This window comes from Curtobacterium sp. MCLR17_036 (assembly GCF_003234445.2).
Taxonomy (GTDB): Bacteria; Actinomycetota; Actinomycetes; order Actinomycetales; family Microbacteriaceae; genus Curtobacterium.
This window is the reverse complement of the sequence record NZ_CP126269.1, coordinates 3,182,127-3,238,113: the sequence shown is the minus strand read 5'-3', so window position 1 is coordinate 3,238,113 and position 55,987 is coordinate 3,182,127. Positions and strand designations below refer to the sequence as shown.

Here is a 55,987-nt window from a genome sequence, read left to right as displayed (position 1 = left end):
CCAGCCCCAGCCGCACCCGGAAGGCAGCCACCGTGTCCACCACCCCACTCGCGCCGACACTGTCGGCGCCCGGTGCGCCGAAACGCACCGACCCGACGGCCCCGCGCAGGCGGCGGCCGCTGCGGGCCGCCAGCCGCGCGGTCCCCCTCCTGCCGGCGATGGTCCTGCTCGTCGTGTTCCTGCTCGGCCCCGTCATCTCGTCGTTCTACGGGTCGTTCACGAACTCGGCGCTCACCGGCGCCGGCGCCGCCGACCAGCAGTTCGTCGGCCTGCAGAACTACCTCGAGCTGTTCCGCGACCCGGACTTCCCGAAGTCCGTCGTCCTCACCGTCGTGTTCCTGCTCGCCTCGGCCGTCGTCGGTCAGAACGTGCTCGGCCTCGGGCTCGCGCTCCTCATGCGCACCGCGAACCGGGCGGTCCGTGCGATCGTCGGCACGTTCGTCGTCGCCGCTTGGGTGCTGCCGGAGATCGTCGCCTCGTTCGCCGCCTACGCGTTCTTCAACGACGAGGGGACGCTCAACGCGTTCCTCGCGTCGATCGGCATCTCCGGCCCGAACTGGCTGTACACGTACCCGATGCTCGCGGTGATCCTGGCGAACATCTGGCGCGGCACCGCGTTCTCGATGCTCGTGTACTCCGCCGCCGTGCAGGAGGTCCCCGAGGAGATCACCGAGTCCGCCGAGGTGGACGGCGCCACCGGGTGGCAACGGCTCGTCTACATCACGCTGCCCGTCATCCGCCGGAGCATCTCGACCAACCTCATGCTGACGACGCTGCAGACGTTGTCGGTGTTCACCCTCATCTACGTGATGACGGCCGGCGGCCCCGGCACGAACTCGTCGACCCTGCCGATCCTGGCGTACCAGGAGGCGTTCAAGTTCTCGCAGCTCGGCTTCGGGACCGCGATCGCGACCATCCTGCTCGTGGTGGGGGCGGTCTTCTCGATCGTCTACATCCGGGCGCTCAAGCCGGAGGTGGACTGATGGCGATCACCGCCGACCGTCCCGTACCCAACGCCACGCGGTCGGTGACCGCACCGGGCTCGCTGCACATGACCTCGCCGCGGGGTCGGACCATGCGGTGGGTGTCGAACGTCGTGCTGCTCGTCATCGCGGTGTGCTTCGCGGTGCCGTTGCTCTGGCTCGTCCTGGCCGCCTTCGACTCCGCGGCCTCGCTGTCGGTGAAGCTGCCCGCGTCGTTCACCCTCGACAACTTCACGAAGGTGCTCACGCCGGAGCTGTCGTTCATCCCGCTCGCGAACAGCCTGCTGCTCTCCGGCGGCACGGCGGTCGTGACGGTGGTGGTCGCGCTCCTCGCCGCCTACCCGCTGTCCCGCTACAAGATGCGCGTCAACAAGCCGTTCCTGTACGGGATCCTGTTCGGCACCGGGCTGCCGATCACCGCGATGATGGTGCCGGTCTACAGCCTGTTCGTGTCGCTCAACCTCATCGACAACGTGTGGGGCTGCATCTTCTTCCTCGCCGCGACCAGCCTGCCGATGGCGATCTGGATGGCGAAGAACTTCATGGACTCGGTGCCGATCTCGCTCGAGGAAGCAGCGTGGACCGACGGCGCCTCGATGATGACGACCCTGACCCGCATCGTCATCCCGCTCATGCGGCCGGGCATCGCGGTGGTGTTCATCTTCGTGTTCATCCAGGCCTGGGGGAACTTCTTCGTCCCCTTCGTCCTGCTGCTCTCGCCCGACAAGGTGCCCGCCGCGGTGAGCATCTTCAACTTCTTCGGGCAGTACGGCGCCGTCGCCTACGGGCAGCTCGCGGCGTTCTCGATCATCTACTCCGTGCCCGTCATCGCCCTCTACGTGATCGTGTCCAGGGGCCTCGGCGGCGGCAACGCGCTCGCCGGCGGCATCAAGGGCTGATCCGTCGGCGACCAGGGCCGATCCGTCGGCCCCGCCGGCTCTCTCGAAAGGAAGCACATGCACAAGGACGAACCGCTCGTCGAGGCCCGCATCGCCCGCCTCGTCCGCGACCGCGTCGACCCCGCCGTCCTGCGGCGCTCGGCACCGGTGACGATCGAGGCCTGGGAGGTGCCGGGCGAACCGGTGCCGTTCACGGCCGCGGTGCGCGAGACGTACACGCCGTTCACGGTGGGGAGCGCCTGGGGCGGCCGCCCGTGGGGGACCACCTGGTTCCGGGTCACCGGCACCGTGCCCGAGGACTTCGGCACCGCACCCGGCACCACCGCCGAACTGCGCGTCGACCTCGGCTTCACGAAGCGCCACCCGGGGTTCCAGGCCGAGGGGCTCGCCTACCGCCCGGACGGCTCCACGATCAAGGGCATCGAGCCGCGCAACGACACCGTGCCCCTCGAAGTCGGCCCCGGCGGGTCGTTCGAGCTCTACGTCGAGGCCGGTGCGAACCCGGACATCGGCGGCGACTCGTTCCAGGGGCGGACCCCGCTCGGCTCCCGGTCCACCGCCGGCGACCGGCCGATCTACCGGGTGCGCGCGCTCGAGGTCGTCGAGCGCGACGACACCGTGTGGGAACTGCAGCAGGACCTCTGGGTCCTCCGCGGGCTGATGGCGGAGCTTCCGACCGACGGGACCCGCGGCGCGGACGTCCTGCACGCGCTCGAGCTCGCCGCCGACGCCCTCGACCCGGACGACGTCGCCGGCACCGCGGCCGACGCCCGCGCGGTCCTCGCACCCGTGCTCGCCGTGCCCGCGAGCGCCGCCGCACACCGCGCGATCGCCGTCGGCCACGCACACATCGACTCCGCCTGGCTCTGGCCGGTGCGCGAGACGGTGCGCAAGTGCGCGCGCACCTTCTCGAACGTGCTCGACCTGATGGACCGCGACCCGGACTTCACCTTCGCGTGCTCGTCGGCGCAGCAGTACGCCTGGATCCGTGACGGGTACCCGTCCATCTGGGCACGCATCAAGCAGCGGGTGGCCGAGGGCCGGTGGATCCCGGTCGGCGGCATGTGGGTCGAGTCCGACACGAACCTGCCCGGTGGCGAGGCCCTCGCCCGGCAGTTCGTCGCCGGCAAGCGGTTCTTCCTCGAGGAGTTCGGCATCGACACCCCGGAGGCCTGGCTGCCCGACTCGTTCGGCTACTCGGGCGCCCTGCCGCAGATCGTCCGCGCCGCCGGCTCGAAGTGGTTCGTCACCCAGAAGCCGTCGTGGAACGAGACGAACGTCATCCCGCACACGTCCTTCCACTGGGAGGGCATCGACGGCTCGCGCATCCTGACGCACCTGCCGCCGGCGGACACCTACAACTCGGACGTCTCCGCCGCCGACCTGCACCGCGGCGAGCGGAACAACAAGGAGCGCGGCGTCGCGAACACCTCGATGCTGCTCTACGGCTTCGGCGACGGCGGCGGCGGCCCCACCCGCGAGATGGTCGCGGCCGCCCGACGCCAGCACGACCTGGACGGCTCGCCCCGCGTCCAGCTCGGCACGCCGGCCCAGGTCTTCGAGGAGCTCGAGCGCGTGCTGCCGGAACCCGGCGTGTGGTCGGGGGAGATGTACCTCGAGTTCCACCGCGGCACCTACACGTCGCAGATCCGCACGAAGCAGGGCAACCGCCGCTCCGAGCACCTGCTGCGCGAGGCCGAGCTCTGGGCGGCGACCGCGGCCGTGCGACTCGGCGCGGAGTACCCGTACGAGGAACTCGAGGCGGCCTGGCACACCGTCCTGCTGCAGCAGTTCCACGACATCCTGCCGGGGTCCTCGATCGCCTGGGTCTACGAGAACGCCGAGGAGAACTACGCACGGATCGCCGAGGTCCTCGAGGGGCTGATCGGCGACGCGACGACCGCGCTCGCGAACGGCGGGGCCACGGCGCTCGCCGGCGTGGGTGCGTCGTCGTCGACGGCCGCAGGCGGGAGCGGTGGCAGCGGGTTGCTCGACGCGCCGTCCGGCGCCGACGCCGTCGGCGGCACCGGCTCGTCCGGGAACGTCGTGCGCTTCAACGCCTCGCCGGTCGCGGCGGGGGGCGCAACCGCCCTGGGAGGTTCGCTCGGCGAGGAGCCGCGACCCGTGCCTCCCGTCCGGAACGGCGACCACTTCGTCTTCGACACCGGCGTCGTGACGGCGACCGTCGACGCGGCCGGCCACGTCGTGTCGCTCGTCGACCGCGCCAGCGGTCGCGACGCGATCGCACCGGGCGCGGCCGGAGCCGAGTACACGGTGTTCCGCGACACCCCGAACCAGTGGGAGGCGTGGGACATCGACCGCGCCTACCAGCGCAACGGCACCGTGCTGGCGGCCTCGTCGGTCGCGATCGAGGGCTCCGCGCTCGTGGTCGAACGGTCCTTCGGGTCGTCGACGCTCACGACCCGGTACTCCGCCGTCGAGGGCCAGCCCGAGCTGACCGTCGAGACCGAGGTCGACTGGCACGAGCACCAGAAGCTGCTGAAGCTCGCGTTCCCCGTCGACGTCCGGGCGTCGTCGGCCTCGAGCGAGATCCAGTTCGGGCACATCGACCGGCCGACCCACCAGAACACCTCGTGGGACCACGCCCGCTTCGAGACCTCGGCGCACCGCTGGGTGCACGTCGCCGAGCCGGGGTTCGGCGTCGCGGTGGCGAACGACTCGACCTACGGCCACGACGTCACCCGCTCCACGCGGCCCGACGGCGGGACCACGACGCTCGTGCGCGAGTCGCTGCTGCGCGGGCCGACGTTCCCGGACCCGGACGCCGACCAGGGGCACCACGTGTTCCGCACGGTGCTGCGCGTCGGGGCGTCCGTGCTCGACGCGGCGGACTCGGGCTACCGGCTCAACCTGCCGGTGCGGACCGTGTCCGGCTCCACACCCGTCGAGCCGCTCGTCACGGTGTCGTCGCCGCAGGTGCTCGTCGAGGCCGTCAAGCTCGCCGAGGACCGCTCGGGCGACGTGGTCGTGCGCCTGTACGAGGCCTCGGGCGGCCGGGCGACCGACGTCGGGGTGTCGTTCGGGTTCGACGCGGCCTCGGTGACCGCGGTGGACCTGCTCGAGCGGACGCTCGGCGACTCGTGGGACGCCGGCGAGCCGGTCGTGCTGACGCTCCGCCCGTTCGAGATCGTGACGCTGCGGGTGCGCCGGGGCTGAGGGAGCGGGTGCGGCGCCGGGCGGGTGCTGTTGCGGGCGCCGGGTGCTGTTTCGCGCGTAGGGGGCTGAATCGCGCGTAGGAGGTCGAATCGCGCGTAGGTGCCAGTTTCTTCTGGTCACCTACGCGCGATTCGCCTTTCCATCGCGGGCGCATTGGGAAGGAACGTTCGTCCTCCACAGGATGTTCTGCCGGGAGGCCCGTCCACAGATCCACACGCTCGGCACCTCTCGGGGTGGTCGGCCCTCCACCGTGGAGGGCATGGAACAGCCACTCGCCATCTACCGCGCCAGCTCCTTGCGCGACGCCGGCCGCTCCGGCGCGGCCATGCGTCGCCGCGCCGCCGGGGACGGCCCCGACCGGCTCGTCCGCGTCGGACCGAACGCATTCGTCCGTGGGGTCGACTGGGACGCGGCCGGCCCCCGGCAGCAGTACGTCACCCGGGTCTTCGCCCGCCTCGGACGTCGGAGCACCGCGGCCGCGGGGTCGCACGTCTCGGCGGTCGCGGCGCACGGCCTGCCCTGGCTGGCCGGCTGGCCGGAGGACGTCCACATCACGGTGCCGAAATCGCAGTACGGCGCTCGGACGAAGTCGCTCGTCCTGCACACCCGGCCGCTCGGGTCGAAGGACCTCGTGCACCACGGCGGGGTGCGGTTCACGACGGTCGCTCGCACCGTGGCCGACATCGCGCTCCTCGGCGACGTCCGGGCGACCGTCGTCGTCGCCGACGCCGCGATCCGGAGCGGTGTCCCGAAACAGGCGTGCACCGCAGCGCTCGGCGGGACGCTGCACGATCGCGGCCGCCGACTCGCCGTGCTCGCGCTCGACATCGCCGACGGGCGCTCGGGGTCGCCCGCGGAGTCACTGGCGCGGGTCGTGTTCCGCGAGCTCGGCCTGCCCGTTCCGGTCCTGCAGCAGCGCTTCGTGGTCGAGGGGCGTCGGTACGAGGTCGACTTCTGGTTCCCGGAGCAGGGCGTGGTCGTCGAGATGGACGGGCACGCCAAGTACACGCAGGAGCGGTACCGCAACGGGCGCGACACCACGCAGGTGTTCATCGACGAGAAGCGCCGACACGAGCAGCTGCTCACCGTGCCGGGGGTGCGGGTGATCCTCCGCCTGGAGTGGCGCGACCTGTGGGACCTCGACCGACTCACCCGGAGGCTCCGCGCGGCCGGACTACCGTGCGCCGTCCGACCGGTCCGCAGCGCCCGCGACGTCGCCCGCTGACGCTTCCGGGGCCGCGACGGAGAACGGGTCCAGCGGCAGCCGTCTACGGTCTCGGGCATGGCTGTCACCGAGATCTGGCTCGTCCGACACGGGGAATCCCTCGCCAACGTCGCCGCCGAGCGTGCCGAGCGCGCGGGCGCCGACGTGATCGAGGTCGAGTACCGCGACGCCGACGTCCCGCTCAGCCCGCTCGGGGAGCAGCAGTCCCGGGCACTCGGCCGCGAACTCGCCGACCGCGGCGTGGACGACGTGGCCGCAGCGCTGTGGGTCTCGCCGTACCTCCGCGCGCAGCAGACCATCGGGATCGCGCTCGCCGCCGGCGGCGTCGCCGAACCGACGAAGCGGGTGGACGAGCGACTGCGTGACCGGGAACTCGGCGTCCTCGACCTGCTCACCCTGACCGGGGTGCGGAACCGCCACCCCGACGAGGAACGCCGGCGACAGTGGCTCGGCAAGTACTACCACCGGCCAGCGGGCGGTGAGTCGTGGGTCGACGTGATGGCACGGTTGCGGAGCCTGCTCGTCGACGTCGACCGGCTCGACGGAGCCGACCGGCTGGTCCTCGCCGCTCACGACGCCGTGGTCATGCTCATGGTCGCGGTCTGCCTCGACCTCGACGAACCGGCCCTCATGGACTTCGCCGGCGACCACACCGTGGCGAACGCCTCGCTCACCCGGCTGCGGCGCGACGGTGTCGGGCAGCCCTGGACGCTCGAGGAGTTCTCGGCCGTCGAGCACCTCGACGAGACCGAGGTCACCGAGCACAGCGGCCGGAAGGACGACGTCCGTGTCCGCTGAACAGATCACCCCGAACCTGCTGCGCGAGTGGCCGCTGCCCGAACCCGGCGCGGGCAAGTACGGCCGTGGCCAGGTGCTCGTCATCGGCGGCGCCGCTCGCACGCCGGGGGCCGCGATGCTGTCGGCGCTCGCCGCGCTCCGGGTCGGCGCCGGACGGCTCACGCTCGCCGTCGCGCGGAGCGTCGCAGCCGAGGTCGCCGTCGCCGTGCCGGAGTCCGGCGTCGAACCGCTCGACCAGGACGACGCCGGGCACATCGCGGTGGGGGCACTCGCGGCGATCGCGGACGACGTCGGCAGTGCCGACGCCGTGCTGCTCGGACCGGGGCTGGACGAACCGGATGGTGCGCGTGACCTCGTCGCCTCCATCGCGGACGCCGTCGGCGACGACACGCTGGTCGTGCTGGACGCCTTCGCCCTCGGCGTCGCGGCCGACGTCGCGGAGCGGCTCGAACCGTTGCGCGGTCGACTCGTGATGACGCCGAACAGCGGCGAGGCCGAACGGCTGCTCGGCCGTGAGTGCGGCGGGGACGACGAAGCCGACGCCCTCGCGATCGCGGAGCGGTACGGCGCGGTCGTGGCCCTGTCCGACGTGATCGCGAGCCCCGACGGCCGGACCTGGATCAAGGGCACCGGTGCCGGCGGCCTCGGGACGAGCGGCAGCGGCGACGTGCTGTCCGGCGTCGTCGTCGGGCTGCTCGCCCGTGGCGCCGACCCGGCGCAGGCGGCCACGTGGGCGAGTTCCGTGCACGCCACCGCCGGGGACCGCCTGGCCGTGCAGGTGGGACCGCTCGGCTACCTGGCGAGCGAGTTGCTCATCGAGATCCCACGGGTGCTGGTGGAACTCGGCCGCTGACCGCGGTGGTCGTTCCGTCGAACTGTCCCACTGCTCGTGCGATGGGAAGCAGTTCCGCGCGTGGGCAGACGGAAGGAACGGCTTCCTACGCGCGGAACTGCTCCCCACGCGCGGAACGACCTCCGACGCGCGAAACTGCACCGAAGCCGCCGCGTGAAGCTACACCGCGCCACCGCGCCACCGCGCCACCGCGCCACCGCGCCACCGCAGCACCGCGCCACCGCGCCACCGCGCCACCGCGCCACCGCGCCACCGCGCCACCGCGCCACCGCAGCACCGCGCCACCGCGCCACCGCGGCCCGCAGCGCCGCGGCCCGCGGCCCGCGGCGGCCCCGCTCAGGACCGCAGCGCGTCGACGGCCTTCTCGATGCGACGGGCGCGGGTCTCGGGGGCCTTCGCCTGGGCCACCGGGTCGGCGAGGGCCCGCTGCCGCGAGTTCGAGAGCGTGTCGAAGGCCGCGCGGACCCCTGCTTGGTGCAGTGCCGCCGCGAGGTCCTCGGGGAGGTCGACGACGCGGGGCAGGGTGTCGACCTCGAGGGACACCTCGACCGAGTCGCCCGCGGCCACCCCGGCGGCCTCCCGGTGCTCGGCGGACAGCGGCACGAGGAACTGCTCGTTCATGACCCCGACGGTGGACCGGTAGGTGTGGCCGCCGTTGATCGTGACGACCACGGCGGGGCGCTTCCCGGAGCCGAGTGCCTCGATGACGGACGGCGGGACCGGCAGCCCGGTGGCCGTCTTCCGCGCCTGCAGGACCGTCGTCGTGAACCGCATGCGTGCCTCCAGTCCGTGCGCGGCGACCGTCGCCGTGCCAGCACCGTACCGGCGGCCCCGCCGTCCCGACAAGGGACGCCGACGAACCGTCGAACGACCGCCCGTCGAACGAATGCCCCGCCGTCAGCGCTGGAAGCGCGCGGCGTGCTCGTCGGACAGGGCGGCCTCGACGCGGGCGCGCATGTTCGGCTGCATCGCGGGCAAGGCGTCGAGCCGGGCCCAGAACGCCTCGGTGTTCTCGCCGTCGGCGGGTGCCGGCGTGCCGGAGACCCAGCGGCAGGCGAACACGAGGTCGAGGTACTGCGCTCGGTCGCCGTTCGGGTACGTCATCTCCGGCAGGACCTGCACCCAGGCCAGGCGCTCGGCGACGGCGACGACGTCGGCCTCTTCCAGGACCTCGCGTTCGGCGGCGACCGCGGGCTCCTCGCCCGGGTCGACGATGCCGGTGACCGGGGTGTACGCCCCGGTGTCGGCACGGCGCACCACGAGCAGCTTCCGGTCGGACCCGGAGCCACGGGTGACCACGGCGGTGACCCCGGTCAGCCAGAGCGGCTCGGTGCCGATCCGCGATCGCAGGGACAGGACGAAGTCGGGGGTCGGCATGCGCCCACGCTACCGATCCCGCCCTGTCGCAGACTGGTCATGACCAGTAGCATCGCGGTGTGGAGATCATCATCCTGCCCACGCCGGACGAGGTCGGTCGCGTCGCCGCGGCCAAGATCGCGTCCGTCGTCGCCAAGAAGCCGTCCGCCGTCATCGGTCTCGCCACCGGATCCAGCCCGCAGGGCATCTACGCCGACCTGCAGCGCCGGGTCCGCGCGGGCGAGATCACCTTCGCCGAGGCCCGCGGGTTCGCCCTCGACGAGTACGTCGGCATCCCGCTCGAGCACCCGGAGTCGTACGCCAGTGTCATCGCGCGCGACGTCGTCGGTCCGCTCGGCTTCGACCCGAGCCGGGTGCGGGTGCCGGACGGTCGTGCCACCGACCTGGAGTTCGCGGCGAAGGAGTACGACGCCGCGATCCGGGCCGCCGGCGGGATCGACGTGCAGATCCTCGGCATCGGGGCGAACGGGCACATCGGGTTCAACGAGCCGACGTCGTCGTTCGCGTCGCGCACCCGCATCAAGACCCTCGCGCCGTCCACCCGCGACGCGAACGCCCGGTTCTTCGACTCGCCCGACCAGGTCCCGACCCACTGCATGACCCAGGGGCTCGGCACGATCCTCGAGGCCCGCGAGCTCGTCCTCGTGGCGCAGGGGTCGTCGAAGGCCGACGCGGTCGCCGCCGCGGTGGAGGGGCCGCTCAGCTCCTTCGTCCCGGGCTCGGCGCTGCAGCTGCACGAGCACGCGACCGTCGTGGTCGACGAGGAAGCGGCCGCCGGCCTGCAGCTCGCCGACTACTACCGCTACACGTACGCGAACAAGCCGGCCTGGCAGCGGTTCGAGTAGGCCGGTGGCTCAGCCGTCCGCACGCTGCCGGTACGCGGCGTGCAGACGGTCGAGTCCCTCGTCGAGGGTCTCCGCCGAGCACCCGAAGTTCAGGCGTGCGAACCCGGCGCCCTGTCGACCGAACGCCGGGCCCGAGGCGAGGGCCACCTTCGCCTCGTCCACGAGCAGTGCCGCGGGGTCGTCGCCCCACGGCAGCGCGCGCAGGTCGAGCCACGCCAGGTAGGACGCCTGCGGCTGCCGGTAGCCGGCGCCGGGCAGCACCTCGCCGATCCGCTCGGCCAGGGTGCGGCGGTTCGCGGCGAGTTCGGTGAGCAGCGACGCGAGCCAGGGGCCGCCCTCGCTGAAGGCGGCGATGCTCGCGGTGTAGCCGAGGATGCCGGTGCGCTCGACCACCTCGGTCGGCAGGGCGTCGAACCAGCCGCGGGCGCGTTCCGAGGCGCCGACGATGAGCGCGCACTTGGTGCCGGCCAGGTTCCACGCCTTGCTCGCACTCGTCAGGGCGACGCCGAGCGACGCGGCCTCGGGGCAGGACTCCAGGAACGGCGTGAAGACCCCGTCGGCGTGCACGAGCGGCGCGTGGATCTCGTCCGAGACGACCACGGCGTCCCACTCGGCGGCGAGCTTCGCGAGCGCGGCGAGCGAGGCGCGGTCGTGCACGAGCCCGAGGGGGTTGTGCGGGTTGCAGAGCAGCACCGTGCGGGCGCCGTCGGCGAAGGCGCGGGCGATGCCGTCCAGGTCCATCCGCCAACCCGCCGTGGTGTCGTAGGGGTCCGCCGGGTCGGCGGGGGCGAGCAGCGGGACCTCGGTCACGGTGCCGCCGGCCTCGGTGACGTAGTCCCAGAACGGCGGGTACACGGGCGGCATGACGACGACCTGGTCGCCGGGTGCGATGACCCGGCGGAGCATCTCGACCGCCGCGACCGAGACGTCGGTGGTGGTCCGGACGAGGTCGGGGTCCACCTGCCACGCCCACCGGTCCTCGGCGAAGTCGACGAAGGCCTCGGGCAGGGCGCGGCCGTGCCCGACGTAGCCGGTGTCCCCGTCGGTGACCGCGCGGAGCAGGGCCTCGCGCACCGGCTCGGCGAGCATCGAGTCCATCTCGGCGACGAACATCGGCAGGACGTCCGGGGGGAAGGCCGTGTACTTCTCGCTGGTGCGGCTGCGGCGTGCATCGAACAGGGAGACCATGACGCTCATGCGCCCATCCTGACAGGGGGTGCGACCCCGCGGCAGGATGGGTGTGTGGAACACCGCGTGCGCACCCTGCTCCGCGCAGCCGTCGACGCGGCACTCGTGGTGGCGGGAGCGTCGCGATCGGGGTGGTCGTCGTGACCGGCGGTCTGGCGTGGCTCGACGACGTGCCGTACCGCGGAGCGGCGACCGAGGCCGGCTACGCCGCCGTCGCCGTGGCGGCGCTCGCCGTCTGCGGGTCCGGGGCGCTGGTCGGCCTCCGCGTGCTCACGACGGCGGTCCGTGCACCGGACGCCAGCCACGGACGGCCTCCGCGTGCTCACGACGGCGGTCCGTGCACCGGACGGCAGCCACGGTGAACAGCAGGAGACCGCTCGGTGACGGATCGCGCGTCCCCCGTTCGAGGGGGCTAGCGTCGCCCGTGTGAACCGATCCCGCGTGCACCGTCGCCCGCTCCTCCGTCCGCTGCCGCTCGCCGCGGTGGCCACGATCGCCGCCCTGCTCGGGACGGGGGTCGTCGCATCACCGGCCGTCGCGTCGCAGGCGTCGCACGCGGGTCGGCCCGTGTCCGACCCCGCCAGGTACGTCGACCCGTTCATCGGCACGAGCGGTGACGGCAACACCTGGCCCGGCGCCACCGCCCCGTTCGGGATGCTGCAGTGGAGCCCCACGGGCACCGCGGGCGACCAGACCTCGACCCCGGTCGCGAACGGGTACTCGTACGACGTGGACCGGCTGCGCGGCTTCAGCCTGACGCACCTGAACGGTGCCGGGTGTGCGCCGGGTGCGGCCGGGGACGTCCCGATCATGCCGGTCACCACCCCGGTCACGACCTCGCCGTCCGCCGACTCGAAGGACGCCGTCTACGCCGCCGGCTACTCGCACGACGACGAGTCCGCGAGCCCCGGCAGGTACAGCGTCGCGCTCGACAACGGCGTCCGCACCGACCTCGCGGTCACCACGCGGGCCGGCGTCGGCGAGTTCGCGTTCCCGGCCGGGAAGGACGCGAACCTGCTCTTCCGCACGTCGAACTCGATCAACGGCAGCGAGGCCGCCACCACCCGCGTCGACGCCCGCACCCGCACGGTCAGCGGCAGCGTCCTGACCGGCGGCTTCTGCAGCCGCCGCGCGAACGGCGGCGGCGCCACCAACCCGGACCGCCGCAGCTACTACCGCCTGTACTTCACGGCCACCTTCGACACGGCGTTCACGAGCACCGGCACCTGGCAGGACGGCACGGTCCAGCCGGGAGGCACGGCCTCCTCCGGCGGGGAGGGCTACCTGACCGGCGCCGACCGTGCCGGACGCGGCTCCGGCGCGTGGGTCGGCTTCGACGCGCGTCGCGGTGCGACGGTGCACGCCAGGATCGGCATCTCGTACGTCAGCGCCGCAGGCGCCGTCGCGAACCGCGACGGCGAGGTGACGAAGCGCTCGACCGTCGCCGGCGTGGCGGCCGGTACACGGGCCTCCTGGAACCGCGAACTGTCGCGCCTGCGCGTCGGGGGCGGCACGGCGGACCGGACCACCCAGCTGTACACGTCCGTCTACCACGCGCTCATGCAGCCGAACACGCTGAACGACCGCGACGGCCGGTACCTCGGGCCGGACCAGCGGGTGCACCGGATGGACCGCGGACACCGGGCCGTCTACGGCACGTACTCCGGGTGGGACCAGTACCGGGCGCAGATCCAGCTGCTCGCACTGCTGCGGCCGGACGTCGCCGGGGACATGGCGCAGTCGATGCTGCGGTTCGCCGAGCAGAACGGCGGCGTGTGGGACCGGTGGCTGCACCTCGGCGCGCCGACGCACGTGATGACCGGCGACCCCTCGGCCGCGACGCTCGCCACCTGGTACGCCATGGGCGTCCGGAACTTCGACGTCCGGGCCGCCTACGCCTCCCTGAAGCACCAGGCGACGGTCGAGAACACCGACGCCGAGAGCGACATCGGGTGCCCGGGGCAGTGCCTGGCGCAGCGGCCCGCACTCGACGAGTACCTGGAGCGGCACTACGCGGCGAACGACGACTGCTCCTGCTGGGGCGGCGCCGCCGAGACCCTCGAGGACTCGATCGCCGACAGCGCGCTCGGGTACTGGGCCTCCTCGCTCGGTCTGCGCTCCGACGCCCGGATGTTCGCGGAGCGTGGGTCCTACTGGGAGAACACCTTCAACGCGGCCGTCGGGTACCAGGCGGCACGGCAGGCCGACGGCTCGTGGACGCCCAGCTGGTCGCCCTCGACCGGCACCGGGTTCGCGCAGGGCACCAGCGCGCAGTACACGTGGCTCGTGCCGCAGGACGTCCACGGGCTGTCGAACGCGCTCGGCGGCGATGACGCCGCGATCGCCCGGCTCGACGCCTTCTTCCACGACGCCTCGGGCAACTGGGCCGTGACCGGTGGCGACGCCACGAAGTTCGACCCGACGAACGAACCCGACATCCACACGCCGTGGATGTACAACGCGCTCGGAGCACCCTGGAAGACGCAGGAGACCGTGCGCCGCGTCGTCGACGACGCCTACTCGACCGGGCCCGACGGCCTGCCGGGCAACGACGACCTCGGCACGATGAGCGCCTGGTACGTCTTCGCGTCGATCGGGCTGTTCCCGCAGACGCCGGGTCGTGCGGACATGCTCGTCGGCAGCCCGACCTTCAGCACCGTGGACATCCGGCGGTCGAGCGGGGAGCGGATCGTCATCCGGTCCTCCGGCACCGCGCCGTACGTCCACGGTGCACGGTTGGACGGTCGGACCCTCGAGCGGTCGTGGGTGCCGGCGTCGTTCGTGACCCGTGGCGGGACGCTGTCGCTCCGGGTCGGGGACACCGCGGACACGCGCTGGGCGAGCGGACAGCGGGGGCGTCCGGTCGACCGGTGAACGGGTGGGCGGCTGGACGAGTGGGCCGCTGAGCGAGTGGGCCGCTGAGCGAGTGGGCGGCTGCGCGAGTGGGGTCCGATCAGGCGATCAGGCGATCAGGCGATCAGGCGATCAGCTGCTCGCTCACCGTCCACAGACGGCGGGCGTCGTCCGGGTCGAGCATCGCGGTGTTCGCGTCCGAGGGGATGTGGTCGGCGGTGAGCGGGCGGACCTCGTCGTCGAGCACGGCGACGTCGCTGTCCTTCAGGTAGACCCCGCCGACGCCGTCGAGCAGGGGGCTCGCCGCACCGAACACGAGCGTCGCCGCCCCCTGTTCGATCGTCTTCTTGCCCACGGGCGGGTCGATCACCGTCGCGCCGTCGTCGTCGACCAGGCCCTGCTCCCGGAACGAGGCGAGCCGGTCGGCGTCGTGCGGTCCGGGGCCGATGGCGACGCCGGGGTGGGCTGCGAAGGCCCGGATGCCCTGGTCGGCGTACCGGCGGTCGAGCTCGACGGTGAACAGGACGTTGGCCCGCTTCGACTGCCCGTAGGCCGCGCCCGGGTCGTACCCGCCCGCGAACGCGAGGTCGTCCCAGTGGATCTGCCCGAACCTCGCCGCGCCGGACGTGACGGTGAGGACCCGCGCGCCACGGGCCTCCCGGAGGGCGGGGAGCAGCGCGGTCGTGAGCCGGAAGTGGCCGAGGTGGGACGTCGAGAACGCGAGCTCGTTGCCGCGGGCGTCGAGGCGGCGTTCCGGGGAGAAGAGCACGGCGGCGTTGTTCACGAGCGCGTGCAGGGGGTGCCCGGACGTCGTCCAACGGGCCGCGAACGCGTCGATCGAGTCCGGGTCGGCGAGGTCCAGCTCCTCGACGCGGACGCCGGGGATGCCGGCGACCGCGGCCGCGGCGCGAGCGGTGTCGCGGGAGGCCACGGTGACCTGCGCCCCGGCTGCGGCGAGGGCGCGGGTGGCCTCCCGACCGAGGCGTCCGTGCCCGCCGGTGACGACGACGTGGCGGCCGTCGAGGTCGACGCCGTCCAGGACGTCGGCAGCGGTGGAGGCCGCGGTGAAGGGGGTGGGGATCGGGTGCTGGTTCGTCGTCACGGCGTGCAGCTCTCTCTCGTCCGAGGTTTTCCGGAACAGGTTTCCGGATCGGCAGCGACGATACGGAACATTGTTCCGTTTCGCAAGGCTGCGCGGACGCTGCCGGCCGCCACGACCCGGGTGGCAGGGTGGACCCGTGCACATCACCCTGGACGCAGCGACCGACGTCGTCACCGGTATCCGATTCCCCGAGGGCAACCGCTGGCGGGCCGGCCGGCTCTGGTACTCGGACATGCACACCGGCGAGGTCTTCTCGGTCGACCCGTCGGCCGACGCCGCCCCTTGGCGCGAGGCCCGGGTCGACGGGCAGTCCTCCGGCCTCGGCTGGCTCGCCGACGGTCGGCTCGTCGTCAGCGCGATGGAGTCCCGCACGATCGTCGCGGTCGAGTCCGACGGGTCGACGTCGGTCTTCGCCGACCTGTCGTCGGTCGAGTCGTCGCTCGTCAACGACCTGGTCGTCGACGACGCCACCGGCCGAACCTACATCGGCGCGTTCGGCTACGACCTGTACGGCGGCGAGGAGCTCCGCCCCGGACCGCTCTGGGTGGTCGAGCCCGACGGGTCCGCCCGGCTGGCCGCGGACGGACTCGTCTTCCCGAACAGCGCGAACGTGCTGCCGGGCACCAGGACCCTGGTCGTCAGCGAGACCTGGGGTGGACGGCTGACCGCGTTCGACATCGAGGCGGACGGCTCGCTCACCGGGCGGCGGACCTGGGCGAGCCTGCCGGAGGGGGTCACGCCCGACGGCAGCACGGTCGACGCCGAGGGGGCGATCTGGGTCTGCTCGGTGGACACGGGCGAGTTCCTGCGGGTCGTCGAGGGCGGCGAGGTCACGGACCGGATCGACGCTCCCGGTCGGTGCGCCGTCGACTGCGCCCTCGGCGGGGACGACGGCCGCACGCTGTACCTCGCCACCGCGGACAGCTACGACCCGGCGACGACGGCCCGCACGCACGACGGGCGGATCAGCGCGGTCCGCGTGGCGGTGCCCGGCTCCTGACCGCCGCGCGTGTGGGACTGGTTGACACAGAACCGGTTCTGTACCAATGTGATGCCACAACACCTGACGAGGGAGTGGGGTCACGATGGACGGTGCAGCAGGCTGGATCCTCGGCGCGATCGCGCTCTCGCTGGTCCTCGTCGCCGTGAGCGCCCGGTCCCGCTCGGTGCAGGCGTGGCAGGTCGAACGCCTCGCCGCCCGCGTCGGACTCCCGGTGCCGCCGGCGCTCGAGGCCGACCTGCGGGCCCGGACCGCCGCCCGACTGCTCGGGAGCGCCTCCGGCGGCCTGGCAGGGCTCGCCCTCGCCCTCGGGGGGACGTTCGCCACCGGCTCGCAGCACGACCGGGTCGGCCTCTACGCCTGCGCGGCCGTCGCCGTCGCCGGGTACGGCGCCGGACTCGTCTGGGCGTCCTTCCTGGGTGCCTTCCGGCACGACGACCGCCCGCGGGTCGCCCGCCTCGACACCGTGACGCTCTCGGCCTACGTGCCGAGCCTGCTCCGACTGCTCGCGTGGGTGCTCTGGCTCGCCACGATCGCCCTGGTCGCCGTCGAGCTCGGTGGCCGGGACCTGCGGCTCGCCGTGGTCGTCGCCCCGCTCCTCGCGGTGTCCACCCTGAGCCTCGTCGCCCTCGAGGTCCTCGGCCGCCGCCTCGTGCTCCGCGGACAGCCCGCGGCCACCACCGAGGAGCTCATGTGGGACGACGCCCTCCGTTCGTCGGCGCTCAACGGGGTGGCGACCGGCATCCGGCAGGTCCTGCTCATCACGCTGATCGGCAGCACCCTGCTCGTGACGGACACCGCGTCGGCGTGGCTGCTGCTCCCCGCGTTCGTCATCACGGCCGGCAGCGTCGTGCTCGTCAAGATGAGCCGGATCGCCGACACGTGGTACCTCGAGCAGCTCTGGCCCGGCACACCCGCCGGCGTCGCCGCGCAGCGCGGGCACTGAGACCCCCGGCGCCCCGATGATCCAGATCGACGCCGCATCGCGGCTCCCGCCGTTCGAGCAGCTCCGGCAGCAGCTCGTGCAGCAGATCCACGGCGGAGCCCTGCGCCCCGGCCAGCGGCTGCCCACCGTCCGCAAGCTCGCCGCCGACCTCGGCCTCGCCCCGAACACCGTCGCCCGGGCGTACCGCGAGCTCGAGTCCGACGGCCTGGTCGAGACCCGCGGGCGGAACGGCACGGTCGTGCGCCTGCACGACGACGACACCGAACGTGCCGCGGTCGCCGCCGCGCGGTCCTACGTCGAGACGGTGCGACGGCTCGGGGTGCCCGACGAGCACGCCGAGCGGCTGGTCGCCGCCGCGCTCGTCGCGGCCGCGCAGCGGCCGCCGGGCGACTGAGCGCTCAGCCCAGCTCGCGCCCGCCCGCCCATACCCGCTGCACCTCGAGCGCCGGTGACAGCGCCACGAGGTCCGCGGCGTACCCCGGCGCGAGCCGGCCCAGCCGGTCGCCGAGCCCCAGCGCCGCGGCCGGCACGCTCGTCAGGGCGGCGACGGCCTCGGGCAGCGTCCGCCCGGCGAGCGCGACGGCGTTGCGGAGCGCCACGTCCTGCGTGAGCGTCGAGCCGGCGATCGTCTCGGTCCCCGCCACCAGGGCGACACCGTCCGTGACCGTCACGTCGAGCGACCCGAGCCGGTAGGACCCGTCGGCCGCGCCGGCGGCGCCCATCGCGTCGGTGATCAGCGCGACCCGGTCGGGTGCGGCACGGAACAGCGTGTCCGCGACGACCGGGTGCACGTGCACGCCGTCCAGGATGAGCTCGAGGGTCACCCGTTCGTCGGCGATCGCGGCGCCGATCGGGCCGGGGGCCCGGTGGTGGATGCCCGGCACGGCGTTGAACGCGTGGGTGAGCACGGTCGCACCGGCGTCGAAGGCCGCGCGTGCGTGGTCGAGGGTACCGACGGTGTGGCCGACCGCCACGACGACGCCCGCGTCGACGAAGCGGCGGACGGCGTCGAGCGCGCCCGGCAGCTCCGGGGCGACGGTGACCTGGCGGAGCACGCCGTCGCCGGCCTCGAGCAGCGCCTCGACGGCCGCCGGTGTCGGGTCGACCAGGAACGACTCGTTGTGCGCGCCCTTGTTGTGCGGGGACAGGAACGGCCCCTCCAGGTGCACGCCGAGCACGAGCGGGTCGGCCGTCCGCACGGCCCGGATCCGTTCGAGCGACGCGACGAGGGCGTCGACGGGGTTCGCGACGAGCGACAGGACCGAGCGGGTCGTGCCGTGCGACCGGTGCATCGCGAGCGCCGCGTCGACGGTGTCGTCCTCGTACGCCTGGGTCGCCCCGCCGTGACCGTGCAGGTCGACGAAGCCGGGCGTCAGGACCGCGTCGCCCAGGTCGACGACCCGGTCCGCCGCGGGGGCGTCGGGGCCGGCGCCGACCGCGTGCACCGCGTCACCGACGACGAGGACCCAGCCGTCCGTCGTGGTGCCGGCCGCGTCGACGACGCGGGCTGCGCGCACCAGGGTGCGCTGGGCCTCCCGGCCGGTCTGGAGGCCCGTGGCACTCATGCGGTCTCCCTGCGGAACGCGACGACACCGCTCAGGGCGGCGACCACGACGAAGACCAGGCCGACCACCGGTCGCCCGATCGCGAGCCAGGCGCCGCCTGCGGCGACGACCAGGGCGACCTCGACGATGGTCTTGCCGACGATGTCGGTCTCGATCGGGGAGCGCGGCGAGCGGAAGAAGTACCAGACCACGGCGGCGAACAGCGGTGCGCCGATCATGAACAGGACACCCGGGAACGGGAACGGCCACGCGAGGTAGCCCCAGTACGCCAGGGACAGCAGGCCGAACACGCACACGACGACCCGCAGGACCTGCCAGCCGTCCAGGCGTCGTCGGGAGCCGGCTGCCGGTGTCGGTGCCGGGACACCGTCCCAGTCGACGGGGGACTGCGGGGCGTTGGTCATGGTGCTGCCTACTTGAAGATGATGGTGCGGGCGCCGTCGAGCAGGACGCGGTCCTCTGCGATCCAGCGCACCGCCTGGGTGAGCGTCCGGGATTCCTCGTCCTGGCCGATGGAGACCAGCTCGTTCGGGTCCTTCGTGTGGTCGACGCGGACGACGTTCTGCTCGATGATCGGTCCCTCGTCGAGGTCGCTCGTCACGTAGTGCGCGGTCGCACCGATGAGCTTCACGCCGCGGGCGTGCGCCTGCCGGTACGGGTTCGCGCCCTTGAACCCGGGCAGGAACGAGTGGTGGATGTTCACGGCGCGGCCCTCGAGCGCGGCGCACAGCTCCGGCGACAGGATCTGCATGTAGCGGGCGAGGACGACGAGCTCGATGTCGTGCTCCTCCACCGCCTGCAGCACGCGGCGTTCCATCTCCTGCTTGCTCGCCGCGTCCGTGACCGGGCGGTGTTCGAAGGGCACCGAGTAGAACGCGGCGAGCTCGGACAGGTCCGCGTGGTTCGACAGGACGAGGGGGATCTCGATGGGCAGCTGCCCGCGGCGCTGCCGGTAGAGCAGGTCGTTCATGCAGTGCCCGGCCTTGGACACGAGCACCAGCGTGCGGGTCGGCCGGCCGACGACGTCGAGCTGGACGCGGGCGTCGTACCGGGCGGCGACGGGGGCGAGTGCCGCCTCGAACGTCGCGCGGTCCACCGGCGCCATGACCTGCAGCCGCATGAAGAACGTGTTCGTGTCGGCGCTGGAGAACTGCTGCGACTCGGTGATGTTGCCCTCGGCGGCGACGACCGCTCCGGAGACGGCGTGCACGATCCCGGGCTGGTCGTCGCAGACGAGCGTCAGGGTCCAGTGCGTGGGGGTCGCGTCGGTCACCGGATCAGGGTACCGGCCGCACGGTCGTGGGCGCGGGCGGGTGTCGGCGGCGGGGCCTCGCGGGGGCGCCGCTGGGCTCGGCGCGGCTCGGCGCGGCTCCGTGCGGCTCGGCGTGGCTCCGCCGGGTCGGATGGTGAGCAGGAATGGTCGAGTGCGGGGTCGCGTCCCGACACTTTCTGCTCACGAAGTCGCCGGGGCGGGGCGGGGCGGGGCGGGGCGGGGCGGGGCGCGGCGCGGCGCGCGGCCGGGCGCCGGCCGTCAGCGTCGGTGCGCGAGCAGGCGGCGGACGAAGTAGACCTCCATGCAGAGGGCCAGGACCGTCGCCGCGATGCCGATGCCGACGTACGCGGAGCCCCGGTCGGCGTTGACGATCGCCGCGATCGGGATCCCGACGCACAGGATGCCGCAGATCACCACGTTCCAGATCGCGCCCGCCCTGGTGTCGCTGCTGAACCCGCCGCCGTTCGCCATGCCGGCGACGCTACCGGGGAACAGCGGCGTCCGACCGGATCGTGAGCAGGAACGGTCGAGTGCGCCGGTCACGATCCGACACTTCCTGCTCACGAAACCGCGGTCTCCGCGCCGGGGGGGGGGCTCCTGGTGGGTGTCGAGTGAGCAGAAGACGTCGGGTGCGGGGGTACGACCCGTCGTCTTCTGCTCACTCGGCGTCAGACCCAGACCCAGGCGCGGCGGCGGTGGCGCGCCCGGCGTCCGCGGCCCGCAGGCGACGGTCGGCCAGGGTCAGCACGGTCAGGAGCACCGCGACGCCGAGGATCACCCACGCCAGCACGTGCAGGTCCGGCGTGGTCGGGGCCTGGCCGAACACACCGCCGATGAGCGAGGACGCCGCGATCGCGCCGATGTACACCGCGGTGCGGGACAGCCCGGCGGCGGTGCCGATGTACGCGGCGGGGACGAGCCGGTACAGGGCCGCCTGGTTCGAGACCGACGCCAGGGCCTGCGGCACCCCGAACAGCGCCGGGGTCAGGGCGAGCAGGACGACGGGCGACCCGGTGTGCAGGAAGAGCAGGAGCACCCCGCCGACGATCGGCACCAGCGCGGCGACGACGAGCGGCCCGCGGATCGCGGTCTTGCGTGCGACCACGAACGAGGCCACGCCGGCGACGATCGCGGCCGGCAGCTGGATGTACCCGGCGACGTCGCTCGGGTAGCCCGCGACGTCCTGCACCCACTGCGAGAACCCGTAGGTCATCGTGTAGGCGAGCAGGTACGTCAGGAACAGGCGGCCGTACGTGCGGGACAACGCGCCGTTCCGGGCGAGCAGTCGCACGTCGACGAACGGTCGCACGGCCCGCAGCTCCCACGCCACCAGGGCGACGAGCAGCACGACGGCCACCGCGAGCAGCCACCACAGCCCGGCGGACAGGTCGAGCAGGAAGACGAGCAGTGCCGAGACGGTCCCGGTCATGAGCACCATGCCGAGCGGGTCGAGCGCCTGCAGGACCGGCAGTTCGTCGGCCTCGCGCGGGCGCAGCCGGTCGGACGGCAGCCAGAGCGTCGCGACGACGATGCCGAAGACCGCGAGCGGCACGTTCACCAGGAAGATCGCGTGCCAGCCGAAGGCCGCGATGAGCGCCCCGCCGAGCGGCGGCCCGGCCGCTGCGGACACGAGCGACGTGATGGACAGCGCGCCGAGGACGAGCGGGGGCGTCGGCTTCCCGATCCGGGCGGAGTGCTGGCGGAGCGTGGTGAGCGCCGCCGGGTACGCCGACGACGTCCCGATGCCGATGAGCACCCGGGCGGTCACCGCGCCGCCGAACCCGGTCAGGACCTCGGGCACGACCCCGGCGATCCCGACGATGACGAGCCCGGTCAGGAACACCTTCTTCGGGCCGAACCGGTCGGCGAGCTTGCCCATCGTCGGCTGCGCGATCGCACTCGCCAGGTACAGGGCGGCGACGAGCCAGATCGCCTGCGCCGCACCGATCCCGAGGTCGCGGGAGATCGGGGTGAGGGCGACCGACACCATCGTGGTGTTGATCGGGTTGAGCAGGGGCCCGACGAGCACCGGGACGAGGAGCTTCGGGCCGAAGCCGCTGCCCCTGGACGTGTCGGGGGTCGTGGTGGTGGTGGACGTGAGGACGCTTCTTCCGGGTTGCGGGACGGGACGAGGGGTACGCGGGTCAGGGGTCGACGACCGGCCCGAGCACGTCCATCGCCCGCGCGACGACCTGGCGGTCCGCCTCGGGCAGGGTCGCGAGCCGCTCGGCGAGTTCGCGGTTCCGCGCTGCCCAGGCGGCCTGGCGGGCGTCCCGACCGGCGGCCGTCGCACTGACGATCGACCGCCGACCGTCCGTCGGGTCGGGCTCTCGCTCGGCCAGGCCGAGGTCGACCAGGGCCTGGATGGTCGCACCCATCGACTGCGGCCGGACGCCCTCGGCGCGTGCCAGGTCGGCGACGGTGGCTGGACCGTGCCGCAGCAGGCGGCCGAGTGCGGCGGTCTGCGACGCGGTGACCTCGTCGGCCTTCGAGGCGAGCAGCGACCGTCGGAGCCGGCCGTGCATCGTGAGGACGGCGTCGGCCAGTTCGGTCGCGTCGAGCACGGTCGCATCGGGCACGGGGGTGTCGGGCACGGGAGTGTCGGTCACGCTCGGACGCTACGCCTCGACAGGGCAACTTGCAAGCCCGCCTTTCGACCCCTCTCCGGTCACGACCAGGGTGAGCGTTCGAACACGATCCGGCGCTTCGTCACCACGAAGCCGGCACGCTCGAACGCCCGGCGCATCGGGGTGTTCGCCGCGTCCGTCGTGCCGACCACCCGCGGCTCCCCGGCCTCGGCGTGGACCCGCAGCCCCTCGGCGAGCAGGCCGTCGACGACCCCGCGGCCCCGGTGCTGGGGCAGCACGCCGATGAAGCTGATCGCCGCGTCGTACGCCGTGCGCGTCGCCAGCACGAACCCGACCACGACCCCCTCGGCGTCGAGTGCGACCCGCCAGTCGTCCCGCGACCCGGGCAGGGAACGGTAGAAGGCGAGGTCGTCGGCAGCGGCGCCCCTCGCACCGAGCTCCTCGACGGACGCCCGGGTGTGGGCGTCGAGGCTCCCGACGGCGACACGGGCGAACAGGTCGCCGAACTCGTCGTCCTCGCCGGCCCGGAAGCGCAGCGAGGACGACGCCGGGACGCCGCGGTCCGGCGTCCACGCGACGCTCACCCGTTCCGTCGACCGGCCGAGTCCCGCCGACCGGGCGGCCGCCGTCCGCCACGACAGCGCCGCGACGGCCTCGGGGTCGTCGTGCCAGTCCACCGCGACGTCGACGATCCACTCCGGCAGCACCCCGAACGCGGACCCGCCGGCCGCGATCAACCCGGCGGCGATCGCGACGCGCTCGTCGTCCGCCACGTCGGGCGCGACCAGCAGGTCGTCGAGCGTCGACGGTGCCGCCGCGTCCGCGCCGCCCCACCAGATGGCCCGTGCCACCGGGCGCCCGTCGCGGACCGCCAACCACGACCACTCCGGGCGGTGGTTGCGTGTGACGGCCTCCGCGCGGTACCGGTCCGCACCGGTCCACGCGACCGGTTCCCGCGTCGAGAACGCGAGCAGGGCCTCCCGGTCGTCCTCGGTGGTCGCGCGGAAGGCGACCGTCACCGCGGGGCGGTCATCGTCGTGACCAGGTGCTCCTGCACGTACCCGAGCCAGTCGTAGACGTCGCGCAGGCCGACGCCCGCATCGGCCTCGACCGAGCGTTCCTCGTCGTCGGCGTCCTCGATGCCGAGCCGGGTCGCGATCGTCAGCCGCAGGTCCGTCAGGGTGCGGAGCCACGCCTGCTCGTCCTCGCCGGCGAGGGCGCCGTCGCGGGTGCCCGTCAGCCAGTCGTGCACGATCGAGGCGTTCGTCGTCTTCAGGGTCAACAGGTCCGAGCGGGTGTACTGCCGGAACTCCGCGCTCGCCGCGTCGTCGTCCGGGTAGGCGTCCGGGAACATCCGCTCGGCGACCGGGTCCGCCGACAGGTCGCCGTCGAGCACCTGCCGGAGCTGCTCGGTCAGGGACGCGAGCAGGTCCCGCTCGCCGGAGGACAGGCCGAGGTGCAGGCCGTCGGCTCGGCGGACGAACGGGATCACGCTTCGGGGGCCTTGTCGACGGTCGCCTGCAGGCCGTAGCCGTGCATGGACTGCACGTGGGCCTCCATCGACTCGCGCGGGCCGGACGCCACGATCGCCCGACCGTCGTCGTTCACCTGGTGCATGAGCCGCTCGGCCTGCTCGCGCGAGAACCCGAAGTGCTGCTGGAAGACGTACGTCACGTAGGACATGAGGTTCACCGGGTCGTCCCAGACCACGGTGACCCACGGGGTGTCGGCACGGACGCTCGTCCGTTCGTCCACGTCCGGCGAGAGCAGCGTCATGCCACCAGGGTGACACAGCGCGGGCCGCTCGGTACGATCGTCACGTCGCGACTGGCGTTGGATGGGTCACCATCAGGGAGCGACAAAGACACGGTGCGCGGCCGTACGCCTGGGCTGCACCGACCGACCGTCCGAGTGCGACCAGCTGGTCGTCCGCACACCGTAGGAGTCCCGTGTCCATCACCGATCTGCCCCCGTTCGTGTCCGAGTCGGCAGAGGGCGCAGCCGGCGGCGTCGACCAGGCCGCCGCCCGCGCCGCGTTCAACGCCCCGCTCAGCGAGGTCGACCCCGAGATCGCCGCCGTCCTGCAGCAGGAGCTCGGCCGCCAGCGCGACACCCTCGAGATGATCGCGTCCGAGAACTTCGTGCCGCGCGCCGTCCTCGAGTCGCAGGGCTCCGTGCTCACCAACAAGTACGCCGAGGGCTACCCGGGCAAGCGCTACTACGGCGGCTGCGAGTTCGTCGACGTCGCCGAGCAGCTCGCCATCGACCGGGCGAAGGCCCTGTTCGGTGCCGCGTACGCGAACGTCCAGCCGCACTCCGGCGCCAGCGCGAACGCCGCGGTCCTGCACGCCATCGCCTCGGCCGGCGACACCATCCTCGGCCTCGAGCTCGCCCACGGCGGGCACCTGACCCACGGCATGAAGCTCAACTTCTCCGGCCGGATCTACAACGCCGTGGCGTACGGCGTCGACCCGGAGACCTTCGAGGTCGACTACGACGACATCCGCGCGAAGGCGATCGAGCACCAGCCGAAGGTCCTCATCGCCGGTTGGTCGGCGTACCCCCGTCAGCTCGACTTCGCGAAGTTCCGCGAGATCGCGGACGAGGTCGGCGCGACGCTCTGGGTCGACATGGCGCACTTCGCCGGGCTCGTCGCCGCGGGCCTGCACCCGTCGCCGCTGCCGTACGCCCACGTCGTGTCGTCGACGGTGCACAAGACCCTCGCCGGTCCGCGCTCGGGCATCATCCTGTCCAACGAGGAGTCGCTCTTCAAGAAGCTGAACTCCGCGGTGTTCCCGGGCCAGCAGGGTGGCCCGCTCATGCACGTGATCGCCGCGAAGGCCACCGCGTTCCTGCTCGCCGGCCAGCCGGAGTTCAAGGACCGCCAGGAGCGCACGCTCCGTGGTGCGAAGGCGCTGGCCGACCGGCTCACGCAGGACGACGCGAAGGCCGCCGGCATCGACGTGCTCACCGGTGGTACCGACGTGCACCTGGTGCTCGTCGACCTGCGCGAGTCCGAGGTCGACGGCAAGCAGGCCGAGGACCTGCTGCACGAGGTCGGCATCACCGTGAACCGCAACTCCGTGCCGTTCGACCCGCGCCCGCCGATGGTCACCTCGGGTGTCCGCATCGGCACCTCGGCGCTGGCCACCCGCGGTTTCGGCGACGCCGAGTTCGCCGAGGTGGCGGACATTATCGCGCTGACGCTCATGCCGAACCCCGACATCGACGCGCTCTCGGCCCGGGTCACGGCCCTGACCGACGCCTTCCCGCTGTACGCGTGAGCGCCACGTCCTCGCTCGCGCCGATGCCGCGTGCGCGCTGGGCTGGTGAGGGCAGTGCCGTCCGCATCGACGGCACCGCCCTCGCCGCCCGCACGCTCGACGAGCTCCGCGTCCGCATCGACCGGCTGCACGAGCACGGCGTCCGCCCCGGCCTCGGCACGATCATGGTCGGCTCGAACCCCGGCTCGGTGTCGTACGTCGCCGGCAAGCACAAGGACTCGGCGCAGATCGGGCTCGACTCGGTCCGCATCGACCTGCCCGAGACCGCGAGTGCGGCGGACATCCGGGCAGCGATCCTGCAGATGAACGACGACCCGCGGGTCACCGCGTTCATCGTGCAGCTCCCGCTGCCGCAGGGCATCGACCCGATCCCGATGCTCGAGCTGATGGACCCGGCGAAGGACGCCGACGGCCTGCACCCGACGAACCTCGGTGAGCTCGTGCTCGCCGTGCCCGGTGGTGCCGGCACGATCGACGCACCCCTGCCCTGCACGCCGCGGGGCATCGTCGCGATGCTCGAGGCGTACGACATCCCGATCCGGGGTGCCCACGTCACGATCATCGGCCAGGGGCTGACGGTCGGCCGTCCGCTCGGGCTGCTGCTCACCCGCCTCGAGGCGACCGCCACCCTGACGCACTCGTTGACCGCCGACGTCGCCGCGGAGTGCCGCCGGGCCGACATCATCGTCGCCGCCGCCGGGGTCGCCGGGCTCGTCGAGCCGGACTGGGTGCAGCCCGGAGCGGCCGTGATCGACGTCGGCATCACCCGCGTGGTGAACGAGGAGACCGGCAAGGCGAAGCTGCACGGTGACGTCGACCCCGCGGTCGCATCGGTGGCGGGCTTCCTGTCGCCGACCCCCGGCGGCGTCGGGCCGATGACCCGCGCGATGCTCATGAAGAACGTGGTCGAGGCCGCGGAGCGCCGCCTGCAGTAGGCGCGGTGCGGGCGCGGGCGCGGGAGCGGGTGTTCGCCCCGCTTCGTGAGCAGGAATGGTCGGGTCCCGGCGCATGACTCGACCGTTCCTGCTCACGAAGTGCGGCCGGGAGGCCCGCCCCGCCCCCGTCCCGCCGGCTCGGTCGCGGGGGCGGCCGGGTCAGCGACCGCCCCTCGGACGGGCGGTTCTGCTGCGGGCCGCGCCGCGCTACGGTTCGAGCATGACGACGACCGCCGCCGAGCCACAGGGTCGCGAGACGCTGTTCACGAAGGACACCCGGAAGCTCGTCTGGATCACCCTGCTCTGCCTCTTCCTGCAGGTGCTCGGGCAGAACTGGTCGGCCGGCCCGCTGCTGCCCGGGAGCACGGCGGACGTCTCCCTCGGGTCCGTCGAGTTCCAGGCCCGGCCGTGGATCGGCTGGGTCGTGCTCACGATCGGCTTCGCCGTCGCCGGCTTCGTCGTCGGGGTCGCTCGCCGTGGTGCCGCGCGCTGGGACCAGGACCGCGTGCTCGCCCTCGGTCTGGCCGGGGTCGTCGGCGTCACCGTGCTGGTGTGGGTGCTGTTCATCGTGCAGTACGAGTGGGTGTACTGGGCGGTCGCGCACGGCAACCTGCACCCGTTCACGATCGGCGACGTCTCGTCGTCGGTCGAGCGTGCCGGGTACGCCCCCTGAGCGCACCGGTCGACACCGGAGGAGCCCTCGCGGCGTTCTCGACCGTGCGGGCCGCGTCGTCGTCGGTCTGCTCGTCGACACGGGTGCTCGTCGACACGGGTGCTCGTGGACACGGGTGCTCGTCGACACGGGTGCTCGTCGACACGGTGCGGCAGGGTCACGTCGTGACGGACCGGGCCCTGCGCCCACACGGGTCCCCGTTGGTCGGCGCCCCGGTCACGACGGGACGCACGGCCCGCTGACCGCTCGTCCCCTGGTCAGTCGCGGCGGGCGCCCTGCGCGGCGTGCACCGTGAAGACGTTCGGCTCGCGGTACCCGGCGTCGGCGAAGGCGGCGGTGACGGCCGCGGTGATCGCACCACGGGCCTCCCGGTCGACCAACGCGATCGCCGCTCCGCCGAAGCCGCCACCGGTCATGCGGGCGCCGACGGCGCCGTGCGCGACAGCGGTCGCGACCGCCAGGTCGAGCTCCGGCACGGAGATCTCGAAGTCGTCGCGCATCGACTCGTGCGAGGCGACGAGCAGCGGCCCGATCGCCCGCGGGCCCTGCTCGCGGAGCGTCCGGACGGTGTCGAGGACGCGCTGGTCCTCGGTGACGATGTGGCGCACGCGGCGGAAGGTCTCGTCGTCCAGGAGCTCCTGTGCACGCGGCAGGTCGTCGACGCCCACGTCGCGCAGCGCCTCGACACCGAGGACCTGCGCGCCGCGCTCGCACGAGTCGCGGCGGGCCTTATAGCCGCCGGTCGCGTGGGCGTGCTCGACGCGGGTGTCGATGACCAGGACCTCGAGGCCGTTCGACTCGAGCGCCAGGTCGACGACAGCGGTGTCGAGCGTGCGGCAGTCGAGGAACACGACGGCGTCCTGCTCGCCGAGCAGCGACGCGGACTGGTCCATGATGCCGGTCGGTGCGCCGACGGCGTGGTTCTCGGAGTACTGGCCGACGCGGGCCAGGGTCTTGCGGTCGAGGCCGAGCTCCCACAGGTCGTTGAAGGCCAGGGCGACGCCGCACTCGATCGCGGCGCTCGACGACAGCCCCGCGCCGACCGGGACGTCCGAGTCGATGAAGACGTCGAAGCCGGTGCGGTCGGCGAGGTCGACACCGGCGTGCTCGCGGAGCGCCCAGGCGATGCCGAACACGTACGACGACCACCCGTCCATCGCGTCCGGCGACAGATCGTCGAGTCCGAGCGACACCGCGCCGCCCGCTGCGTCGAAGGCGGAGGCGACCCGGATGACCCGGTCGTCGCGGCGGGCGATCGACGCGGTGGTGCGGCGGTCGATCGCGAACGGCAGGACGTACCCGTCGTTGTAGTCGGTGTGCTCGCCGATCAGGTTGACCCGACCCGGAGCGGAGTACCGCACGGACGGCTCGTACCCGTAGACCTGCTGGAACGTCATGCGCGCTCGATCCCTCCTCGGATGAACTCGGCGGCCTGCTCGGGCACGAGGTCCCCGATCCAGGCGCCCATGGCGGCTTCGCTGCCGGCCAGGTACTTGAGCTTGGTCGCCGCCCGACGCGGCGAGGTGATCTGCAGCATGAGCCGCACGGTGTCCCGGCCGACGTGCACGGGGGCCTGGTGCCACGCGGCGATGTACGGCGTCGGGTCCTCGTAGAGCTCGTCCATGCCGCGGGTCAGGCGCAGGTGCATGTGCGCGAGCTCGTCCTTCTCGGCGTCGGTCAGTCCGGCGAAGTCGGGGACGTGGCGGTGCGGCAGCATGTGGACCTCGATCGGCCAGCGCGCGGCGAACGGCACGAACGCCGTGAAGTGCTCACCCCGGAGCACGACCCGCTCGGAGGCCTGCTCGTTCGCCAGGTGCTGCGCGAACAGGTCCGGACCGAAGCGGTCGATGGAGTCGAGGAGCCGCTGCGTGCGCGGCGTGACGTACGGGTACGAGTAGATCTGCCCGTGCGGGTGGTGCAGCGTGACGCCGATCGCCTCGCCCCGGTTCTCGAACGGGAAGACCTGCTGGATGCCGGGCATCGCGGAGAGCGCGGCGGTGCGGTCCGCCCAGGCCTCGACCACGGTGCGGGCGCGCGACTCGGTGATCGACGCGAACGAGCCCTCGGTCGCGGGGGAGAAGCACACCACCTCGCACCGCCCGACGCTGCGGAGCTGCCGGTTCAGACCGACCTCGGCCAGGGACGCCAGCGACTCCGGGGCGTCGTCCGCCTCGAGCAGTGGGCCGAAGGACGGCGACCGGTTCTCGAAGACCGCGACGTCGTAGGTGCTCGGGATCTCGGAGGGGTTCGACGGTGTCTGCGGCGCGAGCGGGTCCTGGTCGGCGGGGGGCAGGAACGCGCGGTTCTGCCGGCTCGCCGCGATGGAGACCCACTCGCCCGTCAGGACGTCCTGCCGCATCCGGGCGGTCTCCGGTCGCGCGTCGAGTGCGCGGCCGTCGATCGCTCGCTCGGCGGGCAGCGTGGAGTCCGCGTCGTCGAAGTAGAAGAGGTCGCGGCCGTCCGCGAGCTTCGTCGCGCGCTTGGTGATCACCCGACCACCCTAGTACCCATCCGAAGCATTGCGAAAGGCAACGCAAGCAAGTGAAACTAGGGACATGACGGACGATGACCTCGCCTTCCTCGCCGGCGCGCTGCCCGCGCCGCTGCGGCAGGACCGCATCGTCGCCATCGTCGACGGAGCTCCCGGCCTGGTCCGGACCGCCGCCCTGGCCGCGGCGCTCGGCACTAGCGAGGTGACGGTCCGGCAGGACCTCGCGGTCCTCGACCAGGAGGCCCGGCTCCGGCGGGTGCACGGCGGTGCCGTCCGCCTCGGGGCCGGTCCCGGCGAACGCCCCTTCGAGGAGACCGCCGTCGAACACCAGGCGGCCAAGGCCGCGATCGGCCGGGCGGCGGCGTCCCTCGTGCGGTCCGGCGAGTGCGTCGTCCTCGACGTCGGCACCACCCCGGCCGCGGTCGCGGCGGCGCTCGTCGCCCGCACGGACCTCGTCGACGTCACCGTCGTGACGAACTCGCTCACCACCGCGCTCGCGCTCGAGCCGGCCGTGCCCCGGTTCACCGTCGTCGTGACCGGGGGCACGCTGCGGCCCCTGCAGCACTCCCTCGTGGCGCCCTTCAACGGCACCGTGCTGCCGATGATCGCGGCCGACGTCGTGTTCATCGGCGGCACCGGCGTCGACGTCGAGCACGGGCTGACGAACGTGAACCTGCCCGAGACCGAGGCGAAGCGGATGCTCGCGGCCTCGGCGCGGCGTACGGTCGTGGTCGCGGACGGGTCGAAGTTCGGCCGGGCCCACATCGGGGTCGTCCGCGCGCTCGAGGACATCGACGTCGTCGTCACCGCCGGGGCGTCGGCGGACGCGGTCGCCACGATCCGGTCGGCCGGGGTCCAGGTCCTCGTGGCCGACGGCGGCGACGACCGCACCGCACCCTCCGGAAGGAACCACACGCCATGACCGCAGCACCCACCGGTGGCCAGTACCACCTGCACCACGCCGGCCCCGACGGCGTCGTCGAAGCCGTCGTCACCGAGGTCGCGGCCGGCATCCGCGAACTCCGGGTCGCGGGCTTCGACCTGACCGAGCCGTTCCCGGTCACGGAGCAGCCGCCCGGCGCGAACGGCATCGTCCTCGCGCCCTGGCCGAACCGGGTCGCGGGCGGCGTCTGGCAGCTCGACGGCAGGGCGCAGCAGCTCGACGTCACCGAACCGAAGTACGGCAACGCCTCGCACGGACTCCTGCGCTTCGCGCCGTACCGCGTCGTGACCCAGACCGAGACCGGCATCGTGCAGCAGGCGACGATCCACCCGCAGCACGGCTGGCCCTTCACCCTCGAGACCCGGGTGCACCACGAACTCGTCGACGACGGCATCCGCGTGACCCACGAGGTCACGAACCGCTCCGGGGTGCGCGCGCCCTTCGCCGTCGGGGCCCACCCGTACCTGCGCGCCGGCGACACCCCCGCCGACGACCTCGTCGTCACGCTCGACGCGGCGACCGCGTTCACGGTCGACGACCAGAAGGTGCCGAACGGCACGGTGTCCGTCGACGGCACCGGGTTCGACCTGCGGCAGGGGCGTCGTGCCGGCGATTCGGACCTCGACACCGCCTACACCGACATCACGCCGGACGCCGACGGGGTGCGGCACACGACGCTGCACGGCCCGGAGGGCGACGGCGTCCAGCTCTGGCAGGACGCGTCGTTCCCCTACGTGCAGGTCTTCACGTCGCGGGAGTTCCCGCGCGGCGACGGCACGGGTCTGGCGGTGGCCGTCGAACCGATGACAGCACCCGCGAACGCGCTCAACTCGGGCGAGGGGCTGCGCTGGCTCGAACCCGACGAGACCTGGACGGGCAGCTGGGGCATCCGCCGCGTCTGGTCCTGAGCCGGGCCGCCCGGCCCGCTCACCGCGATCCGCCTCGCGAAAGCGACTCCGTCCCGCCGAAGGATCGCGGGAACGTGTCGCTCTGGCGGAGTCGTCGCGGGCGGGAAACGGCGATCTGTCGCTTCGACGGGGGAATCACCGCCCCGTTGGACGCAGGAACGTCGCCCCACTGAACGCACGAACGCCGCTCCGCTGCACGCACGAACGCCGCCCCGATGCGGGGCGGCGTTCGTCGTCTCGGAGCTGCGGGTCAGCCGCGGCGCATCCGCAGGGCCTCGACCGCAAGGGACTCGCTCGGGTAGCGGCCCACCTCGTGCGCCCAGGCGGGGTCGTCGCCGCGCAGGGCGACGAACTCCTTGCGCTGCTTGCAGACGTACCCGAGGACCGCGGTGGCCGAGGCGACCTCGACGAAGTCCGTGCGGATGTGGCGGGTGGTGACCTGGGCGTTCCGACGGAGCGTGTCGAGCAGGAGCTCGTTGCTCATCGTCGTGTTGGTCGCTGCTGCGAGCTCGACGAGGCGGCGCGCGTCACCGGTGGTGCTGGTCTGCGTGGCGTCGATGGGCTCGGACACGATGTGTACCCCGTTCGTTCGTGGTGGTGCGGTGCTGCAGGATCCGCTGATCGGATCCGGGAACGACACTATCGGCGTCGGGCCAGCAGATCGCTGGACGTCGACTGGGTTGTGCAGAGGAAACGCCATGAGGCCCCTGTGGGCGTCTTGTACCCCGAGGGCTCGTCAGTGCGTCAGGCGCACTGTTCGTCGCCGTCGGCAGGCCCTGCGAGCTCGTCGAGGGACTGCGCGACGCGGTCGGCGAGGTACTGGTACCCCGCGTCGTTGAGGTGCGCGCCGTCGGAGGCCTGGTAGCGCGGGCTGTTCGCCGCCGTGAACCACCCGCCGCCGAGCGCGTCGATGTACGGCACACCCGCTGCGGCCGCCCCCGCTGAGACGGACGCGGCGACCCCGGTGGTGGACTGTGCCCACGGCTGCGGTGCCGACGGGCCGACGGCCACGACGACCGCATCCGGCCAGGTCTGCTCGGCCGTCCGGAGCGTGCGCTCGACCCGCGCCTGCAGCATCTCGGCGTCGACGAGCCAGTCGTTCTGGCTGCCCTGCACGAGCACGAGCTGCGGGTCGAACGCCGCGTGCCGCTCGATGCGCGGGCCGTACGTGTAGTGCGACGACCCGGTCCGGCCGGTGTCGACGTAGCCGGTGCCCGGGTAGCCGTCGATCTTCGCGTTCCAGTGCCGGTCGGCGACGATGTCCTGCGCCCACCCGTGCAGGCCGGTCGTCGACCCACGCCCCGAGGTGTACGAGTCGCCGACGATGAGCACACGCGAACCGGGTGCGATCGCCGCTGCGACCTTCGAGGCCGAGGCTCCCGACGACGTCGTGACCGGCTGGCAGGCGCTCGACACACTCGGCAGGATCACGAGCAGACCGATGACCCCGAGGGCCATGGTGCCGAGGGCGATGCCCGGGAACACGCGGCGGCGTCGCCGGACCGCGGCAGGGCTGTCGGCGCCCGGCCGTCCGCGGTCAGATCGTCGTGCCATCGACTCCATCGTAGACAACGGTGTCGGCGCATCTGCCGAGCGACAGGCAGCTCGACGCCGGACATCGATCCGGCGTTCGGGAGGTGGTGGGCCCCGTGGGGCTCGAACCCACGACCCTCGGATTAAAAGTCCGGTGCTCTACCAACTGAGCTAGAGGCCCTCACCCGCAAGGCTAGCGGGTGAGGGCCTCCAGGAAGAACCGGTCGGAGCGGGGTCAGCCCCGACGTCCCGTGAGCGTGCGGACCACCCACAGGACGACCGCGATGACGAGCAGGACGATGCCCACCCAGAGCAGGAACTTCAAGCTCGCGGCGAAGCCGCCGACGAAGAGCAGGATGACCGCGATGACGGCCAGGATGATGAGCAGGGGGTTCACGAGGGGGTCCTCTCTTGCGCGTCCGGGAGGGGTGCCTCCCTGCCCGAGCAGAGTACGCGCGGCGGCACCGTTGCGTTCTGGGCGAACGAGGGGCGGGCGTGTCACCGGCCGTGCCTACACTGACGCGGTGCCTCGCGATCACCACCGTCCCGTCCACTTCACCGACGCCGAGTTCGCCGCCATCCAGGGTGGCGAGGACCCTGCACTCGTGAACCGTGTCGCCCACGAGACCGCGAACGCGCTGCTGCACCGGGTGCGCCAGGACCCGGACCCGGCGGTGGTCGAGCGACTGGTCACCTACACGGACGTGCACGGCATCGACGCGATCGCGGAGCTCTGGGCACGCGTGGGTGCGCACACGTTGCCGGGTGCCCTGTGGCGGGTGTACCTGGTGCGCACGGTGATCCGGCAGAACCCGGAGGAGATCGCCCACCTGTTCGAGCGGGGGACGGAGCAGATCGGCACGATCGACCAGGCCGTCGCCGGCGCCGAGCAGCCGACGGGTCCCGCCGAGATCCTGACCCTGGCCGACCGCATCCTGCACGGCCTGTACACGGGTGACTTCGCCACGGCGCTCGACCGCGGCGCGGCGTTCTGCCGTCTGACCGCGGCCGGTGCGACCGCGGTGGCGGACGAGTCCGACCTGACGGCGGCCGACCGGGCGAGCGAGCTGACCACGCGGGCGCTCCGTCTCACGGAGCTGGGGGCCGACCTCACCGAGGCGGCGGCGCTCTGGCGTCGCGACAGCCTGGACTAGCGAGCAGCGGGGCGGACCCGAACCGGGCCTCCCGTCCGAGCGCCGGACACCCCACGTCCGCGCACATGGTGAGCACACGATGTCGGGTCGCGTCGCGCCACCCGACAGTTCCTGCTCACCAAGCGGAACAACCGTTCCTCCACCAAGCGGAACGACCACGACCCCGACGCCGACGCCGAACAGACGCAGACCGACCGTGACCCGCGTCCGGGCAGAGAAGAACCGGGCCGCAGAAGCGCCTCTCGGCGCGAGGCCGCTCGAAGCGGCGAATTTTGGAGCCCGGGGCTTGCTGCGGCCCGGCAGGAACGAGTCTACGAGACGTCGGCTGAGCGCACGACCCGTGTTCACTCTCGGTGGACACATCGGTCGCCGGGCGTGCCCCTGAGGACTCCCCAGGATCTGTTCCAATCCGCCTCGGGCACCGTGCCGAATCATCAGTGTGACGGGGTTCCTGACCGGCACGACGACGAGGGTCCGGTGTGACCCGGGCCGGCGCCAGCCGGTCAATTCCCTGTGGGTCACACCGGTCTCCCGTCACCAGAACGGAGCCTCGCGCCGAACTCGACGCAGACTCCCACCGACACCGATGCACCGAGAGGAGGGAAACCTGCAATGCTTGCCCTCGTGGATAGCGACACCGAACGCTGGAGCTCCGAGCCAGCACAGGCATCGCCGGACGACCTCCTCGCCCGGGTCGCGAACGGTGATCAAGCTGCATTCTCCGATCTCTACGACCTCGTCTCCGGGCGGGTCCTCGGACTCGTGACGCGGCTCCTCCGGGACCGCGCCCAGTCGGAGGAGGTCACGCAAGAGGTCTTCCTCGAGGTCTGGCAGCAAGCCACCCGCTTCGACCGCAAGCGCGGCACCGCAGCGAGCTGGATCCTCACCATGGCGCACCGCCGGGCGGTGGACCGGGTCCGGGCCTCCCAGAGCTCGCACGACCGGGACACGAAGATCGGCATCCGCGACCTCGAGGCCGGGTACGACCAGGTCTCCGAATCGGTCGAGATCCGCATCGAGCACGAACGGGTCAGCCGCGCCCTCGGCAAGCTGACCGAGTTCCAGCGCCAGGCGGTGCAGCTCGCGTACTACGGCGGCTACTCGCACAGCGAGATGGCCGAACACCTCGGTGTCCCCATCGGCACCGTCAAGACCCGTCTCCGTGACGGGATGATCCGACTCCGAGACGAGATGGGGGTGACCTCATGACCGAACGACACGACGACCCCGCCCTGCTGACGGGCGCCTACGCACTCGACGCGCTGTCCGATGACGAGCGCGCACTCCTCGAGGACGTCCTCACGACGTCACCCGAGCTGCAGGCCGAGACCGATTCACTGCGCGAGACCGCGCTCCAGCTTGCCTACGCGGTCGCTCCGATCGAGGCACCCGCGTCGCTCAAGACGTCGTTGCTGGCACAGATCGCGACGACCCCCCAGGCAGCGCCGGTCGCCTCGACCGCACACACCGCACCCGCCCAGGAGGCCCGTCCCGCGCCCGCAGCGCAGGTCACCTCCATCGACGCCGGCCCCGCCGCCGGTGGTCGGGCGTCCTCCGAGGCCCGCCGCCGCTGGTTCCAGCGCCCGGCGGTCATGCTGACCGCCGCCGCGGCCGTCGCCGCGGTGTTCTTCGGCGGACTCGGGGTCGGCTCCGTGTTCGACCCGTCGAACAGCTCCGGCCCGGGCACCACGCAGGCTTCGAGCGGCCTCGACCGCATCTACGCCGCGTCGGACTTCCAGCGCACCACGACCAAGGTCGAAGGCGGCGGGTCCGCGACGGTCGTGTGGTCGAACGACCTCGGCAAGTCCGCGGTGATCCTCGACGGCGTGCAGCAGGCGCCGAAGGGCAAGACGTACGAGCTCTGGTACATCGGCGGCGAGGCCGAGGGCGGCGCCATCACGGCCGCGGGCCTGGTCGACGGTGCCGCGGACGGCGTGCACTCCGCCGTGCTGAAGGGCTCGATGTCCGACGGCGCGACGATCGGCATGACGGTCGAGCCCGCCGGCGGCTCGGACCAGCCCACGACGACCCCGATCATGGCGGTCCCCACCACCACGGCCTGAGGCCGTCGGGGCTGAGGCCGTCGGGGCTGAGCCCCTGCTTGCGTCGGGCTCCGAGTCCGACCCCGAACGACGAAACCGCTGTCGCACGACAGCGGTTTCGTCGTTTCCGCACGCCTGCACGCCTGCAACCTGCACGCCCGCCCACCTGCAACACGGGGCGCTCACGGGGAGCGAGGGGGTCGACGTCGTCCGACAGCGGGCCCCGCGCCCCCTGCACCGGGGAGCGCTCGCGGGGAGCGACGAGGTCGACGTCGTCCGACCGCGGGCCCTGCGCCCCTGCCCCGGGGAGCGCTCGCGGGAGGCGACGAGGTCGACGTCGTCCGACCGCAGTCTCGTCGTGGGTGAAGACGTGGCCGTGGCCGTGGCAGTGCACGTGGCTGTGCCCGTGGTCGATGCACGAGCATCGCGCGACGGAGCACGTGTCGTTCGACCGGTGCTCCGTCGGAACATGCGCTCGCACCGGATGCACGTGCATCCTGCGACGACCCACGAGTCGATCGACGGGTGTTCCGTCGGAACACGTGCACGCATCGGCCGTCCGGGCGCCCAACGCGGTACCCAGCGCAACCACGAGAGGCCCGGTGCGCGTCCGTGACGGACGTGCACTGGGCCTCCCGGCTGTCCGTCAGGGTGACGGACGGACGGCGATCAACCGAAGCGACCCGAGACGTAGTCCTCGGTGGCCTGCACGGACGGGTTCGAGAACATCGTGGCGGTGTCGTCGAACTCGATGAGCTTGCCCGGGGCGCCGGTGCCGGCGATGTTGAAGAACGCGGTCTTGTCGCTGACGCGCGAGGCCTGCTGCATGTTGTGGGTCACGATCACGATCGTGAACTCCTTCTTGAGGTCCTCGATCAGGTCCTCGATGGCGAGGGTCGAGATCGGGTCGAGCGCCGAGCAGGGCTCGTCCATGAGGAGCACGTCGGGCTGCACGGCGATGGCGCGGGCGATGCAGAGACGCTGCTGCTGGCCGCCGGACAGGCCCATGCCGGGCTTGTCGAGGCGGTCCTTGACCTCGTTCCACAGGTTCGCGCCCTGCAGGGAGCGCTCGACGATGTCGTCGGCCTCGGACTTCGAGATGCGCTTGTTGTTGAGCTTCACGCCCGCGAGCACGTTGTCCTTGATCGACATCGTGGGGAAGGGGTTCGGACGCTGGAAGACCATGCCGACCTGACGGCGGACGAGCACCGGGTCGACACCGGGGCCGTAGAGGTCGTCGCCGTCGATCTTGACCGAGCCCTCGACCCAGGCGCCGGGGATGACCTCGTGCATGCGGTTGAGCGTGCGGAGGAACGTGGACTTGCCGCAGCCGGACGGGCCGATGAACGCGGTGACGGTGCGGGGTTCGATGGTGATGTCGACCCCCTCGACCGCCTTGAACTTCGAGTAGTAGACGTTGAGGCCGTCGACCTCGATGCGCTTGGACACGTGGATCCTTCTGGTGGGTGGGGAAGTGGGTTCGCTAGCGCGAGAGCTTGGGGGCGAAGAGGCGGGTGATGAACCGGGCCAGCAGGTTGAGCAGCATCACGATGAGGATGAGCACGAGTGCGGCGGTCCAGGCCCGGTCGACGAACGGCACCGGGTTGGCGCCCTGCTGCGAGTACTGCGTGTACGCGTACACGGGCAGCGTCATCATCGGGTCCTTGAACAGGTCGTAGTTCATGCTCGCGGTGAAGCCGGCCGTGACGAGCAGCGGGGCGGTCTCGCCGATGACGCGGGCGATCGAGAGCATGACGCCGGTGGTGATGCCGGCGAGGCTCGTCGGGAGCACGACCTTGAGGATGGTGAGGTACTTCGGCACGCCGAGCGCGTACGAGGCCTCGCGGAGCTCCATCGGCACGATCTTCAGCACCTCTTCGGTGGAGCGCACGACGATCGGGATCATCAGGACGCTCAGGGCGACGGAGCCGACCAGGCCGAAGCGGGCGCCCGGGCCGAGGAAGAGCGCGAACAGCGAGTAGGCGAACAGACCCGCGACGATCGACGGGATGCCCGTCATGACGTCGACGAAGAACGTGATGCCCTTCGCGAGTGCGCCGCGGCCGTACTCGACCAGGTAGATCGAGGTGAGCAGCCCGATCGGCACTGAGATGAGCGCCGCGAACAGCGTGATCTCGAGCGTGCCGACGAGGGCGTGGACGGCGCCGCCGCCCTCGGAGATGACGCCGCGCATCGAGTACGAGAAGAAGTTGGCGTCGAAGCGGGCGAGGCCGTCGGCGAGGACGGTCCACAGGAGCGACACGAGCGGCAGCAGAGCGATGACGAACGCCGTGACGACGAGGGAGGTGACGAGGCGGTCGACCGCCTGCCGGCCGCCCTCGACGATGCGGGAGACCACGACGATGAGGACGTCGAACAGCACGGTGCCGAGGAAGAGCGCGGCGACGACGTTGAAGTCGCCGACCGAGCCGCCGGCGTTGAGCAGGGCGAAGACCGCGACGAGCGCGACCCAGCTGCCGACGAGGAGCAGCCACGGCACGGACTTGTGCAGCTTGCCGTTGGCGTAGACGTTGCCGGCCGTGCCGGTCTGACGGAGCGCGAGGGACATCGGGTGCGACCTCTCAGCTGACCCGCGAGCGGACGATGTACCGCGCGAGCATGTTGATGACCAGGGTGATGACGAACAGGATCAGACCCGAGGCGATGAGGGCGTTCAGGGCAGTGCCGGAGGCCTCGGCGAACTGCAGGGCGATGTTCGCCGCGATCGTCGAGGGGTTCTGCGACGTCAGCATCTGGAAGGTGATGTTGGTCGACACGGAGAGCACGAGGGCGATCGCCATCGTCTCGCCGAGCGCGCGGCCGAGGCCGAGCATGATCGCGGACACGATGCCGGACTTCGCGAACGGCAGGACCGACAGGCGGATCATCTCCCAGCGGGTCGCGCCGAGGGCCAGGGCGGCTTCCTCGTTGAGGGTCGGCGCCTGCAGGAAGATCTCGCGCATGACCGCGGTCATGATCGGGATCGCCATCACGGCGAGGACGATCGACGCCGTCAGGATGGTGCGGCCGGTGCCGGAGACCTGGCCGGAGAACAGCGGGAACCAGCCGAGGTACTCGTTCAGGAAGGCGTAGAAGGGCTTCACGAACGGGGCGAGCACGACGATGCCCCAGAGGCCGTAGACGACCGACGGCACCGCTGCCAGCAGGTCGATCACGTAGCCGAGCACCGGGGCGAGGCGCCGCGGTGCGAAGTGCGAGATGAAGAGGGCGATCCCGAGGGCGAGCGGCACGGCGATCACGAGCGCGATGAGCGCGGACCAGACGGTGCCGAAGACGAGCGGACCGACGTACTGCCAGAAGCTCGTCGCGTTGTTCGGGAGCTCACCGGCCTTCGCGGCGAACGCGGGGATGCTCTGCCAGACCAGGAAGGCGGCGACGAGCACGAGCACGAAGAGGATGACGCCGCCGGCGATGACCGACGCGGCGGAGAAGACCCGGTCACCGACGCGGACGACGGCCTTCGGCTTGGTGGGGGTGACGGTGGCCCCTGGCTGGGCCGGTGCGGTCGTCATGGGACTCCTGTCGGAGGAACGCCGGGGGAGGCGACGGTTCGGGGGTGTGGGGCTGGACGCCCGGTGGACGGGCGAAGTGCCCGGACGCCGGTCAGGTGGGTGGGACCGGCGTCCGGGCACTCAGGGTGCTACTTGATCGAGTCGACCGCGGCCTTGGCCTTCTCGGCGAGGTCGTCCGACAGCGGAGCCGACTTGGCCTCCTTGGCGGCGGCGTCCTGCGCCTCGCTGCTGACGACGTAGTCGAGGTAGCCCTTCACCAGCGCGGCCTTGTCGGCGTCCTTGTACTCCTGGCACGCGATGGCGTAGGAGACGAGGACGAGCGGCCAGGCGCCGTCGGCGGTGTCCTTGCGGTCGATGGAGATCGCAAGGTCGTTGTCCTCACGGCCCGACACGAGGTCGGAGTCGGCGACGACCTGGGCAGCGCCCTCGGCCGAGAGCTCGGTGGCCTTGTCGCCGACCATGAGCTTCGCCTTGTCGAGCGAACCGGCGCCCGAGTCGTCGATGTAGGTGATCGCGTTCGAGGCGCTGCCCATGGCCGAGGCGACACCCGAGGTGCCCTTGGCCGCGTCGCCGACCGAGTACGGGAAGGTCTGGCTCGGCTCTTCGGTCCAGACGTCGCCGGCGTTCGCCGAGACGTACTCGGAGAAGTTCTGCGTGGTGCCCGAGTCGTCGGAGCGGTGCACGACCGTGATGTCCGCGTCCGGCAGGTCGACGCCGTCGTTCAGGTCGGCGATCTGCGAGTCGTCCCACTTGGTGATCTTGCCCGAGAAGATGCCCGCGATGGTCTTCGCGTCGAGGGTCAGGTCGCTGACACCGTCCACCTTGTAGGCGATGGCGATCGGGGAGATGTAGACCGGGATGTCGATGCCCTTGGAGTCCGCGGCGCACGCCTCGAACGTGCCCGAGAGCTCCTCGTCCTTCAGCGCGGCGTCCGAGCCGGCGAAGTCCGATGCGCCCGACATGAAGTTCTCGCGCCCGGCGCCGGAGCCGTCCGGCGAGTAGTTGACCGTCACGCCGGAGGCCATGTCCTGGAAGCCGGCGGCCCAGGTCGCCTGCGCGGTGCCCTGCGCCGACGAGCCGGAAGCGGTCAGGGTGCCGGTGAGGTCGGAGCTGGTGCCCGAGCCGGAGGAGGCGCCGTTGCCAGCGTCCTCGTTCGCCGCGCAGGAGGAGAGCACGACTGCGCCGGCGATCGCGATTGCTGCGATCGAACCGATTCGCTTGATGTTCACAGGGGTCCCTTCGGGAATGTCATTGCAGGTGGGACCGCTGCTGGTCCCGTGGGCCGGTGCTGACCCGGGAGCGACTGTAGGGACGCGAGGTGACGGGACCCACCCGCGTTGGTGAACGGCAGGTGAACGAGGGGTTGTCCCGGACCGGGCGGCGTGCGCCGCACCCGCGCGGGGAGCAGGATCGGGAGCACTGTGCGCGTGTTCGGAACATGCAGACGCATGATCGCGGGCGGGCGCGACGGGCGCGGGCGCGCGGGCACGACGGGTGCGGGCGCGACGGGCGCACGGGCGCGCGGCACGGCGCCGGCGCGCGCTACGCCGGGACGGTGTTGCGGTGCGTCTCGACGGCGACGAGGGTGCCGTCGGCGATGTGCATCACGGAGAAGTCGCCGACCGAGAGCATCGCGGCCCGGCGCAGGTCGAACCGGCCGGAGTCGTCCGCGGTCGCGGTGGCGATCCGTGCGATGAGGTCGGGCAGCACGGGCCCGTGCGAGCAGAGCACGACGGTCTTGCCCTTGTCGAGGCGGCGGCGCACGACGCCCTTGACGTCGGCCGCGCCGCGGTCGTGGGCGTCCTGGCTGATGTCCGCGGTGCTCGCGACCCCGACCTTCGTCGTCGCCGACAGCGGCTCGACGGTGGCCAGGCAGCGGGCGGCGGTGCTCGACACGATCTTCTTCGGGCCGAACGCCGCGACCGCGGGGGCGGCGGCCTTCGCCTGGGACCGTCCCACCGGCAGGAGCGGGCGGGTCGCGTCCGGGCCGTTCCACTCCGAGCCGGGCACGGTCTTCGCGTGCCGCAGGGCGATGAGCGCGAACGTGCGGTGCTGACCCGCGGCGGCGCGCTCGGCGAACCGGTCGAGGATCGCGACGTCGCGCTCGTACGTCAGGCGGTTCCGGGCGTCGTCGATCGTGACCCACTCGAGCGCGGCGACCTCGTGGTTCGGCGTGAACGCGCCGGCCCGGGCGTACTCCTTCGCGGACACCCGCGCGGCCCAGTAGTGCACGACCTTGTCGCGGCCGTTCGGCAGGACGTACTCGGCGGTGCCGAGCGGCGCGCCGAGGTGCACGCGGTACCCGGTCTCCTCGGCGATCTCGCGCACCGCGGTGGTCGGTACGGCCTCGCCTGGGTCGACCTTGCCCTTGGGCAGTGAGACGTCCTTGTGGTGGTCGCGGTGGATGAGCAGCACGAGGGGCGTGCCTTCCTCCTCGCGCCAGACGACGGCGCCCCCGGCCACGACCGGGCCCGCGGAACCGCCGCTCACCGAGTGGAGCGCTTCCGCGCCGAGATCTTCCGCATGGTCACATTCTGCACGTCCTCGAGCGGGCGGCCGGCATCGTCCGTGGAGTGCCGGGTCCACTCGCCGTCGGACTCGAGGTGCCACGAGCTCGCGGTGTCCGCCATCGCGAGGTCGAAGAGCTCCTGCACCTCGGCGATGTGGTCCGGCGCGGTGAGCCGTACCAGGGCCTCGACGCGGCGGTCCAGGTTGCGGTGCATCATGTCTGCGCTGCCGATGAACACCGCCGGGTCGCCGTCGTTGTGGAACGCGAAGGCACGGGAGTGCTCGAGGTAGCGGCCGACGATGCTCCGCACCCGGATGGTGTCGCTGACGCCCTCCATGCCGGGCTTGAGCGAGCAGATGCCGCGGACCCAGACGTCGACGGGGACCCCGGCCTGGCTGGCCAGGTAGAGCGCGTCGATGATCTGCTCGTCGACCATCGAGTTCACCTTGATGCGGATGCCCGACGGCTTGCCGGCGCGGGCGTTCGCGGCCTCGGTCTGGATGCGCTTCAGCAGGCCCTTCCGCAGGTGCAGCGGGGCCACGAGCAGCCGCTTGAACTTCTTCTCGATGGCGTAGCCGGACAACTCGTTGAACAGCCGCGTGAGGTCCTTGCCGACGGTGTCGTCCGCGGTGAACAGGCCCATGTCCTCGTAGATGCGCGAGGTCTTCGGGTTGTAGTTGCCCGTGCCGATGTGGCTGTAGTGCTTGAGCGTGCCGCCCTCCTGCCGGATGACGAGCACGAGCTTCGAGTGCGTCTTCAGCCCGACCAGGCCGTAGACCACGTGCACGCCGGCCTTCTCGAGCTTGCGGGCCCAGGTGATGTTGTTCTGCTCGTCGAAGCGCGCCTTGATCTCGACGAGCGCCAGGACCTGCTTGCCGGCGGCGGCCGCGTCGATGAGGGCCTCGACGATGGGGCTGTCGCCCGACGTGCGGTACAGCGTCTGCTTGATCGCGAGCACGTTCGGGTCGGCGGCGGCCTGCTCGAGGAACGCCTGCACGCTCGTCGCGAAGGACTCGTACGGGTGGTGCACGAGGACGTCCTTCGCCGCGATGGCGCGGAACAGGTCCGGCTTGGTGTTCGGTTCGCCCGGCTGGAACTGCACGGGCGTCGTCGGCACGTGCTTCGGGTAGTGCAGGTCGGGGCGGTTGATCTTCGCGATCTCGAACAGTCCGCCGAGGTCGAGCGGCGACGGCAGGCGGAAGACCTCTTGTTCGGTGATGTCGAGCTCGCGCACGAGCAGGTCGAGCGTCACCGGGTCCATGTCCTCGGTGATCTCGAGGCGGATCGGCGGCCCGAACCGGCGGCGCAGGAGCTCGCGCTCGAGGGCCTGGATGAGGTTCTCGGCCTCGTCCTCCTCGATCTCGACGTCCTCGTTGCGGGTGACCCGGAACACGTGGTGCTCGAGGACCTCCATCCCCGGGAACAGGTCGTCGAGGTGGTTCGCGATGAGGTCCTCGAGGGGGATGAAGCGCATCCGGCCGGAGTTGTCGTCCGGCAGCTTGATGAAGCGGGAGAAGTTCTGCGGCACCTTGAGGCGCGCGAACTCCTGGCGCTGCGACTTCGGGTTGCGCACCCGCACGGCCAGGTTGAGCGAGAGCCCGGAGATGTAGGGGAAGGGGTGCGCCGGGTCGACCGCCAGGGGCATGAGCACCGGGAAGATCTGCTCGTTGAAGTACTCGCGCATGCGCTGCCGGTCGGCCTCGTCGAGGTCGGACCAGTGCTCGACGTGGATGCCCGCGGCGTCCAGGTCGGGCTTGAGCGACCCGATGAAGGCCTGCGCGTGCCGGTCCTGCAGTTCGTGCGCCTTCGTGGCGATGTCGCGCAGGACGTCGCTCGGGGCACGGCCGACGTTGGTCGGCACCGCGATGCCGGTGTCGATGCGGCGCTTCAGGCCGGCGACCCGCACCATGAAGAACTCGTCGAGGTTGGACGCGAAGATCGCCAGGAAGTTCGCCCGTTCGAGCAGGGGCTGCGTGCGGTCCTCGCCCAGTTCGAGCACGCGCTGGTTGAACCGGAGCCAGCTCAGCTCGCGGTCGAAGTAGCGGTCCGAGGGCAGCGACTCGTGCTCGATCTCGACGACCTCGTCGAAGTCGTCGAGGTCGGGTGCGACGGATTCGCCGTCGAGCTGCGGTTCGGTGTCCATCCCCACATCCTGCCACCCGACCACCGCCGTCGGACCGGCTCCGGTGGCCGCTGTGGGAACGCGCGGTGAACGGCGGTCAGCGTGTGGTGGACCGGACGAACTCGCCCCACGGTCCCGGTGCCCGCAGGTCGAGCCACGCGCACAGGTACGGGTAGGCGGCGTCTGTCGCGAGCACCGTGATCGTGCCCGGGTACCCCTTCGCCTGCATGTCGAGACCACCGAAGCGGTTCGTCGTCGGGCGAATGCGCGAGATCGCCCCGGGACCGACCTCCTGCGTCGCGCGGAACATCGGCGTGACGACGAGCCGGTCGTCGTGGCCCTCGATGCGGCGACGCGCGATCCCGTTGCCGAGCAGCAGGAACAGGACGCCGAACAGGCCGACGGCGGTGCCGAACAGCAGGGGACCCGCGGCCTCGGGGTCGCCGCTCATGGCGAGGCTGAGCAGCATGAGGAGCGCACCGAGCACCAGGAACACGATGCCGAACACGCGCAGCAGCACCGGGTGCCACCGGCGGGCGCGGACCGTGAAGAGCGCCCCGGGTGCCTCGTCGCCGACGAGCGTGCTCGGCGGTCGCCGGCGGTCGCCCCGATGCACGAGCGCGGTGACGGCGGCCGGGATCGCGACCATCGCCGCCATGGCGATCGCGACCGACGGGATCGTCGTGTTCACCGTCCCGCCCCCGTGGCTCGGCGTGCGGCGTGCGGTCGCTGACGGTCCCCCTGGTCCATGCGCCGCACGCTACCAGCAGGCCAGCAGGCCAGCAGGTCAGCAGGTCAGCAGGTCAGCAGGTCAGCAGGTCAGCAGGTCAGCAGGCCAGCAGGTCAGGCGGCGGACGGCGCCGCGTACTGCACGTCGATCGCGTGCTGCGCGAAGCCGGCGCGGCGGTAGAGCGCCAGGGCCGGTTCGTTGTCGCCCTCGACGTAGAGCGCCGCCGCGGTCAGCCCGCGACCGGTCAGCCGCGCGGTGCCGGCCCGCATGAGCACGCCGCCGAGCCGCTGCCCCTGCAGGTCCGGCCGGACGGCGACGGCGTAGAACTCGCCGATGCCGTCCTCGACCTTGAGCCAGCACGAGCCGGCCAGCCGCCCGGCGGCGTCACGGAGCAGCAGCAGGTCGTCGCCGTCGAACCAGGCGTCGGCCTCGCGCGCGTGCAGGTCGTCCAGGGTCATCCGCCCCTGTTCCGGGTGGTGCGCGAACGCGGCGGCGTTCAGGGCGAGCCAGTCGGCCTCGTCGGCGGGGTCGCCGGCCCGGAACGCGGCGAGGGAGTAGCCGTCCGGCACGGCCGGGTCCGGCGCGTCGGACGCGATCGGTGCGCGGAGCTGCAGGAGTGTGCGGACCGCCGTCCAGCCGGACCGCGCCGCGAGCGCCCGGGCCGCGGGGTGGTCCCCGTGCGCCCACGCGAGCCGGGGCGCAGCGGCCCCGCCGCCCAGGGCGAGCGCCTGCTCGACGAGGGCGGTGCCGAGGCCGCGGCCCCGGGCCTCCCGGGCGACCACGAGTTCCAGCTCGCCGTCGCGCACGACCGCGACCCCGCGCTCGTCGCCGAGCACCGTCGCGCGCCCCGCGCGCACGTCGACCAGGGTCTGGTCGGAGAACGGGGGTGCCTCGTCGGGGACGACGAAGCGGTCGAGGTCGGGGAGCACTACTGGCCCGCCAGGCGCTCGGCCTCGTCGTCGTAGACGTTGAAGCGGTAGCCGACGTTGCGGACGGTGCCGATGAGCGACTCGAGGTCGCCGAGCTTCGCGCGGAGTCGCCGGACGTGCACGTCGACCGTGCGGGTGCCGCCGAAGTAGTCGTAGCCCCAGACCTCGCTGAGCAGCTGCTCGCGGGTGAACACGCGGGACGGGTGGGTGGCGAAGAAGCGCAGGAGCTCGAACTCCTTGAAGGTCAGGTCGAGCGGCCGGCCGCGCACCTTCGCCGAGTAGCTGGCCTCGTCGATGACGACACCGGACGCCTGGATCTTCGAGCTGGACTGCCCCTTCGACGCGCGGCCGGACGACAGCCGGATGCGGGCGTCGATCTCGGCCGGGCCGGCGGTCTCGAGCACCACGTCGTCGACGTTCCAGTCGCTCGTGACCGCGGTCAGGCCGCCCTCGGTGACGACGAGCACGATCGGCGTCGTCGACCCGGACGAGGCGAGGATCTTGCACAGGGCCTTCGCGCTGACCAGGTCGGTCCGGGCGTCCACGAACATCAGGTCGCTCTGCGGGGCGTTCACCAGCTGCGAGGCCTCGGCCGGCACGTGGCGGATCCGGTGGCTCAGGAGTCCCAGGCTCGGCAGGACGTCGCCGGGCGCGGTCGAGGTGAGTACCAGGAGCTGTGCCACAGGACCTCCGCGGGGTGGATGACGTCGTGGACACATCCTAGTGATGGTCGGGAACCCCGCACCCGGCCGGACGGTCCGCGACGCACGCGACCGTCTGGTCGGGAACCCCGCACCCGGCCGGACGGTCCGCGGCGCACGCGACCGTCTGGTCGGGAACCCCGCACCCGGCCGGACGGTCCGCGGCGCACGAGCGACCGTACTGCCATGATGGAGCGCGTGACCGAGCCCGTGCAGCCCCTCGACCAGCGTCGCCTCCGTCTGACGTCCGTGCTGCCGGTCTGGGTGCTGGCCGTCGTCGGCGCCGTGCTCGTGCTCACGCTGACCGAGCGCGACGCGTTCGCCTGGCTGCTGCTCGTCTTCGTCGCCTGCGTGATGGTCAGCTTCGTGCTGCAGCTCATCACGGCCACGAAGGACGGTCTGGTCGAACGCATCAGCATCGCGTCGTCCGGCGCCTTCGTCGTGGTGCTCGCCACCGCGGTGGTGCTCCTGGCGCGTTGAGCCGCTCCGCGTAGACTCGGGGCATGGATTCGCTGCTTGCGCTCGAGCTGTTCTACGTCGGCCTCCTCGGCCTGGCGTCGCTCGCGATCGCGTTCATCTCGGTGACCGTGATCGTGAAGCTGTTCAAGGGTCAGCGTTGATCGAGCTGCCCGAAGGGCTCGCCCCCGAACTGGTCCCGCTGTCGTGGCTCGTCGGCGTCTGGGAGGGCACCGGCGTCGTGGAGTACCCCGTCGGTGACGACGAGGACGTCCGCAAGTACGAGTTCGGCCAGCGCGTCAGCTTCAGCCACGACGGCCTGCCGTACCTGAACTACTCGTCCACGACCTGGCTGCTCGACGACGACCACACCCCGCTCGCCGCCGAGATGGGCTACTGGCGGATCGACCGGCCGACCGAGCCCGGCGACCGCGGCCCGGCGATGCTCCTCGGCGAGGGGCCGACGCCGTTCAGCACGGTCGAGAGCGTCGAGGCGCTCCGCAACACCACCGACGGCTTCGACGTCGAGGCCGCGATCATCCACCCGACGGGCGTCAACGAGCTCTACGTCGGCCGCGTGCTGAAGGGCCGGATCGACCTGTCGACCGACGCCGTGATGCGCTCGCCGAACGCGAAGGACTACTCCGCCGCCACCCGCCTGTACGGGCTGGTCGAGGGCAAGCTCTTCTGGGCGTGGGACATCGCCGCGCTCGGCCGTGAACTCACCTCGCACGCCTCGGGGCAGCTCGCGAAGGTCGACTGATGTCGGCGTTCGCGGCGCGTGACGGGTTCGTCTCGGCCTCGGCCGCCGCGTCGGACGACGCGTCGGGCACCGGGGCGGTCGCCGCGCACTTCGGCAACCCGATCGGTGAGCAGCGCCTGCTCGCCCGGGGCCGCGCCGTGGTCGAGCTGGGGACCGGCGTCGTCACGGTGACCGGGCCGGACCGCCTGTCCTGGCTCAACTCGATCACCTCGCAGCAGCTCACCGGTCTGCCGGCGGGCGTCAGCACCGAGACCCTCGTGCTCGACCAGGCCGGCCGCGTCGAGCACGCCGCCCGCGTCGTCGACGACGGGTCGACGGTCTGGCTGCTCACCGAGCGCGCCGACGCGGCGCCGCTCGCCGGCTGGCTCGACTCGATGCGCTTCATGCTCCGGGTCGAGGTCGCCGACCGCTCCGACGCGTTCGCGACCATCGGCTGGTTCGGCGAGGCCGCCCCCTTCGCATCCGTGGACCTGCCGGAACCGCCCGTCGCCGAGTGGGTCGACCCCTGGGCCGCCGTCACGCCCGGTGGGTGGGGCTACGCCGCCCAGGAGGCCCACCCCGGCTCCGACTGGACCCTCCGCATCGCCGTGGTCACCCCCGGCACCGCGGATGCGATCGCTGCATCGGACGTCCCCGTCGCGGGGCTGCTCGCGCACGAGGCCCTGCGGATCGCCGCCTGGCGCCCGACCCTGTCCGACACCGACGACCGCACCATCCCGCACGAACTCGACTGGCTGCGCTCCGCGGTGCACCTGACGAAGGGCTGCTACCGCGGCCAGGAGACCGTCGCGAAGGTCCACAACCTCGGGCACCCGCCGCGTCGGGTCGTGCAGCTGCACCTCGACGGCTCCGACGCGGTGCTGCCCGCGCCGGGCACGCCCGTGCTGCTCGACGACCAGCAGGTCGGGCGGCTCGCCGCCTCGGCCGTGCACCACGAGCTCGGGCCGATCGGCCTCGCCGTGGTGAAGCGCTCCCTCGACCCGACGGCGACGCTGACGCTCGAGGCCGACGGCGTCGTCGTGACCGCGGCGCAGGAGACGATCGTCCCGCCCGGGGCCGGTGCGACGGCGAACGTCCCGCGGCTGCCGAGGCTCGGCGCGGTGAAGCGCTCCTAGCCGACCGCCGGACTGCCGCCGCGGCGAACCGGCCGGCGGACGCTGCGCACGACCGAAGTGAGCCCGAACCGCGCGGTCCCACGGTTCGTGTCCGCTTCGGGCGCGCGGGACGGACGGCCGCCCGGCCGCGACCCGGACCGCGCCCGGGTCAGGTGGGCACGACCGCGCCCACGTCAGGCGGGCTCGACCGCCGCCCACGGCACGGACAGCTCGCCGAGCCGCCACCGCGCCACCCCGTGCAGCACCGGCCACCCGCGGTCCCGCATCCCGCGCACGGTGGCGATCCACCGCTGCCGGGGCCCGTACGTGCCGAGCGGCGCGGCGACCGCCCACGACAGGTCGAGGTCGCCGAGGAACGCGTGCACCCGTTCGCCGGGCACGTTGCGGTGGATGAGGGCCTTCGGCAGCCGTTCCGCCACGATGCTCGGCACGTCGAGCCCGGCGAGCCGCAGCGACACCGTGAAGGTCCGCGGCGCGACGTCGTCGAGCGTCACCCACGAGGCCACCCGCCCCACCTCGTTGCACGTGCCCTCGACGAGCGCCCCGCCGGGTTGCAGCCGGTCCTGCATGATCCGCCACGAGCCGACCACCGCCGACTCGTCGTACTGCCGCAGCACGTTGAACGCCCGGATCACGGCCGGTCGGCGCTGCCCGGGCGTGGGGGTCTCGAAGCCGCCGAGCCGGAAGGTCACGCCGTCGCGGGTGCCCGCGTTCGCGAACGCCACGCGAGCCGGTTCGATCTCGATCCCGGTGACCTCGACGTCCGGCCGGACGAGCGCCAGCCGGTCGCGGAGCTCGAGCGTCGTCGTCGGCGAGGCCCCGTACCCGACGTCCGCGACGAGCGGGTCGTCGCTCCGTCGCAGGGCCGGCAGCGAGGCGATCCACCGGTCGACGCGGCGGAGCCGGTTGTACCCGGTGGTGCCGCGCGTGACGTTCCCGATGGGCATGTGGACAAGGGTACGGGGCCGGTGCTGCTCGGTAGACTCGGGGGCATGACCTCCACGCTCGTCCTGCTCCGTCACGGCAACAGTGACTGGAACCAGAAGAACCTGTTCACCGGTTGGGTCGACGTCCGGCTCAGCGAGCTGGGCGAGAAGGAGGCGAAGCGGGCCGGCGACCTCATCGCCGAGTCCGGCATCGTCCCCGACGTCCTCTACACCTCGCTCCTCACCCGCGCGATCCAGACGGCCGACATCGCGCTGCTCCAGGCCGACCTGGCGTGGCTGCCGGTGAAGCGCGACTGGCGCCTCAACGAGCGCCACTACGGCGACCTGCAGGGCAAGGACAAGGCCCAGACGCTCGAGCAGTACGGCGAGCAGCAGTTCATGGAGTGGCGCCGTTCGTTCGACGTCCCGCCGCCCCCCATCGCCGACGACGCCGAGTGGTCGCAGGCCGGTGACCGCCGCTACGCCGACCTCGGCGACCAGCTGCCCCGCACCGAGTCGCTCAAGCTCGTGATCGACCGCCTGCTGCCGTACTGGGAGTCCGACATCACGAAGGACCTGGGCGAGGGCAAGACGGTGCTGGTCACCGCGCACGGCAACTCGCTCCGCGCGCTCGTGAAGCACCTCGACGGCATCTCCGACGACGACATCGCCGGGCTGAACATCCCGACGGGCATCCCGCTGGTGTACGAGCTCGACGACGACTTCCGTCCGACGAAGCCGGCCTACTACCTCGACCCCGAGGCCGCAGCCGCCGGCGCCGCCGCCGTGGCTGCCCAGGGCGCCAAGAAGTAGCAGCACACGAGAACGCCCCGTCCGGAGTCCGGACGGGGCGTTCGTGCGAGCCCCGGAGCCGGCTCCGGTGCGATCCCTGCCGCGCGAGCAGCTCGCACGCGGACCTTCGCGAAAGCGACAGTGTGCAGCGGGTGTTCCGCCGACTCCTGTCGCTCTGCCGGGAGGAACGGATCACCGCTCCCAGGACCTGTCGCGCCCGCAGCACGGTCGGTTCCACCGCTGTGGTCGGCCGCACGAGCCGTGCGCGTTCAGACGAAGTGCGACGCGATCTCCTGCACCAGGGCGCCGACGTCGTACGGCGCGGTGGTGTCGACGCGGACCACCGGGACGCCGGGCAGCCCGACCGGTCCGGCGGTCCCCCCGTGCTCGTCCCAGAAGCCGAGCACGGACGCCAGGTCCCCGTGCACCTCGTGCCGCACCGGCACGGTGCCCGGGTCGTACCGGTCGCGCAGCCGCTCCTCGGCGGTCGCGCGGTCGGTGTCGCACCACACCTCGACGGCGCGGGGCGACCCGGCGGAGGCGAGCTGCGCCTCCAGCAGGTCCCGGTCACGTGACGGCAGCCAGACGGCGTCGAGGACGACCCCGTTCTCGACGGCCCGCGCCATGGCCCACATCGTGTCCATCGCGATGCCGCCGAGGGGGCGGGACGCGATCATCGGGCCGACGACGTCGGCCAGGGGCTCCTTGATGCGGTCCTTCGACAGGAACGGGCAGCCGAGCACCTCGGCCAGCGCCGTTCCGATCGTGCTCTTGCCGGAACCGGGCATGCCGTTGACGATGATCGCGACCTGTGCCATGCCTCGATCCTCGCAGAACGCAGCGAGCCGGACGGACCGTGGGGTCCGTCCGGCTCGGTGACGTCGGGGCGTCGGGTCAGGCGGGGGAGGCCGTCACCGACGAGGCGCCGGTCCAGTCGCCCGTCGCCAGGTACTCGACCTTCTTCGCGATCGAGACCGCGTGGTCGGCGAAGCGCTCGTGGTAGCGCGAGGCCAGGGTGGCGTCGACCGTGTCGATCGGGTTGCCCTTCCAGGTCTCACCGAGCACGAAGTCGAAGACGCTGGCGTGCAGCTCGTCCACCGCGTCGTCCTCGTCGCGGATCTCGGCGGACAGTGCGATGTCCTCGGTCGCGAGCAGACGCGTGAGCTTCTGCGCCATCGCGACGTCGTGCTTGCCCATCTCCTTGAAGGTGGGGCGGAGGCCCTTCGGCACGACCTTCTCGGGGAAGCGCTGCCGGGCGAGCTGGGCGATGTGCTCGGCCATGTCGCCCATCCGCTCGAGCGAGGAGCTCACGCGCAGGGCGGTCACGACGACGCGCAGGTCGCGGGCGACGGGTGCCTGGCGGGCGAGGATGTCGATCGCGATCTCGTCGAGGCTGTTGGCCGCCTCGTCGATCTTCGCGTCGTCGGCGATCACCTCGTCGGCGAGGGCGACGTCCGAGTCGGAGAACGCCTGCGTGGCTCGGGTGATGGCGGACTCGACGAGTCCGGCGATCTCGGTCAGTCGCTCCTGGACGTCCTGGAGTTCCTGTTGGAAGACTTCGCGCATGGGGGAGTGCCTCTCTGATGCGTACCGGACGAGTGTCGTCAGCCCAGGTGAACGAACGGTGACGTCCGGCTGAACGCTTCGCGCTCGTGGCCCGGAACCACCGCGAGCACGGGTGAACGGGGTCCGAACCCCGTGTGACGACTCCTACACTGGCGGCATGGACAACGCGTGGCTCGTGCCACTGTCGATGCTCCTCGGCGGGATCTTCGGCGCGGGCGTCGTGGTGCTGATCATCACCGCCGAGCGCACGGCACGTGCAGCCGACGTGGCGGAGCGATCGCTGCCGGACGGCGTCGCGGCCGTGATCGCCACCATGCACAACCCGGCGGTCGTCGTCGACCCGTCGAACACCGTCGTGGCGGCGTCGCCGCAGGCGCTCACCGCCGGGCTCGTCGTGCGCCGCCGACTCGTGCACCGCGAGCTGCTCGACGTCGTCGACCGGGTGCGGAAGAGCGGCGAGATGGCCTCGGAGGACCTCGAGCTCCCGCGCGGGCACCACGGGGAGCTCATCGGCTACCTGAGCTTCCGCGCCGCGCAGCTCGGCAACCGGTACGTGCTGCTCACGGCGGACGACCTGACCGAGAGCCGCCGCATCGACGAGGTGCGCCGCGACTTCGTCGCCAACATCTCGCACGAGCTGAAGACGCCCATCGGCGCGATCGGCCTGCTCGCCGAGACCCTCGTGGTCGCCGCCGACGAGCCCGAGCACGTGCGGAAGTTCGCCGCGCAGCTCATCAGCGAGTCCGAGCGGCTCGGTGCCCTGACGAAGGACATCATCGAGCTGTCCCGCCTGCAGTCGGTCGACGCGCTGCAGAACAGCGAGGACACCGGCATCGACAAGATCGTGCAGGCCGCCGTCGACGCGAACGAGGTCGTCGCCCGCGCGCGCCAGATCGAGCTCGTCCGGGCGAAGAAGACGAAGCTCCGCGTCATGGGCGACCCCGGCCTGCTGCAGGTCGCCGTGTCGAACCTCATCGCGAACGCCGTGAAGTACTCGCCGGACCGCACCCGGGTCGGGGTGGGCGTCCGGTCGTCGAAGGGCTTCGTCGAGATCGCGGTCACCGACCAGGGCGTCGGGATCCCCGAGGCCGACCTCGACCGGGTCTTCGAGCGGTTCTACCGCGTCGACCCCGCGCGGTCGCGGGCGACCGGGGGCACCGGCCTGGGGCTCGCGATCGTCAAGCACGTCGTCGGCAACCACGGCGGCGACGTGCGCGTCTGGTCGCAGCCCGGCAAGGGCTCGACCTTCACCATCCGCCTGCCCGAGGCGGACCCCGAACTGACCACAGCACTCGAAGAGCAACTGGAAGAGCAGCCATCGTGACCAAGATCCTCATCGTCGACGACGAGCCGGCCCTGAGCGAGCCCCTGGAGTTCCTGCTGCAGCGCGAGGGGTACGACACCTCCGTCGCGGCCGACGGCGTGACCGCGCTGTCGAAGTTCGACTCCGAGAACCCCGACCTCGTCCTCCTCGACCTCATGCTGCCGGGGCTCAGCGGCACCGAGGTGTGCCGGCAGATCCGCACCCGGTCGAACGCGCCGATCATCATGCTCACCGCGAAGGACTCCGAGGTGGACATCGTCGTCGGACTCGAGCTCGGTGCGGACGACTACGTGACGAAGCCGTACTCGACCCGGGAGCTCCTGGCCCGGATCCGCGCGGTCCTGCGCCGCCGCACCGAGGACGACCCGGCGGACAGCGGGATCCTGCAGGTCGGCGGCATCCGGATGGACGTCGAGCGGCACACCGTGTCGGTGGACGGCTCGGAGACGCCGATGCCGCTCAAGGAGTTCGAGCTGCTCGAGCTGCTGCTCCGGAACGCCGGGCGGGTGCTCACCCGCGGGCAGCTCATCGACCGTGTCTGGGGCTCGGACTACTTCGGGGACACGAAGACCCTCGACGTGCACATCAAGCGGATCCGCTCGAAGATCGAGCGCGTGCCGTCCACCCCGGAGGTCCTGGTGACCGTCCGCGGGCTCGGCTACCGCATCGAGGCCTGAGACGCACGGACAGGAGGCCCGGTGCGAGTCCCAGGGACTCGCACCGGGCCTCCTGTCCGAGCGGTGCGCAGCGACGCCGAGGCGACGCGCTCGGCGTCAGTCGCCGGAGGGCTCGTCCGTCGGCGTGGCCGACGGGGTCTCGACCGGCAGCGTGACCTGGCCGGTGGGCGTCGAGGTGGGGGCGAGGGTCGCGTACTCCTCCTGCGAGGAGGTCAGGACGGGGACGTTCGCCGAGACGCCCTCGGTGTCGGGGTAGGAGAAGTACACCTTCGCCAGCGAGCCCGGCTCGGCGTCGGCGCTGTCGAAGTCGAGCGTCGCGTGCTGCGAGTCGTTCGCCAGGTCGACGTGCGCGTTCGCCGGCACGAGGACGGTCTCGGTGTCGCCACCGATCTCCACCGAGACGGTGATCGCGTCGCGCTCGTCGTTGTTCACGAGCGTGCCGACGAAGCGCGCCGCGGTGCCGTCGTCCGAGATGAGGAGGGCGTTGCGCACGTCCACCTTGCCGGTCGAGACGTTGACGCCGTCCGTGATCTGCTTGATGTCGACGGTGTGCGCGGGCGACATGAACTCGCAGCCGGTGGCGCCGAGCGCGATGGTTGCCGCAACGGCGACGGACACGAGTACCCGAGCTCGCAAGAGATTCCTCCGTAAGTCACGATGAGGACCGGACGGTCCCGCACCATCCTACCGATCGACGGGTGGGCGTCGTGCTGAGGGTCCCCTTACCCGAAACGCCCTTGTGGTAAACTGGAAGTCTGGGAACGGAGCCTGATACATGCAATTCGAGGTCGGCGAGACCGTCGTCTACCCCCACCACGGGGCGGCAACCATCTCTGAAGTCAAGACGCGCGTCATCAAGGGCGAGGAAAAGGTCTACCTGAAACTGCGCGTCACGCAGGGTGACCTGACGATCGAGGTCCCGGCGGACAACGTCGACCTGGTCGGCGTCCGCGACGTGATCGGCAAGGAAGGACTCGACAAGGTGTTCGAGGTCCTCCGGGCGCCGTTCACCGAGGAACCCACCAACTGGTCACGCCGGTACAAGGCGAACCTCGAGAAGCTCGCTTCCGGTGACGTCATCAAGGTGTCCGAGGTCGTCCGCGACCTCTGGCGACGCGACCAGGACCGCGGGCTCTCCGCGGGCGAGAAGCGGATGCTGGCGAAGGCCCGGCAGATCCTGATCTCCGAGCTCGCGCTGGCCGAGAAGAC

Annotated in this window: 58 protein-coding genes, 1 tRNA gene and 1 riboswitch (1 of these 60 running past the window's edge); of the genes, 27 read left to right on the top strand and 32 right to left on the bottom strand. The window is 72.1% G+C overall.

The features are described 5' to 3' along the window. Positions 1-32: 32 nt before the first annotated feature. From DEI99_RS15230 to DEI99_RS15205, 6 genes are all read left to right on the top strand, one after another. Positions 33-983 carry a carbohydrate ABC transporter permease gene (locus DEI99_RS15230; RefSeq protein WP_111040950.1) on the top strand — a complete coding sequence of 317 codons (951 nt, stop codon included), beginning with the start codon at positions 33-35 and terminating at the stop codon, positions 981-983. Between the two features lie 68 nt (positions 984-1,051). Further along, a complete protein-coding gene (locus DEI99_RS15225) occupies positions 1,052-1,882 on the top strand; it encodes a carbohydrate ABC transporter permease (RefSeq protein ID WP_502867030.1) in 831 nt (276 codons plus the stop codon). 57 nt (positions 1,883-1,939) lie between these two features. After that, positions 1,940-5,059 (top strand): alpha-mannosidase, encoded by a 3,120-nt coding sequence (locus DEI99_RS15220; protein ID WP_111040949.1) that lies wholly within the window; start codon positions 1,940-1,942, stop codon positions 5,057-5,059. A 259-nt stretch (positions 5,060-5,318) separates the two neighbouring features. After that, positions 5,319-6,284 (top strand): hypothetical protein, encoded by a 966-nt coding sequence (locus DEI99_RS15215; protein WP_111040948.1) that lies wholly within the window; start codon positions 5,319-5,321, stop codon positions 6,282-6,284. 57 nt (positions 6,285-6,341) lie between these two features. After that, positions 6,342-7,082 carry a histidine phosphatase family protein gene (locus tag DEI99_RS15210; protein ID WP_111040947.1) on the top strand — a complete coding sequence of 247 codons (741 nt, stop codon included), beginning with the start codon at positions 6,342-6,344 and terminating at the stop codon, positions 7,080-7,082. Then, the gene (locus tag DEI99_RS15205) at positions 7,072-7,935 is read left to right on the top strand and encodes an NAD(P)H-hydrate dehydratase (RefSeq protein ID WP_111040946.1); all 864 of its coding nucleotides are present in this window, start codon (positions 7,072-7,074) and stop codon (positions 7,933-7,935) included. Before DEI99_RS15210 ends, DEI99_RS15205 begins: the two co-directional genes overlap by 11 nt. A gap of 336 nt (positions 7,936-8,271) precedes the next feature. Here the strand turns inward: DEI99_RS15205 and DEI99_RS15200 are convergent, their stop codons facing one another. Both DEI99_RS15200 and DEI99_RS15195 read right to left on the bottom strand, forming a co-directional pair. After that, positions 8,272-8,709 (bottom strand): YdeI/OmpD-associated family protein, encoded by a 438-nt coding sequence (locus DEI99_RS15200; RefSeq protein ID WP_111040999.1) that lies wholly within the window; start codon positions 8,707-8,709, stop codon positions 8,272-8,274. 123 nt (positions 8,710-8,832) lie between these two features. Beyond that, positions 8,833-9,312, bottom strand: a complete 480-nt coding sequence (locus tag DEI99_RS15195) for an NUDIX hydrolase (RefSeq protein ID WP_111040945.1) — start codon at positions 9,310-9,312, stop codon at positions 8,833-8,835. 59 nt (positions 9,313-9,371) lie between these two features. Here DEI99_RS15195 and nagB point away from each other — a divergent pair, with 59 nt between their 5' ends. Then, a complete protein-coding gene (gene nagB, locus DEI99_RS15190; RefSeq protein WP_111040944.1) occupies positions 9,372-10,157 on the top strand; it encodes a glucosamine-6-phosphate deaminase in 786 nt (261 codons plus the stop codon). 9 nt (positions 10,158-10,166) lie between these two features. On the opposite strand, the gene DEI99_RS15185 is transcribed toward nagB, so the two are convergent. After that, entirely contained in the window at positions 10,167-11,354 is a 1,188-nt protein-coding gene (locus DEI99_RS15185) for a MalY/PatB family protein (RefSeq protein WP_111040943.1), read from the bottom strand. A gap of 131 nt (positions 11,355-11,485) precedes the next feature. Here DEI99_RS15185 and DEI99_RS15180 point away from each other — a divergent pair, with 131 nt between their 5' ends. Further along, on the top strand, positions 11,486-11,707 hold the full coding sequence (locus tag DEI99_RS15180; RefSeq protein ID WP_284180884.1) for a hypothetical protein: 222 nt from the start codon (positions 11,486-11,488) through the stop codon (positions 11,705-11,707). A 64-nt stretch (positions 11,708-11,771) separates the two neighbouring features. Next, positions 11,772-14,219: a GH92 family glycosyl hydrolase gene (locus tag DEI99_RS15175; RefSeq protein ID WP_258369245.1), complete on the top strand. Its 2,448-nt coding sequence runs from the start codon at positions 11,772-11,774 to the stop codon at positions 14,217-14,219. Between the two features lie 103 nt (positions 14,220-14,322). Here DEI99_RS15175 and DEI99_RS15170 read toward each other — a convergent pair whose 3' ends face one another. Beyond that, positions 14,323-15,300 (bottom strand): SDR family NAD(P)-dependent oxidoreductase, encoded by a 978-nt coding sequence (locus DEI99_RS15170; protein ID WP_111040940.1) that lies wholly within the window; start codon positions 15,298-15,300, stop codon positions 14,323-14,325. A 136-nt stretch (positions 15,301-15,436) separates the two neighbouring features. Between DEI99_RS15170 and DEI99_RS15165 the strand changes: the two genes are divergently transcribed. From DEI99_RS15165 to DEI99_RS15155, 3 genes are all read left to right on the top strand, one after another. Beyond that, positions 15,437-16,300 carry an SMP-30/gluconolactonase/LRE family protein gene (locus tag DEI99_RS15165; RefSeq protein WP_181434355.1) on the top strand — a complete coding sequence of 288 codons (864 nt, stop codon included), beginning with the start codon at positions 15,437-15,439 and terminating at the stop codon, positions 16,298-16,300. Between the two features lie 85 nt (positions 16,301-16,385). After that, positions 16,386-17,246, top strand: coding sequence for a hypothetical protein (locus tag DEI99_RS15160; protein WP_111040939.1), 861 nt, complete (start codon positions 16,386-16,388; stop codon positions 17,244-17,246). Positions 17,247-17,262: 16 nt separating this feature from the next. Beyond that, positions 17,263-17,640, top strand: coding sequence for a GntR family transcriptional regulator (locus tag DEI99_RS15155; protein ID WP_111040938.1), 378 nt, complete (start codon positions 17,263-17,265; stop codon positions 17,638-17,640). 4 nt (positions 17,641-17,644) lie between these two features. Here DEI99_RS15155 and nagA read toward each other — a convergent pair whose 3' ends face one another. From nagA to clpS, 9 genes are all read right to left on the bottom strand, one after another. Then, on the bottom strand, positions 17,645-18,811 hold the full coding sequence (gene nagA, locus DEI99_RS15150; protein WP_284180883.1) for an N-acetylglucosamine-6-phosphate deacetylase: 1,167 nt from the start codon (positions 18,809-18,811) through the stop codon (positions 17,645-17,647). Next, positions 18,808-19,215, bottom strand: a complete 408-nt coding sequence (locus DEI99_RS15145; protein ID WP_111043192.1) for a YrdB family protein — start codon at positions 19,213-19,215, stop codon at positions 18,808-18,810. The genes nagA and DEI99_RS15145 overlap by 4 nt, the downstream gene beginning before the upstream one ends. Positions 19,216-19,223: 8 nt before the next feature. Next, complete coding sequence (gene purU / locus DEI99_RS15140; RefSeq protein ID WP_071254042.1) at positions 19,224-20,084, bottom strand: formyltetrahydrofolate deformylase; 861 nt, start codon at positions 20,082-20,084, stop codon at positions 19,224-19,226. A 258-nt stretch (positions 20,085-20,342) separates the two neighbouring features. Next, positions 20,343-20,555 carry a hypothetical protein gene (locus DEI99_RS15135; RefSeq protein WP_111041306.1) on the bottom strand — a complete coding sequence of 71 codons (213 nt, stop codon included), beginning with the start codon at positions 20,553-20,555 and terminating at the stop codon, positions 20,343-20,345. 187 nt (positions 20,556-20,742) lie between these two features. Next, positions 20,743-22,113 carry an MFS transporter gene (locus DEI99_RS15130; protein ID WP_220037128.1) on the bottom strand — a complete coding sequence of 457 codons (1,371 nt, stop codon included), beginning with the start codon at positions 22,111-22,113 and terminating at the stop codon, positions 20,743-20,745. A 115-nt stretch (positions 22,114-22,228) separates the two neighbouring features. Further along, complete coding sequence (locus tag DEI99_RS15125) at positions 22,229-22,693, bottom strand: MarR family winged helix-turn-helix transcriptional regulator (protein WP_220037127.1); 465 nt, start codon at positions 22,691-22,693, stop codon at positions 22,229-22,231. A gap of 59 nt (positions 22,694-22,752) precedes the next feature. Beyond that, positions 22,753-23,691 carry a GNAT family N-acetyltransferase gene (locus DEI99_RS15120; protein WP_146247087.1) on the bottom strand — a complete coding sequence of 313 codons (939 nt, stop codon included), beginning with the start codon at positions 23,689-23,691 and terminating at the stop codon, positions 22,753-22,755. After that, entirely contained in the window at positions 23,688-24,164 is a 477-nt protein-coding gene (locus DEI99_RS15115; RefSeq protein WP_111041303.1) for a DUF2017 family protein, read from the bottom strand. Before DEI99_RS15115 ends, DEI99_RS15120 begins: the two co-directional genes overlap by 4 nt. After that, positions 24,161-24,448 (bottom strand): ATP-dependent Clp protease adapter ClpS, encoded by a 288-nt coding sequence (clpS, locus tag DEI99_RS15110; protein WP_111041302.1) that lies wholly within the window; start codon positions 24,446-24,448, stop codon positions 24,161-24,163. Before clpS ends, DEI99_RS15115 begins: the two co-directional genes overlap by 4 nt. 37 nt (positions 24,449-24,485) lie before the next feature. Next, positions 24,486-24,570, top strand: a riboswitch (ZMP/ZTP riboswitch). Positions 24,571-24,648: 78 nt separating this feature from the next. Here clpS and glyA point away from each other — a divergent pair. The 3 genes from glyA (at position 24,649) to DEI99_RS15095 (ending at position 27,564) form a co-directional block, all read left to right on the top strand. Next, positions 24,649-25,956 (top strand): serine hydroxymethyltransferase, encoded by a 1,308-nt coding sequence (glyA, locus tag DEI99_RS15105; RefSeq protein WP_111041309.1) that lies wholly within the window; start codon positions 24,649-24,651, stop codon positions 25,954-25,956. Between the two features lie 23 nt (positions 25,957-25,979). Continuing rightward, positions 25,980-26,891, top strand: a complete 912-nt coding sequence (locus DEI99_RS15100; RefSeq protein WP_111041307.1) for a tetrahydrofolate dehydrogenase/cyclohydrolase catalytic domain-containing protein — start codon at positions 25,980-25,982, stop codon at positions 26,889-26,891. Positions 26,892-27,111: 220 nt separating this feature from the next. Beyond that, a complete protein-coding gene (locus tag DEI99_RS15095) occupies positions 27,112-27,564 on the top strand; it encodes a hypothetical protein (protein WP_111041301.1) in 453 nt (150 codons plus the stop codon). A gap of 257 nt (positions 27,565-27,821) precedes the next feature. Here DEI99_RS15095 and galK read toward each other — a convergent pair whose 3' ends face one another. Beyond that, positions 27,822-28,961: a galactokinase gene (galK, locus tag DEI99_RS15090; RefSeq protein ID WP_111041299.1), complete on the bottom strand. Its 1,140-nt coding sequence runs from the start codon at positions 28,959-28,961 to the stop codon at positions 27,822-27,824. After that, positions 28,958-30,055 carry a galactose-1-phosphate uridylyltransferase gene (gene galT / locus DEI99_RS15085; protein ID WP_111041298.1) on the bottom strand — a complete coding sequence of 366 codons (1,098 nt, stop codon included), beginning with the start codon at positions 30,053-30,055 and terminating at the stop codon, positions 28,958-28,960. Before galT ends, galK begins: the two co-directional genes overlap by 4 nt. A gap of 64 nt (positions 30,056-30,119) precedes the next feature. Between galT and DEI99_RS15080 the strand changes: the two genes are divergently transcribed. Next, positions 30,120-30,977: a DeoR/GlpR family DNA-binding transcription regulator gene (locus tag DEI99_RS15080; RefSeq protein WP_111041297.1), complete on the top strand. Its 858-nt coding sequence runs from the start codon at positions 30,120-30,122 to the stop codon at positions 30,975-30,977. Next, entirely contained in the window at positions 30,974-31,906 is a 933-nt protein-coding gene (locus DEI99_RS15075) for an aldose 1-epimerase family protein (RefSeq protein ID WP_111041296.1), read from the top strand. Before DEI99_RS15080 ends, DEI99_RS15075 begins: the two co-directional genes overlap by 4 nt. 250 nt (positions 31,907-32,156) lie before the next feature. Here the strand turns inward: DEI99_RS15075 and DEI99_RS15070 are convergent, their stop codons facing one another. The 4 genes from DEI99_RS15070 to DEI99_RS15055 form a co-directional block, all read right to left on the bottom strand. Further along, complete coding sequence (locus tag DEI99_RS15070; protein WP_111041295.1) at positions 32,157-32,477, bottom strand: hypothetical protein; 321 nt, start codon at positions 32,475-32,477, stop codon at positions 32,157-32,159. Between the two features lie 173 nt (positions 32,478-32,650). Continuing rightward, the gene (locus DEI99_RS15065) at positions 32,651-33,460 is read right to left on the bottom strand and encodes an SGNH/GDSL hydrolase family protein (protein ID WP_181434393.1); all 810 of its coding nucleotides are present in this window, start codon (positions 33,458-33,460) and stop codon (positions 32,651-32,653) included. A gap of 84 nt (positions 33,461-33,544) precedes the next feature. Beyond that, positions 33,545-33,620 (bottom strand) — tRNA-Lys (locus tag DEI99_RS15060). A 54-nt stretch (positions 33,621-33,674) separates the two neighbouring features. After that, positions 33,675-33,836, bottom strand: a complete 162-nt coding sequence (locus DEI99_RS15055) for a hypothetical protein (protein WP_181434392.1) — start codon at positions 33,834-33,836, stop codon at positions 33,675-33,677. Between the two features lie 127 nt (positions 33,837-33,963). Here DEI99_RS15055 and DEI99_RS15050 point away from each other — a divergent pair, with 127 nt between their 5' ends. The 3 genes from DEI99_RS15050 to DEI99_RS15040 all read left to right on the top strand — a co-directional run bounded on the left by DEI99_RS15050 (position 33,964) and on the right by DEI99_RS15040 (position 36,656). Beyond that, entirely contained in the window at positions 33,964-34,593 is a 630-nt protein-coding gene (locus tag DEI99_RS15050) for a DNA-directed RNA polymerase subunit beta (protein WP_111041293.1), read from the top strand. Positions 34,594-35,205: 612 nt separating this feature from the next. After that, positions 35,206-35,802: a sigma-70 family RNA polymerase sigma factor gene (locus DEI99_RS15045; RefSeq protein ID WP_111041292.1), complete on the top strand. Its 597-nt coding sequence runs from the start codon at positions 35,206-35,208 to the stop codon at positions 35,800-35,802. Next, entirely contained in the window at positions 35,799-36,656 is an 858-nt protein-coding gene (locus tag DEI99_RS15040; protein WP_111041291.1) for an anti-sigma factor, read from the top strand. The genes DEI99_RS15045 and DEI99_RS15040 overlap by 4 nt, the downstream gene beginning before the upstream one ends. A gap of 648 nt (positions 36,657-37,304) precedes the next feature. Here DEI99_RS15040 and pstB read toward each other — a convergent pair. The 9 genes from pstB to DEI99_RS14995 all read right to left on the bottom strand — a co-directional run bounded on the left by pstB (position 37,305) and on the right by DEI99_RS14995 (position 47,141). Then, complete coding sequence (gene pstB, locus DEI99_RS15035) at positions 37,305-38,084, bottom strand: phosphate ABC transporter ATP-binding protein PstB (RefSeq protein WP_071254077.1); 780 nt, start codon at positions 38,082-38,084, stop codon at positions 37,305-37,307. 34 nt (positions 38,085-38,118) lie between these two features. Further along, on the bottom strand, positions 38,119-39,204 hold the full coding sequence (pstA, locus tag DEI99_RS15030) for a phosphate ABC transporter permease PstA (RefSeq protein WP_071297088.1): 1,086 nt from the start codon (positions 39,202-39,204) through the stop codon (positions 38,119-38,121). 13 nt (positions 39,205-39,217) lie between these two features. After that, positions 39,218-40,168, bottom strand: coding sequence for a phosphate ABC transporter permease subunit PstC (pstC, locus tag DEI99_RS15025; protein WP_111041290.1), 951 nt, complete (start codon positions 40,166-40,168; stop codon positions 39,218-39,220). A 128-nt stretch (positions 40,169-40,296) separates the two neighbouring features. Next, the gene (pstS, locus tag DEI99_RS15020; protein WP_111041289.1) at positions 40,297-41,397 is read right to left on the bottom strand and encodes a phosphate ABC transporter substrate-binding protein PstS; all 1,101 of its coding nucleotides are present in this window, start codon (positions 41,395-41,397) and stop codon (positions 40,297-40,299) included. Positions 41,398-41,710: 313 nt separating this feature from the next. Continuing rightward, positions 41,711-42,658, bottom strand: a complete 948-nt coding sequence (locus DEI99_RS15015) for an NUDIX hydrolase (RefSeq protein ID WP_111041288.1) — start codon at positions 42,656-42,658, stop codon at positions 41,711-41,713. After that, positions 42,655-44,820: an RNA degradosome polyphosphate kinase gene (locus DEI99_RS15010; RefSeq protein ID WP_071297087.1), complete on the bottom strand. Its 2,166-nt coding sequence runs from the start codon at positions 44,818-44,820 to the stop codon at positions 42,655-42,657. Before DEI99_RS15010 ends, DEI99_RS15015 begins: the two co-directional genes overlap by 4 nt. Before the next feature lie 76 nt (positions 44,821-44,896). Continuing rightward, positions 44,897-45,490: a hypothetical protein gene (locus DEI99_RS15005; protein WP_111041287.1), complete on the bottom strand. Its 594-nt coding sequence runs from the start codon at positions 45,488-45,490 to the stop codon at positions 44,897-44,899. A 152-nt stretch (positions 45,491-45,642) separates the two neighbouring features. After that, on the bottom strand, positions 45,643-46,458 hold the full coding sequence (gene mshD, locus DEI99_RS15000) for a mycothiol synthase (protein WP_111041286.1): 816 nt from the start codon (positions 46,456-46,458) through the stop codon (positions 45,643-45,645). Next, a complete protein-coding gene (locus DEI99_RS14995; RefSeq protein ID WP_071254096.1) occupies positions 46,458-47,141 on the bottom strand; it encodes a response regulator transcription factor in 684 nt (227 codons plus the stop codon). Before DEI99_RS14995 ends, mshD begins: the two co-directional genes overlap by 1 nt. A 204-nt stretch (positions 47,142-47,345) precedes the next feature. Here DEI99_RS14995 and DEI99_RS14990 point away from each other — a divergent pair, with 204 nt between their 5' ends. The 3 genes from DEI99_RS14990 to ygfZ all read left to right on the top strand — a co-directional run bounded on the left by DEI99_RS14990 (position 47,346) and on the right by ygfZ (position 49,493). Beyond that, on the top strand, positions 47,346-47,639 hold the full coding sequence (locus DEI99_RS14990; RefSeq protein WP_284180882.1) for a hypothetical protein: 294 nt from the start codon (positions 47,346-47,348) through the stop codon (positions 47,637-47,639). Between the two features lie 136 nt (positions 47,640-47,775). Next, positions 47,776-48,378, top strand: a complete 603-nt coding sequence (locus tag DEI99_RS14985; protein ID WP_071254098.1) for a heme-binding beta-barrel domain-containing protein — start codon at positions 47,776-47,778, stop codon at positions 48,376-48,378. After that, positions 48,378-49,493, top strand: coding sequence for a CAF17-like 4Fe-4S cluster assembly/insertion protein YgfZ (ygfZ, locus tag DEI99_RS14980; protein WP_111041284.1), 1,116 nt, complete (start codon positions 48,378-48,380; stop codon positions 49,491-49,493). The genes DEI99_RS14985 and ygfZ overlap by 1 nt, the downstream gene beginning before the upstream one ends. Before the next feature lie 173 nt (positions 49,494-49,666). Here ygfZ and DEI99_RS14975 read toward each other — a convergent pair whose 3' ends face one another. Then, positions 49,667-50,440, bottom strand: a complete 774-nt coding sequence (locus DEI99_RS14975) for a class I SAM-dependent methyltransferase (protein WP_071297082.1) — start codon at positions 50,438-50,440, stop codon at positions 49,667-49,669. A 45-nt stretch (positions 50,441-50,485) separates the two neighbouring features. Here DEI99_RS14975 and DEI99_RS14970 point away from each other — a divergent pair, with 45 nt between their 5' ends. After that, positions 50,486-51,232, top strand: a complete 747-nt coding sequence (locus DEI99_RS14970) for a phosphoglyceromutase (RefSeq protein ID WP_071297081.1) — start codon at positions 50,486-50,488, stop codon at positions 51,230-51,232. A gap of 248 nt (positions 51,233-51,480) precedes the next feature. On the opposite strand, the gene DEI99_RS14965 is transcribed toward DEI99_RS14970, so the two are convergent. Continuing rightward, the gene (locus tag DEI99_RS14965) at positions 51,481-52,029 is read right to left on the bottom strand and encodes a P-loop nucleotide/nucleoside kinase family protein (RefSeq protein ID WP_111041283.1); all 549 of its coding nucleotides are present in this window, start codon (positions 52,027-52,029) and stop codon (positions 51,481-51,483) included. A 76-nt stretch (positions 52,030-52,105) separates the two neighbouring features. Next, the gene (gene phoU / locus DEI99_RS14960) at positions 52,106-52,777 is read right to left on the bottom strand and encodes a phosphate signaling complex protein PhoU (RefSeq protein ID WP_071254109.1); all 672 of its coding nucleotides are present in this window, start codon (positions 52,775-52,777) and stop codon (positions 52,106-52,108) included. Between the two features lie 157 nt (positions 52,778-52,934). Here phoU and DEI99_RS14955 point away from each other — a divergent pair, with 157 nt between their 5' ends. After that, positions 52,935-54,101 (top strand): sensor histidine kinase, encoded by a 1,167-nt coding sequence (locus DEI99_RS14955; protein WP_111041282.1) that lies wholly within the window; start codon positions 52,935-52,937, stop codon positions 54,099-54,101. Continuing rightward, positions 54,098-54,778, top strand: a complete 681-nt coding sequence (locus tag DEI99_RS14950) for a response regulator (RefSeq protein ID WP_071254112.1) — start codon at positions 54,098-54,100, stop codon at positions 54,776-54,778. Before DEI99_RS14955 ends, DEI99_RS14950 begins: the two co-directional genes overlap by 4 nt. Before the next feature lie 96 nt (positions 54,779-54,874). Here DEI99_RS14950 and DEI99_RS14945 read toward each other — a convergent pair whose 3' ends face one another. Further along, positions 54,875-55,414 (bottom strand): hypothetical protein, encoded by a 540-nt coding sequence (locus DEI99_RS14945; RefSeq protein ID WP_146247085.1) that lies wholly within the window; start codon positions 55,412-55,414, stop codon positions 54,875-54,877. 139 nt (positions 55,415-55,553) lie between these two features. Here DEI99_RS14945 and DEI99_RS14940 point away from each other — a divergent pair, with 139 nt between their 5' ends. Then, positions 55,554-55,987, top strand: the 5' portion of a protein-coding gene (locus DEI99_RS14940; protein ID WP_017888066.1) for a CarD family transcriptional regulator. The gene runs 49 nt beyond the window's last position; 434 of the gene's 483 nt are visible here — the first part of the coding sequence; the start codon lies at positions 55,554-55,556; the stop codon falls past the right edge of the window.

Coding starts and splice junctions, on each gene's coding strand:
- DEI99_RS15225 (WP_502867030.1), top strand. CDS start 1,052: ATGACCTCGCCGCGGGGTCGGACCATGCGGTGGGTGTCGAACGTCGTG.
- DEI99_RS15220 (WP_111040949.1), top strand. CDS start 1,940: ATGCACAAGGACGAACCGCTCGTCGAGGCCCGCATCGCCCGCCTCGTC.
- DEI99_RS15215 (WP_111040948.1), top strand. CDS start 5,319: ATGGAACAGCCACTCGCCATCTACCGCGCCAGCTCCTTGCGCGACGCC.
- DEI99_RS15210 (WP_111040947.1), top strand. CDS start 6,342: ATGGCTGTCACCGAGATCTGGCTCGTCCGACACGGGGAATCCCTCGCC.
- DEI99_RS15200 (WP_111040999.1), bottom strand. CDS start 8,709: ATGCGGTTCACGACGACGGTCCTGCAGGCGCGGAAGACGGCCACCGGG.
- DEI99_RS15195 (WP_111040945.1), bottom strand. CDS start 9,312: ATGCCGACCCCCGACTTCGTCCTGTCCCTGCGATCGCGGATCGGCACC.
- DEI99_RS15185 (WP_111040943.1), bottom strand. CDS start 11,354: ATGAGCGTCATGGTCTCCCTGTTCGATGCACGCCGCAGCCGCACCAGC.
- DEI99_RS15160 (WP_111040939.1), top strand. CDS start 16,386: ATGGACGGTGCAGCAGGCTGGATCCTCGGCGCGATCGCGCTCTCGCTG.
- DEI99_RS15155 (WP_111040938.1), top strand. CDS start 17,263: ATGATCCAGATCGACGCCGCATCGCGGCTCCCGCCGTTCGAGCAGCTC.
- nagA (WP_284180883.1), bottom strand. CDS start 18,811: ATGAGTGCCACGGGCCTCCAGACCGGCCGGGAGGCCCAGCGCACCCTG.
- DEI99_RS15145 (WP_111043192.1), bottom strand. CDS start 19,215: ATGACCAACGCCCCGCAGTCCCCCGTCGACTGGGACGGTGTCCCGGCA.
- DEI99_RS15135 (WP_111041306.1), bottom strand. CDS start 20,555: ATGGCGAACGGCGGCGGGTTCAGCAGCGACACCAGGGCGGGCGCGATC.
- clpS (WP_111041302.1), bottom strand. CDS start 24,448: ATGACGCTGCTCTCGCCGGACGTGGACGAACGGACGAGCGTCCGTGCC.
- DEI99_RS15100 (WP_111041307.1), top strand. CDS start 25,980: ATGCCGCGTGCGCGCTGGGCTGGTGAGGGCAGTGCCGTCCGCATCGAC.
- DEI99_RS15095 (WP_111041301.1), top strand. CDS start 27,112: ATGACGACGACCGCCGCCGAGCCACAGGGTCGCGAGACGCTGTTCACG.
- galK (WP_111041299.1), bottom strand. CDS start 28,961: ATGACGTTCCAGCAGGTCTACGGGTACGAGCCGTCCGTGCGGTACTCC.
- DEI99_RS15080 (WP_111041297.1), top strand. CDS start 30,120: ATGACGGACGATGACCTCGCCTTCCTCGCCGGCGCGCTGCCCGCGCCG.
- DEI99_RS15075 (WP_111041296.1), top strand. CDS start 30,974: ATGACCGCAGCACCCACCGGTGGCCAGTACCACCTGCACCACGCCGGC.
- DEI99_RS15065 (WP_181434393.1), bottom strand. CDS start 33,460: ATGGCACGACGATCTGACCGCGGACGGCCGGGCGCCGACAGCCCTGCC.
- DEI99_RS15045 (WP_111041292.1), top strand. CDS start 35,206: ATGCTTGCCCTCGTGGATAGCGACACCGAACGCTGGAGCTCCGAGCCA.
- DEI99_RS15040 (WP_111041291.1), top strand. CDS start 35,799: ATGACCGAACGACACGACGACCCCGCCCTGCTGACGGGCGCCTACGCA.
- pstA (WP_071297088.1), bottom strand. CDS start 39,204: ATGTCCCTCGCGCTCCGTCAGACCGGCACGGCCGGCAACGTCTACGCC.
- pstC (WP_111041290.1), bottom strand. CDS start 40,168: ATGACGACCGCACCGGCCCAGCCAGGGGCCACCGTCACCCCCACCAAG.
- DEI99_RS15010 (WP_071297087.1), bottom strand. CDS start 44,820: ATGGACACCGAACCGCAGCTCGACGGCGAATCCGTCGCACCCGACCTC.
- DEI99_RS14990 (WP_284180882.1), top strand. CDS start 47,346: ATGATGGAGCGCGTGACCGAGCCCGTGCAGCCCCTCGACCAGCGTCGC.
- ygfZ (WP_111041284.1), top strand. CDS start 48,378: ATGTCGGCGTTCGCGGCGCGTGACGGGTTCGTCTCGGCCTCGGCCGCC.
- DEI99_RS14975 (WP_071297082.1), bottom strand. CDS start 50,440: ATGCCCATCGGGAACGTCACGCGCGGCACCACCGGGTACAACCGGCTC.
- DEI99_RS14970 (WP_071297081.1), top strand. CDS start 50,486: ATGACCTCCACGCTCGTCCTGCTCCGTCACGGCAACAGTGACTGGAAC.
- DEI99_RS14965 (WP_111041283.1), bottom strand. CDS start 52,029: ATGGCACAGGTCGCGATCATCGTCAACGGCATGCCCGGTTCCGGCAAG.
- phoU (WP_071254109.1), bottom strand. CDS start 52,777: ATGCGCGAAGTCTTCCAACAGGAACTCCAGGACGTCCAGGAGCGACTG.
- DEI99_RS14955 (WP_111041282.1), top strand. CDS start 52,935: ATGGACAACGCGTGGCTCGTGCCACTGTCGATGCTCCTCGGCGGGATC.